Consider the following 57,671-nt stretch of genomic DNA (forward strand, 5'->3'; position numbering starts at 1 on the left):
CTGCATAAATGCGTTTGGCATTGGGGTTAACGCGTTGCGCCTCTTGCAGATCGTGCTCCACCTGCTTTTTCGGTGCAATGCGATACGGCGTATCATAATAAAAGGTGCAAAAACGACAGGAGTTATGGGTACACCCGACCGTCACTTCTAACAAAATACTGTTGGCTTCATGGGGAGGACGGATGACCGGACCAGTGTAGTGCATTGCTGCCTTCCTTACTCTGATGAGTTCTCTGTGTTCATGCCACACCCGGCAGCGATGAACGTCGGTGATGTAAGAAAGCCGATCATTACTTATTCCTTAAACACCAAAAAGACCTAAAAAAGAATGACAGTATGGAAAATAATTCCACAATCACCCCAAAATAAAACGGCACAACAGGGTGAGTGTTGTGCCGTTGAGGCAGGATCGCGCCTATCGATGGTGTCAATGAGCGCGTGGCGGGCGGGCGATATGCCACAATCGGGCGACGTTCTCGGCCAAATCAGCGAGGTTGAAGTCGGACTCTTTGAGCGCATCATCTAGCGTCATGGCCCGTGGCACCGCGGCAAACACAGCGTCGATGCCGCACTCATACACGGCTTGGTAGTTATCACCCGTGCAGCCCGACAATGCAATCACCGGAATATCAAACCGCTTGGCCACTTGCGCCACGCCCATCGGGGTTTTGCCATGAACCGTTTGACTATCAATGCGCCCTTCACCGGTAATCACTAGATCCGCCCCCTCAACCAACTCGGCCAATTTGACCGTTTCGAGCACGATGTCGATACCCGGCTTGAGCACCGCTTGCGTATAGCCCAATAGCGCCGCGCCCATACCGCCTGCCGCGCCCGCGCCCGCCGCATCGATGACGCTTTTACCGGTCGCGTGTTGGGTGAGCACACCAAAGTTCTTGAGCGCATCATCCAACAATGCAACATCCGCCGCGGTGGCCCCTTTTTGCGGGCCAAAGATGGCCGATGCGCCTTTCGGGCCACACAGCGGATTGTTCACATCGCTGGCGACCAGAATTTCACACTGGTTTAGCCTTGGGTCGAGCGCTTTGAGATCAATCTGCGCCAGTTCCATCAGGCCGCCACCGGTCAGCGCAATGCTATCGCCATCCCGGTTGAGAAAGCGCCCCCCCAATGCGGCCAACATGCCAACCCCGGCGTCGTTGGTTGCGCTGCCGCCCAAGCCGATGATCAAACGTTTCACGCCGTGATCCAGTGCATGACGAATCAGCTCACCCGTGCCAAAACTGGTGGTCAGTTTCGGGTCACGCTGCGCAAGCGGTACATGGTGTAACCCGCTTGCTGCCGCCATTTCAATCACTGCGGTCTGGCCATCGCCCAACATGCCATAGAAAGCATCAACGGGCTTATTTTGCGGCCCTTTGACGGTGAGATGCACCAAGTGACCTTCGGTGGCATCTACCAACGACTGAACCGTACCTTCACCGCCATCCGCCACGGGCACGAAGACAAATTCAGCGTCCTGCCACACTCGCGCGAGCCCAGCATGGATGGCGTCACTGACCTGTTTCGCCGTTAAACTTTCTTTAAACGAATCTGGGGCGATAACCACTTTCATATCACTCTCCTCAATTAAATGACAACAAGACGAATTACAACAGGAGCAAGCTCAATAGATAGACGACGATCATTGCTGTCACGCCCTGCACCAACGTTGCCATGGTCTGCGCGCGGTACGCAAGGCCAACACTCATGCGGCTAAATTGCGACACCACCCAGAAGAAACTGTCGTTGGCGTGCGATACCGTCATCGCACCCGCGCCAATTGCCATCACGGTGAGCACGCGGCCCATTTCAGAATCGAGCCCCAATTGGCTTAGCATAGGCGCCACCAAAGCCGACGTGGTCACCAGTGCCACCGTCGAAGAACCTTGCGCCGATTTCAATGCCGCCGCGACGATAAATGGCATAAAGATGCCCACACCCAGAGCTGATAACGTGGTGCCGAGGTAGTCGCCCAGTGGCGTCGCTTTCAATACCGCGCCAAACGCGCCGCCTGCACCAGTGATGAGCAAAATCGGCGCTGCAGCTGTAATGCCTTGGCTGATGCGTTCACCAAATTCCACCACTTTGTTGTCGGATTTAAGCAGGCTAACCGACAAGAATAGACCAATCAGCAGTGCCGTGAGTGGCTGACCCAAAAAGCTCAGCAGCTCAAAGAGCACGCCTTCACCCAGCGGATGGCTTGGGAATTTCGCCACCGAGCCCAAACAAATCAGCAGAATCGGCACGAAGATCGGAGCAAATGCCTGAGTGGCGCTTGGCAGCTTGCCATACGACGCTTTCAGCGCTTTCCAATCTTGTTTCAGGTGTTCTTCATGATCGAGACCATCCGGCTCTACGGTTTTGAAACGGTTCGCCCACAGCATGCCGGCAATCGCCGCTACGGCTGCCACAAACACGCCCACCGCGATCACCAAGCCCAGGTTGGACTCCAGCCCGAGGTTGCCTGCGGCCGCAATCGGCCCCGGCGTCGGTGGCACAAAAGTATGCGTGGCGTAAAGGCCCGTCGCCAACGCCACACTCATGGCGACGCTGGACGTGCGCAGGCGTTTGGCGAGCGACTCTTTGAGCGAGTTAAGGATCACAAACCCAGAATCACAGAACACCGGAATCGAGACGATGTAACCGATGATGCTCATGGTCAAGGTGGGGAAACGCTCGCCGAGCAGTTTAATCACGGTGTCCGCCATGGTGATGGCTGCGCCGCTTTTCTCTAAAATCACGCCGATGATGGTGCCAAGCACGATCACCAGACCAATGTAGCCCAGAATGCCACCAAAGCCAGAAGCGATGGTTTTCGCAATGCTCTCTGCCGGCAGTCCATAGGCAAACGCCGCGAGAAATGCCGCGACGATCAGTGCTAAAAAGGGGTGTAACTTAAACTTGGTGGTCGCGAGCACGATAAACGCGATCACTGCCAGCAGAATCAGGATAAGACTCATAATAACTCCATGTCATTTTTATCAGGTTCAGGCCTCAAAGCGGGCCTGTGTAGGGTGAGTCTATTATCCGAACTCTGCGCCCCGATTCCTTTAGGCAAGTCGCCAAATAAACAGGGTGAATCATTGTAACATTTTGTGCATGCGCACAAATTGCGCCTCATTCTGAGATCTGACACGCAATATATAGTTCCACCAACCCCACGAAACTTTGGGTCGAGATTCCGGTGATGTCGGTGATCTTATCCAGCCGATACCGCAGCGTATTGCGATGGATATAGAGCGCGTTGGCGCACTCAGACAAATTGCCGCCACAGACAAACAAGGTGTGCAGCGTTTTCATCAGTTGACCAGAACGATCCCGCTGTTTGAGTTTGTCCACCGACTCACACAACTGCTCGCCCTGCCAATAATCGCGTAACGGCGACATCAGCACCGGCAGCCGCAACGTCTCAAACAGATGCTTGTGTTGCTTGGGGTGTTTTTCTTTGCCCAGCCGCAGCACCTGTTTGGCGCTCTGGTAAGAAAGATGCAGCGCATTGGGGTCAAGGAACATCTGGCCCAGCGCGATATCGTAACCGTCGATCTGGTGCTCCCTGAGGCGAGCGATCAATTTATCGATGCGCAAGCTCTCATCATCGCTGGTCCAGTGCTCGGGATGTTTGACCGGTTTGAGCACCACAATTTCGTTCATCGACACCACCGCGACCAAATTGTCGCGCTCCGGATGCTCGAGCAAGTCAACCACCTGACGCACGCTGTCGACATGCTTTGCAGCGGTTTGCTGGCGAAATTCAATCACCACCGCCACGCGCGGTTGGGTGACATCCAGCGACAAACGCGTCGCCCACGCCGTCAGCTCGTCTTGATTCAATTGGTCGTTGATCCAAGCGGTGATGAACTCTTCACGGTGGCGGCGATCCCATTGTAACTGTTCGACCAGTTCCGCTTGATCGATGATCATCTCCGCACTCATTTTGACCAAATTGGCAAACTCACGAATTTCATCCGGCTCCCCCGTCACACCGACTACGCCCACGACCTGCGCGCCCTGTTTCAACAGCATGTTGATGCCCGGCTTCACCCCTTTCAACGACTGACAACTGTGGGAATTGAGTTCGATGGAATCCCCATGCTTGAGCGCCAGAATGGCGCCATCATGCACATGGCCAAGGCGGTCGCGGTCACCGCTGCCGATGATGATGCCCGCGTGATTCATGACGTTGATGTTGTAGCCAATGATCGACATGGTGCGATCAACGATCTGCTGCGCCAAGTTTGCATCTAACATGATGTTCTGTCCTAATGATCAAATGGGTCACCGATGAGCTTATATACGTTAATCGTATGAACGTCTTTTTCAATCGCTGTTTTTGTGAGTACGCACAACACCGATTCGGTCGTCACGCCGATCGCCCGTTGCTGCGCAGACTTTTCGATGCTTCCATTCGTCAGTTAAGGAGAACCCGATGAAACCTCAAGTTGTGCTGTACAAATCCCTGCCCCCCGACGCGCTGCGCACGTTACAAAACCACTTCGATGTCATTCAATTTGATGGCGTTCATGATGACAATTTCGCTGCGTTTAAGCAGGCGTTAACTCAGGCTGAAGGCTTGATTGGCAACGGCGTAGAGATGACGCCTGAATTGCTTGATGGTGCGCCTAAACTGAAAGCAGCGGCCACTATTTCAGTCGGCACCGACCAGTTCGATCTCGACTATTTGAGCCAACGAGGCATTCCACTGATTCACACACCGAGCGTGCTCGATGAAACCGTCGCTGATACGGTGATTTTGCTGGCGCTCGGCGCAGCGCGGCGCGCAGGAGAAATGTCCGCAATGGTCAAGGCAGGTCGCTGGACACAGAACCTCACTCCAGCGCAGTTTGGCGTCGATTTTCACGGCAAAACGCTTGGCATTGTGGGTATGGGACGCATTGGCTACGCCGTCGCCAAACGGGCGTACTATGGGTTTGGCATGTCGATTTACTACCATAACCGCTCCATCAATGGAGAAGCAGAACACGATTTCGGTGCGCTGCGGATGTCGTTGGATGATCTGTTGCAGGTGTCTGATTTTGTGGTGGTGTTGGTGCCGCTCAGCGAAGCGACGGAGAAACTGATTGGGGCCAAAGCGTTCAGTTTGATGAAACCCAGTGCGGTATTTGTCAATGCCGCGCGCGGCAAAGTGGTTGATGAGCAGGCGCTGATTCATGCCCTGCAAACTGGGCAGATTCGTGCTGCCGGGTTGGATGTGTTTGAAACCGAACCCCTGCCCGCCTCGTCCCCACTGACGCAGCTCGACAACGCCTTTTTGCTGCCACATATCGGCTCAGCCACCACTGAAACGCGCCTGAAGATGGTGCACTGTGCGGTCGATGGGTTGATCGCCGCAATGCGTGGCGATTACTCGCAATCTTGCGCCAATCGACGCCAACTCGAACACCCGGACGCGTAACCCGCAAAACGCGCCCTCGGGCGCGCTTTGTTAGGGCGTGATCACCACTTCTGAAAAATCCACCCAGCCATTGGCCAGCAGTTCGCTGGTGCTCACCGATTTGGCCACCGATAAAGTTTGCTGCACATGAAAGCGCGGCAAATAGAGTCCTTTTTTGATGAGCTTCTTCTCCAGCGCTTGGTAAGCTTTGAAACGCTTGGCTTCGGTCAACGGATAAATCGCCGCCAACGCCTCGTGAAGCCACTGCTGCTGCGCCGGCGTCATGCACGCTTGCAAGCTGGTGCTGGCCAATAACCATCCTAACCACGACATGTCCGCGTCATCGCCAAACACTTCACCAGACAAAATGATGTCGGCGTGTTGCAGCGTCGCCTGTTGGCAAAATTCAGGAAACGGCAACACCGACACCTCACAGGCAATCCCCAACTCACGCAACGCCGTCGCCAAATGATGTGCATAGTCGATGTGCTGGCCCAACGCGTACGTCTGCAGTTGTAGGGGCTGCGGCGGTTTGGTTTGCCTAACTCATCCGCCCATTGCTGCGCTTGATGAAGGTTTGCCGTCAGTCGCGCCGATGGCGACGACAACATCCCTTCCGCTTTGGCCACCTCATCTGCAAACGATGCGGGCGCGCCGAGCGCATCCAGGATTGCCATCAGCTTCTTCCGGCGACTTAAACTGCCCAGCCACGGCGAACGATTGGCGTTGAGCAGTATATATTCGCAGCCCGCTTCCCATTGCGCTTTCTGTTCGTAATCGGCCGCCTGAGCACGCGGCTCCAGCAATGGGTGGAACAGGTGACTGTTGGGGGCAAACTCTTTGGCTTTGTCCCCGACATTCCACACCTCGATGCCATCCACCCACGGGCGATAACCGTGATAATACCGCGACACGTTCATCAAGGTGCGCCACTCCGTTTGCTCAACCAACTCAAATGGGCCGCTGCCAATCACTTGCCCTTCGCGGTCTGCATCCCCCTCGAGCCACAATGCGATGCCCATTGCGCCCGCACACAGCAGTTTGGGCAAAAGCGTCGCTTCTACCGAACTGATGATCTCAAGTCGGTAGCGATCATGCACCTCAATCGCATCAATCAATTGATACAGCGAACGATAATGTTCAGATGTGGTGACCAACCGCGTGAAGTGTTGCTGCACGGAGTGCGCAGTCAGTGGCTCGCCATTGTGAAAGCACAACCCTTTGCGCAGGGTGATGGCCATGCCCCGTTCGGTGGTCTGAAAGGTCTGCGCCAAATCGCCACGATAACCGCGCGCTTGCGCATCAAAACGCAGCAAGTTCGCATACAAATAGCGAGCAAGGTGTTGTTCGGTACGGCGAGTAATATCAATAGGATCAAGTGCATGCGTGCCGCGATAAAACGGGATTTGCAAAATATCGTCACGGTGAGCGTGCGATTGATGGCGCGCGATGTATGCGGCAATAAATGCGTCGCGTTGGGCGGGCGCAATCAAGCTGATCGCCATCGCCACCTTCCCTTCTTCAATCCAGCGACGGGCTTTGTTCTCCAACATCGGTTGCGGATCTTTGAGTAAGGTGACAATTGGGAAATTACCGCGCCCCACGGAAGATTGCCAACGGATAATGCCGTTGCCCACCAGTTTTTTCACCACCAACTGCGCGTTGCGTTTGGTGCACCCCAACTCCTGCGTCAGGCGATCCAGTGAGAGCGGCACCGGGGCTGCAACAACCAACTGGTCGCGCAAAAAAGCCAGTGCTTTCCAGTAATGCATAAAGACGAAATCCTTTTTCTATCTTTCTATTTTTATTCATCTTTTATTTTCGATAATGATTCCACAACTTCGGTTAAAAAGGAACCAAAAATGAATACGTTAACGGATTATCGAATCTCTATCTGGAAAAGTTCCAGTTTTGTCATTCTATTCTCTAGTGCTTTTTTTGTCGCTTTGGGAAGTAAAATATACGACTTAGCTCTCCCATTGTTGGTCTACGAACTCACGCAATCGTCCCATATGATGGGCTGGATGCGAGCGGTTGAATTTCTGCCCAACCTCTTACTGGCGCTGTTCATCGGCGTGTGGGTGGATCGCTGCGACAAGAAATCGTGGTCGCAAGCCATGTTGCTGGGTCAAATCCTTACTATTTTGCTCTCCTACTCGGCGGTAAACTGGATGGCGGAGCCGCTGTATGTGCTGTTTCCGTGCGCGTTTTTAATGATGGCGTTTAACTACGGCTATCACAATGCGCGCATGGCGATGCTCAAATTGGCACTGCCGCACGCGCAGCAAAATACCGCCACGGCGCGCATGAGTTCGCTCTACAGCCTGATGGAAACTGTCGGGCCGGTGTTGTCCGGCGCACTGCTGCTGTTGTCTGAACTACATCAAATCTTTCTTGGTTTGGCGTTGTTGTGGTTGCTGGCGTATTGGCAACTGAATCGCCTGACGTTGGAAACTCCTCAAGTGAGTGAGCACCCACCCGTGTGGCAAGCGCTGCGCGAGGGATGGCACGTGCTCTACCACGAAAAGAACATGTGGCGGATCACGCTGGCAGTGATGGTGATGAACACCACCGGTTCGATCTTTTGGATTCAGTCGATCTACGTTGCCAAAGCAGACTTATCGCTGAGTGCCATCGACATCGGCTATATGGTTGCTGCTTCAGGCATTGGCGGCGTGTTGAGCGCATTTGTCGCCGACACGGTACGGCGTCAAATCGGCCTTGGAAAACTGCTCATTCTCAGCATTGCGCTGGAATCGGTTGGGTTCATTCTGCCCGTACTGAGCCAAACGCCAATGATGTTGATCGTGGCATTCTTCTGGGTCTCTGCGGTGGGTCTGTTTAGCAACATTTGTATCTGGAGTTACCGCCAAGAGGCATTTTCGCAGCAGCACTTGGGCCGCATTGCTGGGCTGACGGGCTCACTGTTTAAACTGTTGATGCCGTTTGGTTTGGCCGCATCCGGTTACTTAATGACACGGTATGGTTCAACGATGCTGTTCAGTGCCTGCTTCGTGGTGCAATTTGTAGTGGCGATTTTTTTGCTTTTCAGTAGAGTGAGAGCGATACCGTAATCGACGCGCGAACCACTGGACATACTCGATGAAGCTCTCTTTTCGCCCCGCCACCGACGCCGATGATGAATTTGCTTTTGAGCTCAGAAAGGCCACCGAGCACGATTTAGTGACGCAAACTTTTGGATGGGATGAAGCGTTGCAGCGAGCGCTTCATCGTCAAGAATGGAAATCGGGATTACCAACTCTCATTTGTGCCGACGACCAACCGATCGGCACCTACATGCTGCATGACAAAAACGACACACTCTATTTTTCGCGCTTTTTCATTCTGCCAGCCTATCAAGGCCAAGGCATTGGCAGCCAAGTTCTGCGAGACATCACCGAGTTTTCGAACCAAGCCAAGCGGCCGTGTTTGCTGTGCTACCTGCAAGGCAACCGCGCTGCTCATCTCTATCAACGCTTTGGTTTTCAGGTGTATCGCGAAGACGCGCCGTTCGTCTATATGAAATACAGCCCCGTCAGCCACACGGCGCCATAAAGCAGCGCCGTGAATAGACGCGCACCCTCAACGACCAATTAAGTATCGGAATGCGCCATCGAACGATGTGATGGGCTGCCCGCGTGCACCAAGCGGTCAACTAACGTGGGCGGCAGCGGCCGCGAATCATGCAAAACCAACCAACGCACGTCACCTTCGCAGCTCCGCTGCTCTCGATACGCCCCTTTGACGCACACGTAATCATTCGAAGCGGGCAATAATGTATCGATGGGAAACGGCTGGCTAAACTCATGGTTCAGCAGCCGATCAGACGAGAGGCTGTCCACATACCGCTTAAACCGCAGGCTTTGTTGATCGCGTTGATACAGCATCGTCAGGATCATCAGATGCCCCGCGGCATCCGCGTTCACAAAATGCGCTTCCATCGTGTCACTGCCCTCGTCATCGTGGGTAAACGAGTCAAAATGCAGATGAATCTGCTGTAAGTGGTAGGCCGTTCCCCCCACATACAGTTGGTTTTGGCCGTTAAAGCCTAACACCAGCACATCGTTGGTTAAGGTGGAGGAAATCACCTGTCCGGCGTATAACCGAGTGATGGCGTGGGCATCTCGAATAACCAATTGCCCCAGAAAATCGTAGTCCAACACCAGCTCAGGGGCGCGTTGGGATGACTGAAAATCGTCATCAAAATGGTGAGGCGCTGGCGCTGAACATTTCCATAACAGCAGGCAGAGCGCGATGAAGGCAAGCGTCCAATTCTTCATGAAACGAGGAATCCATAGTCAAACAAAAACGGGCATCACACGTCAGGCCGCGGCTATCGCTTAATGCAATAACCGACGCCATAAATGGTTTCGATGCCAATGTCCGGAAAGTACTCTCTCAAGCGTAAAATATGCGTATCCACAGTGCGCGTGTTGAGTGAACAGGAGTATCCCCAAACTTTTTCCAGCAATTCTGAACGCGAAAACACCTTACCGATATTCAGCGAGAGGAAGAAAAGCAGCTCAAATGCCTTTTTGGACAGATGATAACGGTCGCCTTTGTACCAAGTTTCCCAAGTCACGCGATTGATCGAAAAACCGACATCAGAAAACTCAACCTGATATCGGACCTCGCGATCTTTGGAAAACTTTCTGAGATGCGCTTTCACACGCGCATACATCTCGAGGCCAGAAAAAGGGCAATCCAGAAAATCGATCGCCCCGCTATCGAGCCATCTCACCTTGTCTGCGACCGTACACCCGTCACCGACCATCATCACCGGCACGTTTTTCAACGCCAGTAACATGGGCAGATCAAACGTGGACTGGTCTTTTTTCACATGCCAAATCACCAAATCTGCTTTTAACCAATCGGACTTGGCAGAAAAGAGTTTACGGTGATGCACACATGCGTAACCTACGATTTCAAAACTTAAGACCAACGCCGAAGCGATGGCATTATCTTGATCAATAATAAGAATATTTTTAGACAAAGCGACAACCTAGAAATGAATAGACTAAATAGTATTTTTTAAATTAAGCACTCGTATTTCCGCCCAATAATGCCCTTGAGCAAGATCAGCTTTCGTTGAGCGAACTAACTTCAAATCTTTTTCAGTTTCAATACCTTCGATCAATACATGGCCACAGAAATTTTTACTCTTTGCAATCAAAAAATTGAGGAGCTTTTTATTTTTTCTTAATGTCCAAAATGTTTCTTTATCAATTTTCCCACCATAGAAATGAATCCCCGCGTCAATGAAGAAATCCATCAGGTCTTCGTTCAAATCATCAGCCCAGAGTTCCACACCCAATGCTTGAAGTTTTTTCACTTGATAACGCAGCTGATTGATTTCAATGGGTTCAAATTGATAGACATCGTGAAGATCCTGTAATTCCACAGAAATTGAAGTTGGAATCATACCAATGGTTTTTATCTCTAAGAGCAGATCATTGGTTAATATCTCTCTCAATGGGAGGTTGATGTAGATACGACAATTCGTAATGTCTTTAATGAGCTCCAACTGATTAAAGAAAAGACATTTCTTCGTTGAATATTCCAGACGATCAAATGAAGCCTCTACGTCAATATTCGGCTCACACACAGAAAGCATTTCATAAGCAATTGTGGTAAGGTTATCCAAATCAACGATCGGTTCAAACTTCAAATCATTAATAAATGGAACATCGATTTTTATATTGTCTATAGCTATTTTCACGTCATTGAATGATGTGAAATTTATGTTTGGATAAATCATTATTATATTTCACCGACCAATACTTTCTCATAACTGATTTGCCACTGTCATTGGCGCATATCGGCAAGCATCGATAGCAAGACGAGCGGCTTGGGATAAGATACATAAGAAAAATCTAAACAAATACATTATAAAGGCATTTGAATAATATCTAGAATTTTTACCTGTTTAATTTAATTTTTTAAACAATTCATGCTAATATTTATGTTTGTGTAGCATTTATCATTAATATCAAAAACCATAATTCAAACGTATAAAAAACAACCACATCAACTGGTAACCATTTGATTTAATGCTATAATGTTTTCAGTTTACAATGTTGGAAAAAGCGAATGAAATTGCTTCTCAATCATACGGTCATCTATAACTCAAGCGATGGCACGCTCAAGCTATCAGATGCAGAATCCGATCATGAAAGCCTCACGCTGACACCAACCGCTAATCGTTTATTGGAATTATTGTCGAAACATCACGGTACACCAATGGAACGTGATGTTTTATTGATGGAAGGTTGGGATAAGTTTGGATTAAAGGGGTCGTACAGTTCACTCAATCAATATATTAGTCAACTGCGAAAGACGTTGCATAAATTTACGGGCGTGGATGATATTATTTTAACCATTCCTAAAGTTGGATTTATGCTGAACAGCGAGTTCCCCATTAAAAACATGGAACCGGAACCCATTGCCGCATTGGAATCAACGGCCAAAGCACATCATGTCCCCAAGAAAAAAGTTACATTCAAGAAATATCTATACCCATTTCTTTACACCAGTTTATTTGGCGTACTGGTCACGGGCACGACTATCATTTCCAAAAAGTTTTATCAAGATGCTTACCATATCGGTAAAATTGAGCAGTGTGATGTGTATAATTTTAGAAAGCGTTCCGATGAAGGCATCGCCTTTCAATTATCCATTCTCAAAGAAGAAATGCAGAAGTTGAATATTCATTGTGGTAAGACAGAAAAAGTTTTTTTCCATAGTCAAAACAGCTTATTTTACGGTCACTCTGGTCGACTGTTTTTCTCTAAATGTTTTTTAGTGGATGGCAAGTTTTCTGCTTGTGAGAATTACTATTACTACCAATGGAAGAAAAATGAAAAAATTAATCACCTTTAGTTTAATCGCTTCAATTTCCGCTGGGTATCTTTACTATGATTATGATAAGGCGAGATATTTGTCGTCGACTTGTCGAGCTACGCTCAATTATTATAACAGCGATGACATTAACAATGATTTTTCCATGTATGCTGATATCGCATTTACGTTCCATAAAAACAAAACGGGAACCGTGTTTATCTCGGGCGATGCTGTGTATCAAGGGCAACGATACGTGATTCATAAACGAGAGAATTTCAATTACGAACACATTGATAATAACAATTACACCTTCTCTATCAATCAATCCGAGAGTTTGTTCAAAGACGGCATGCAAAACGATGTCATGGATAAATACTTACCTTCTTTGATTGTGGGTACATCGCGTTCCATAACCTTGGAAATGATCAACGTGAACACCCTGCTCATTTCAAATCGCTATGCCCCCGTTCTCACTTGCGTCATTGATCAATAAAGCGCCCTAAGGCGCTTTATTCATTCGAATTAAGTTTTCGTGATCATCAAAATAATAGTTATCTTGATAATCGATAATATCTTGATTTCGTTGTAACATTCGGTCGATTTTCATCTGCACGAATGGTTGATGCGGGCATAAAAACAGATTCTGATTAAAGATAAATACGCGCCCGTCAGACATACAATAGACACAGTTTTTATTAATGGAACAGTGGAAGTTTTTCCCGGTATTTTTCAGCAGTGCCTTAGCGACACAACGTTTGATATCGTCATTTTTATTCATCGTATTAATCATAATTTATCATCACTGTGGCTGTCGCTTCGACGCTTCCCTGCTGAGGTTTAGCGTCGTAGATGGCATACGCGGCGTAGATCGAGACTTGCTCCACGTCGGAAAAGATGTCGTCTTCATCGATGTCCAACACCAAATCGGCATCGTTCACCGCCGTTCGACTGTTCGAAAGTTTGATGGGGTGACCACTCGCGTTCAGCAGGTTGATCCCGACGCCAGTCGATGACGACGTCGTGCTGCGCAAGACCGTCTGGTTATCGTTCACGATGTCTCCGCTGTACAACCAAGCATTGATGTCATTGAGTGCCGTATGGTTAGCACCACCACGACAATTAAAGCTCAGCACAAAGGGCGTTTTCGGCGACGTGCCGTTGCGAATACTCTCAATGGAAGTTCTATCTAGCGTGATGGTTTGCCCTGGCACATTGCACGTCGTTGCCGTCGGCTGATACACCACCGTCAGCTCTTCATACGCCAGCCATTTCTTGGTTCCCCAATTGCCCGTTGACCACGATTGATAAGCATCAAGGCTGCCGTGTTGCTCTGAAGCCAACATCACCGTGGGAATGACCAGTTTATTATTGGATGTTTCGAGGGAATAACTTGGCGCTATCGGCAACTTGCCAAGGTATCGGAACGTTAAACGATAGTTCACATTGGCCACTGAACTATTGATGCTGAATGAACCGGCTAAAGTGGACACCGTGCCGGACGAATTCAACAACTGTGATTCAACCAACACCCATTCATCGACCCCGGAGGTTTTGTCGATGAAATGCAGATAAAGCCCGCTATTGGCCAAACTTAAGGGGTTGATGTAATAAATTGGATTGCTGCCGATCTTTTCGCACCAGCCATAGCCATTAAATTGCGCGCGATAAACAAACGAGGCGCTGGTGCTGCCACTCATGAACATATCGGAATAATTGTACGACCCTTTACTGGAAGGCCATGGCGCGCGCGCGTTACTAAACACCGACTGTCCATCGATGGCGTAGCAGGTATCTGCGGCGTGCGCCCAATACGAGAGCATCACCAGCACACACATCAGCGCGATTTTTCTTACCATCCAACTGCTCATAAACACTTCACAATATAATCAAATTTTCTTGTGCTTCCTTGCCCCCATGGTCATCCATCTCCTGATTAGTCGTAGCCAATAATAACCGTCGCGGTAGCTTGTACAGTGCCTGGGGTCGGGTTATCGCCATAAATAGCGTATGTGGCAAACGGGTAGGCCGTTTCCGAGGCATCGAACACTTTACCCGCTTCAACATCCAGTAAAATATCCGCATCGTTGATGGCCGTTTGACTGTTCGAGAGTTTGATCGGATTGCCTCGGTAGTCCGTGATCACAATGCCAATATCGTTTGCCGTCGATGCGCTATTACGCAACACATCCGGATCAGTACTGACAATATCTGCACTGTACAGCCAAGCCGTCACGTTTCTTGATGCCACGCCGTTGGTCGTTCCGCCACAAGAGAAATCCAGGACAAACAAGCGGCGGCTGGCATTGCCACGACGAATCGCATCAATCGAGGTTTCAGGCAATGCAACCGTTTGATCCAACACGGTACACGTTGTGTGGTTCGGCGAATACGTCACGGTGAGGTCTTGATATGCCAACCATGACGTGCGACCCCAAGCATTGTTATTCCAAGCGGTGAATGCTTTTTGATCAGAACGGCTTTCTCCAGCCGCGGCTACTGGCGCAATATCGATATTGCCAGTTCGAGTACTGATCGCATTGGTTGCATCAAAAGGAAGGACATAATCCAATAGTTCAAATGTCATGGTATATGTCACGTTATAGCCCAAGGAATGCACACCAGAAACACCATTCACACCTTCATAGGCTTTGGAGATTTGCGTCGTCACTTTAATTGAATGTGAGCCGTCCTCATCGTGAAATGTAATGAAATAGGCGTCTTCACCAGACCCCATAATCGGTGAGTGGTAATACACATAGTCCGTCACACCGTACGTACAAAACATACTGCCACTCCAGTTGGTGGTGAGCGTGACATTGACTTTTTTGGTCGTTGTAAACGCTTCGGACAAATCAAGGCTGTTGTGGCCTACATACGGCGCGCGGCCGATGATCGCCACCGATCCGGGAATACAAGTGTCACCCAATAGACCAGCCGACACCGCTGGCGAGAACAGCGAAGTCAAACCACTCATCAACAGCGTGAGCAATAACCAGCGATTTATAAACATACGGCTTTCTCTGTCGTCGAAGGCGTTAATACACACGTCATTGGACGCCCTTGTTTCTGATACACAACGGTCAATTTTTCTGGGTATTGTTCGCTACGCACGGCAATTCGTCCGCCCTGCAGCACATACCCAGCCACTTCGCCGTCACTATTTAACACATCCGAACCAAAGGGTAATGGCGCGCCTTGGCTGTCGCTGGCGGCAAACACATAGTTCTTACGAACATCCGTTTGGTACGTCACTTTTGAAATACTGCCTTTGACCGGTGCAATGTATTTCACGTTTCCGCTGATTTCCCCCTCGCCCGTTTGGTTCTGAATGCGATAGGTATTTTTGCGATACGCCGCAGCGGAAGCGATTAACGCGCGGCCTTCGGCATCGGTTTCAATGCTGGCATTATTGTTGATCATCGCCCCTTCGACGCCCGGCGCTTCCAAGATCACGAAGTTCGTACCACTTTGTGAGGTCGCCAACACGCCGCCGTCATAAGCCACCACACTGCCACTCATGCCAAGTGAAACTTGTCGCTGCGTTTCAGATTCACCATAACTGCCGTTGAGGTACGCCTTTGACCCGCGATGTGATCCGTAGACACTCGCATAAGATTTTGAATAGCGATCGTGCCCGGCGTTCACACTGTAAGAATCGACCCCATCCGAACCACTGAGTGACACATCCGACGATGCGTAGTCACGGCCGTCGAAATTCACACGTGATGCAAAACGGGTGTTGTGACCCAAACTGCTTAATGGGATAGAGACAGACAACGCGATCCGATCGTCGGTCGTTTTGACATCGGTGTAATCAGCGTAGCTGTAACTGCGTGTCGCAGAAATGGTGTAACTGGTCTGGTGATACGTGGTGCTGTAACTCAAGTTGTATTGCTTATCAAACGTGTCGTGATTCACGCGACGCGTAAAATAACCATCAAAATAGAGACGGCCCCAGTGATCGCCGAACGGTTGACTGACATTAAAGCTGTACCGCTCTTTGGTGCGACTGTTGATGGCCGATTCACTGACCGCATCTTTAATGCGGTAATAATCACGCAGCGTCAAATATTCATCCGTTTGGTAGTAATAACTCGCCAGCGTTAAGTTAGTGCGCGTCGAAAAATACTTACTGTAGGACAACTTATATTTTTGCCCTTGATAGGTATCGAGGTACGTCATGTCGGCAAAGGCGGTTTCCACATCAAACGAGAACGAACCGATATTTGGCACCGAAATGGCACTACCCAACAAATACGACTGATAACCCTTACTTTGGGTTGTTCCCACATAACCAGTGAGGTAATTGTTCAACCCACGCGAGTATTCCCCCTGCGCAAACAAATCGTCGGTGTAGTCGTAATCGAGATAACCAATATTGATGTTGTAATCCGACGATCCTGAACGCAGCATCCCTGGCACGGTGGAATACGGCACCACGTAAGACTCGTTGCGGCCGCTAGCGTACGTCAACGTGACGTCCAGATCGCTACGCGATCCCGTCGGCATCAGGTCATCAATCTCATAGTCGCCCGCGGGAATGTTGAGCACTTCCACCACGCGGCCGTCTTGAGAAATAGTCACCACAGCCGCTTCCGTCGCAACGCCTCGAATCACGGGCATATACTGGCCGTAAGAATCCGGCAACATGCGCATGTCTTTTCTCAGCGAGAGACCTTGATAGGTATTGGTATCAAAGTAGCCGCTATAAGACGACTGTTTACCAACGCGAAGCACAGAGTCGATGTCAATCAGTGGTTTTTCCACGTAACGATAGGTGTTGGTGTACGAGGTGCTATCCACCGCATCGCCATTGAGTGACCCCACTTCGATGAAGTGAAAACCATACAGATTGATCCCGCCGTTGAGAGAGGCAAACAGGTTTTCGTTATCTGTATGGTTTTCTTTATAGTAATAATTGGAGTAGTTGACGTTGTAGTTGAGATAAGCGCCATTGATGCCATGATCCCAACGCTCTTTTGACACCCAATTCGAGTCGGTGTTGGAAACAAAGGCTTGAGGAATAGTCAGGCGAATTTTGAACCCATTCGGGTCAAAGGTGAATAAACCGCCTTTGAGGAGCGCATTCACATTCACCGCCTTTTGTTTGGCATCAAGGTCGAATGCATCGAGCTTCAGCCCAAACGTTTCGACATCGTTATAGTCGACATACAAGTTTTCTTTGGTGCCATCTTGCACATCAACCGTGAACTTCCCGATCCATTTATCATTGATAAATAAATCGAAATCGTAACGTCCCGGGGTAATTTCTACATTGGAGTTCCATTTTTGCGCAGACGATTTCCCCACTAAAAAGCTTGAGTTAAACGACGCAGCATAGGCAGTATGAGAAAGCGTCATCGCCGCAACAGAACAAAAAACGACAGAATATAAAGAGCGACCACGAAATCGATGAATGCCTTGCATACTGAACTCTTACAAAAGAACTGACTTCTTACTTCCATAGTCATCTAGCCAGACGACCTTATATTGTCCTGAGTGATCCAGTGTGACGCCATCCACCACATGGCAGCTGAACGGCTTAATCATAAAGGACTGCTCGAGAATTCTTTGATTGTCCTTCTCCATATCAACCACACTGACGTGCAATGGAGAACGATTTTCTAAACAGTTCCCCGCCACATTGACGCTGAGGTTTTGGCCGACAAATTCTTCCGAGGCGTCCAATCCTGCAGGGCGGTAAAACAGTTTGATTCTGGTTCTGAGCGCGACTTGTAAATAATTTTGTTCGCCACGTTCAGCACCATCCGGAATAGGCGGAATATCCAGTACATTAATCCAAAATACCGATTCGCGATCTTTGGCAATATGATGAGTATCACCGACACGACGAATTTTAATTTCCTGACCATTTTCCGGACCGATTTTTACAATCGGCGGTAAAATCACAAAAGGCACGTCAATCTCTTCAGGGCTTGCCTCTATTTGACCATCATCAATCCAACTTTGGACGAGATGCGTCGTCGGGCTGCGGTTAATTAACTGAAAAGATGCTTCTTTTGCATCGTGACTAAATACAACTCGAGTTCCATTGATAATGACACTGGCATGAGCGTTCCCTGTCATTAACGCCAGAACTAAAAGCAGTGTTTTTTTCATTCGTGCCTCTGTGATTGGATCAGGAGGAGCGAACTCCTCCTTGCCATTTAATTATTGGTAATCAAATGTGTATGTTGCGCTAGTCACAACAGTACCTGCTGTTGCTTGGTCTTGACCTGCAAAGTTGTAGTAGTTCGCGAAGTAAGAAATGGTACCGGCGGTAACGTCAGCACCGAGACCTGTTTCAGCAGAAGAGTTCAAAGCGACTTCGGTAGAACCATCTGTAGTGATAGCAATACCGACACCTGTTGCTGTACCTGTGTCGTTTTTGAAATATTGCTCATCATCAGAGATGTTGGAGCCACTGAAGGTGATATGCAGCGACTGACCTTCTTCATACCCTTCACAACCGGAAACTTTCATATCGAATTGTTTCGCACCAGCGCTTGCTACACCTGGTTTTGCGATGTCAGTCAGTGCTACAGGAGATAGTGTGACTGTGAAATCTTTGTCACCGCTGGTGGTCACGTCACACGTGGTATCAGTGACAGAACCAGTGAAAGAAATCGTACCACCCGCAACTGCAGTGCTGGTCGCAGCCATTGCGCCATTTGCTGAAAGTAGAAGACCGAAAGCTGACGCGACTAGCGTTTTTTTCATTAGCGTGTTCATTAGATAATTAACCTCAAATAATGCTCTTTTTATAATCAGAATGTGAACAGGATTTCATAACTCCCTCACCACGAAGCGAATTAAACATCAGAACATTTATCTTGTAAACACCACTAAATTTCCAATAAACACCGTACTGTAAGTAATTTTCCAGTGTTTAATTTTGTTAAATAACCCATAACCAGTACAAGCGCAAAGATTAGAGTAATTGATCTATTTCCAAATTTATGAAGTCACTGAATTTGATCCAGTTTCGCTTTTTTTAATTTTTTCTAAAAAAAAGAAATTTATTGGTTCGAATAAACAATAAAATAACAACATCAACAAATCATCAACGCGAAATTGATCTAGAACAATAAAATCAATTGATATTAGTTATTAATTCGATAGGTAAAACATTACAAAATAAGAAAAGACCATGTCGCCGTTTACAAATACTTTAAATTTTAAATTTCCCGGTCGTTGCATTCGCATGAAACCAATTTTATTTCTATCTCCTTAAATTGATCTAGTTTCCTATTTTTCTTTATTGCGGGAATTTGTTCACAACGTTCTGACATGAGTTTTGACTCGAGTTTCAACAATATTGTGCAACCTGATTTTTCAATGTTGCTTGGATTCATTTGAAATTACTTTAACTAGGAAAGAGGTCTTCATGCGTCAACAGCATGTGTTGCTCAGTCTTTTATGTGTCTCCGTTTCCTCGACCGCTGCGCCTTATTACCTTGGCGTAAAAATCGGGAAATCGTGGTTGTCTGAACAATGCCAATCATCGGAAGAAAATTGTGTTACCGATAATCCGGCTTACGGGCTGTTTGCGGGCTATCACGTCAACGACACGTTGGCATTAGAAAGCAGCTATGAAGATTTAGGGACATTCACGGTGAAGTCGTTGCACAGCGACACCATTCGTTTACTCACGCTCGCGCCAAAATTGACGTTCCCAATCGTTGATGACTATCGCTGGTACGTCAAAGCGGGGATGGCGTATGCCAATACATCTGGCCACAGTGACGGCTCTTGGTTTGCCGCAACAGGGGTGGAATATGATCTGAGACCCCAAATGACATTGCGCGTGGAATACAGCGTGGCAACCGATGTCAATGATGGCACCAACCGTTATACGATGAATGGTGCCGCAGTGGGCATCCGCTATGCATTCGGTGCCAGCAATAAGCCGCGTTCGCTTCACGATGCGGTCGAAACAACCTCGTTCATTGCGCCTGCCGCCCCCCAAACCACACCGCCGGTTTCAAGCGAGAGAACTATGACCTATACCTACGATGCGCTGAGTTTTGACAGCAGCAGCTTAAATGCCACGCAGCAACAAGCATTAAGCACGCTTGCCGAAAAATTAAACCAGCAACCCCAAGCGCAAATTCTGATCATCGGCCACACCGATTCGACAGGCAGCGACGCGTACAACACCAAGCTATCAACGCGCCGAGCGCAAGCCGCTGCCGACGTGCTGATGGAAAACCAAGTCGCCGAACATCGCATCAAAGTGTTCGGTGAAGGCCAAACACGTCCTATTGATACCAACACAACCCCAGCGGGACGTGCGCACAACCGCCGCGTAGAGGTTCAAATCAACATTGCCCCCTAAAACAAGCAATAAATGGCACCATAAGGCATGACACCAGTAAAATGGCGTCGTAAAAATGGCCTCGTGCAGAGGCCACCGCAGAAAATAGCGCCTTAGAAAATAAAAAGGCAGTGCCGAAGCACTGCCTGAGTTCACATCCTTGTGGGACTTAATTTTGTCGCGCTGCCTGATTCTCAGCAATGGTTCGCGCGCTGCGCTCAAATGTCATCGCCAAACGTTCAAACATCCCTTCCACAATTTCAAATTGTCCTTTCGCGAGCTGTTCCTCCCGCAACACATTCAGTAGGGCATCACTCACTTGGCCAAACGTCGCATGCGTTTTGCCTTTCGAACACCAGAAGAATGCATCCGCCAACGCTTGCTGCCATTCATCCAGCAACCGTTCGACCAAAGGATTCTTGGCACCGTTGACCAATCGACGCAGGCGAATCGACACGTGCCCTAAATTCAGCCCGGTTAATGCCAAGTCGGTAATGTCACGCGTGCGGCTCGCCATGCTTTTGTCGTACGTCGCAATACGCAGCAATCGGTCGCCCATGCGCGCATTGAACCAATGATCCGGCGCAGGATGCGACATCAACTCACGTAAATCCTTTTGCGTCGCACGCATCAGCCGGTGTTGCATCAGTTGCAGTCCCGGGCCGGTGATCATCTTAAACATCCAGTACAACACGGTCACCCCGACAAATATCGACAGCGCATTACTCAAGGTTGAATCGATAGAAAACGCGCGCGTCATGTCGTTGCTCGGGCTGATCAAGATGGTAAACGGAATGCAAAATCCGAGGCCGTAAGGCAGGGTCGGGCGATTGGCCAGCGCAAGCAAACCAAAGAAATAAGGGCCAGCCAGAATCATCACCAGCAACTCATAATCACCACTGCTTTGCGCCAGCAGCCCCAAGCCGTAGAAAATCGCCACCGGCACCGCGACCATCACCCCCATCAGCAAACGCTGCAACACAATCATTAAAATGGTGAGGGGCAAGCGCGCCATCATGATGGAGAAAATGACTGGCAAAATCATCATCATCAGCACGGCGCTTGAGCCTGTGCCCACCCATAACCCCGCGCCGACGGCAAACACCGCCATGGTGCGCAGGCCAGTAATCAGCCCCACCAGCGGATCTTTGTACGGTTTGAGATTGGGCGCATTCAACAGCACCGGCGATTTGCTGATCAGTGCGTTATAGCCTTTCAGAATCATGACCAAATCGGCGCTGAGTTCGAGCGATACTTTCATTAAACGCGATTGCAGTGGCGTCAGGTCAACGGCTTGGTTGCTGTACACCAACTGGCGACGACGCAAGGTTTGCGCCAAGTGGTAGCACGCCGCGTAATCGGTGGTCGCTTGCATGCGGCTAAACATCTCGCCCATTTCCGCCATCATCTCTGCCAGCTTGTCACCAATCAACTCTGGGTGTTTCCGCTGTAAACGGCCAAAGATTTGAATCACCGCCAACAGCGACAACGTCTTGTTGCAAATAAGACTGGCCGCTTTACTCTGCCCCGGCCCTTCCGGCCCTTCGTACACCACACCACTCAAATCATCACTCATCACCGCAATGGACTCGAGAATTGAATCAATGTGTTGATGTCGGTTTTCGTGCGAGCCGTTCTTGTCGAGTTCTAAGCTCAAGTAGCTGAGCGTCTGGTTGATCACATTGCGCGCATGAAGACGCAGGCCATCTTTCACTTTGACCGGGAAAATCAGCTTGCTGACCAATGCCGCGCAAATCGCACCGACAATGATTTCACTGACACGCGCTTGCGCCACCTGAAAAATGGACTGACTGCTGACGGTCGACGGTTGCACCATCACCAACAGCACAATCAGACACGCGGTAATGCCAGCCATGGCAAAGGCGTAAATGAAGTTGACCCGGCGCACCATGGCGCCCATGCCAGAGTTAAACCCAAGCCATAACGCCAGCAGCGGCAACGCGATTTCCGGATACGGCGCAAACCAGTTCAAAATCGCGATACCGACAAGCCCGCCGATGAGAGTGCCCACAATCTGACACAAGCCTTTCTCGATAACCAAGCCACCTTCAGGGCGAATCTGCAAGAAGACCGCCGATACCAACGCCCAATATGGTCGATCGAGATTGAGGAACATCGCGATATAGAGCGAGAGCGCCATCGCGATAACCCCTTTTATCGCAAACATCACCGCCCGTTTGTCGGGCATGAGCAGGCTGTTAAGCAACACACCCATGCGCTTTACTCAGCCTCTTGCAAGTAGATAGACACGGTCATCCCCGCGCTGATGTTGATGCCTTCTGGCATCGGGTCGAGTTTGATGTCCACCGGAATGCGTTGTGCCAATCGCACCCAGTTAAAGGTTTGCTGCACTTGCGGCAACAGTTGACCATTGCTGCTGGTGTTGCTGTCTGCAATCGCTTTACCGATGCTCACCACCGACCCTGTCAGCGGTTCGCCACCACTCATCAAACTGATTTTGGCGGTTTGCCCCACTTTGATCAGCGGCAGTTTGGTCTCTTCAAAATACCCGGTGACATAAAAGGAGTTGGCTTTCACCAGCGAAATCACCGAACTGCCCTGACTGACGTAGTTTCCTTCGCGCAGATTGAGGTTAATCAGCGTGCCATCCGCCGGCGCATGAACTTGTGTGCGATCGAGGTTGATCTGCGCGCTGTGCAACTGCGCTTTGGCAATGTCTAAGCTTGCCTGCGCCAATTCAGTATTGATACGTGCACTTTCCACCGTCTCTTCACTGATCAGTTTTCTATCGGTCAGTTGTTGGCGACGATGGTACTGATGACGCGCCAAGTCGAGTGAATACTGTTTATTCTCCACTTGTGCGGTCAGCTCTTTAATTTTGGCCTGATACCGAGTGTCATCGACGCGAAAAATCAACTCTCCTTTGGTCACGGGTTGGTTGTCTTTGACCTTCACTTCCTTCACCCATCCCGACACATCCGGCGCAACGGTAATCACTTCGGCGCGAATACGCCCGTCACGCGTCCAAGGCGAGTAAAGGTAATGGTTCCAGACCCAATGACCCGCGATAACCGCCACAATGACGATCACCAGTGTCAATGACATTCGAAATAGTTTTCCCATGCGCAACATTAACTCCCGAAATAATGGACGACGACAGCCAGATAACAAACAAACAGACCCACCTCAAACCACGCGGCTTTCCACAATTGATGGTATACACCGGTTTTATGAAGGACGAAGCGGGTTAAACAGGAAAGGATGAACGCCATCGGTGCAAACAACACCAACGGGCTGAACAACAAGCCTCCCAGCGCTAATTCTTCAAACATAACGAAATAATCTCAATGAGTTAGATTAGAAGTATAGAACAGTAGAATTCAGAATCAGCCACAGTGCGCAAGATTTGAAGCAAAGCATTGGCTCGATGCTGAGCCTCATCACCTTCTCGTCGCCTCTACCGAACGAATGTATGGATAGACGAAAGATGACCAGAAAGAGTCCGCAAGGATGCGGGACGGCTTAGCGTGGTGACATGAAGGCTGGCGACTGGATTTATTCTTAGTGTGTTGCCATTCTGCGCCTGTGTTTCATTCCTGACAAGCACCAATCAGGACGCAGACTATTCACTTTCAAGAACAAATTGTAGGTAGTGAAGCGATAAAAAAGCCGGGGCAAGACCCGGCTCCGAGACAATACATGTTTCTGTGGCGATACATTGTTCTGAGACAAACCATCGTTCTGAGACAAACCATAGTTCTAAGACAAACCATCTCTGGTTACGGCGCCCCTCACTCAACGTGCCAAATGGGTATATTCAATAATCACTTGGTTGCCATCAACCATCACGCGCTGAATCTCACCATCGACGGTCACGCGGTTTTGCAAGTGAACCAGATGCTCACCCGCGATAAATTTGTTCTTCAACGTCGGCAACACGTTGTGCGGTTCTACATGCAACTGCTGACAAAACTGGGTCACAAATGCCATCGTCAGCGGCGCATTGCCGCGCAGAATATTTGAAAATTCAACCTGGCTTACGCCCAATCGTTTGGTCATTTCCATCTGCGTCATGTGCATTTTTGCCTTTTGGGACATCCAAACATCGTACAGAGCAATACGATCCTCTGGGCCAAACTCCATTGTGTTTCCTCGATTCATTCTTTCATGCGATGAAAATGACAAAAACCCATAAATCGTATGTCAATCGAAAGTGAGTTTCTGTCCAAGATTTGCTACAGGTCGAGGGTTTGGAAGCCAGATCGCCACCCATGTCATGGCTACGTTGTGGCCAAAACAGCCACATGACAAGACCGAATTGGCCACAAAAAAGGCCCGCATTCGCGGGCCGTTGGAATCAATCAGGGGTCAAATTTTATGAAAATAGGCCAGCAATAAAGCGCTTGATCCAATCCATCGATTGTTTGAACCAACTGCCTTTTTCCACACTTTCTAGCGCAACCAAAGGCGCTTCGCCCACTTTACGTTGCCCGATCTGGTAGATCACTTTGCCGACCACATCCCCTTGTTGAATCGGCGCTTTCAAATCGCGATCCAATTCGATCAAGCCGCTCAATTGTGACATTTCGCCTTTGTTCACCGTCAGATACGTGGTCTGTGCGACCCCAATGGCCAAGTCGTCACGCTCACCCATCCAGACGCGCGCGTTCTCGATCGTCTCGCCCTGTTTGTGTGGCGCAACGGTATCAAAGAAACGGAACCCGTAGCTGAGCAGTTGCTTGCTGTCCGATTCACGGCTCTTCATGCTGTTGGCGCCCATCACGGCCGAAATCAAACGCATGTTCCCGTTGGTTGCCGACGTCACTAAGCTGTACCCGGCGCCACTGGTAAATCCGGTTTTCATGCCATCGACGTTCATGCTGCGATCGCGCAATAACCCGTTGCGATTGTATTGAGTAATGCCGTTGTAAGTGAACGAGGTTTCGCTGTAGATCGGGTAGATTTCGGGCAAATCACGAATGATCGCTTGCGCGAGCTTTGCGATGTCATAAGGTGTGGTGTAAAGGCCATCGCTATCAAGCCCGTGGGGGTTTGTAAAGGCAGTATTGTTGAGCCCCAAACGCTGCGCCCACGAGTTCATCAGATCCACAAACGCGTTTTCAGAGCCCGCAACGTGCTCGGCAATCGCCACACTCGCGTCGTTCCCCGATTGCACAATCAGGCCGCGATACAGATCCATCATGTTGACGCTGGTGCCAACCTCGATAAACATTTTCGATGAATCGGGGAAATTCTTCGCCCACGCTTTTTGGCTGATGGTGACTTGATCCGTCGGTTTGATATTGCCACGCTTCATCTCCTGACCTGCAACGTATGACGTCATCAGTTTGGTCAGGCTGGCGGGGTTCATTTTTTCATTGGCGTTGTGTTCCACCAGCACTTGGCCAGTGTTGTAATCCATCAGCACATACCCCTTGGCTGATAGTTGTGGCGGGTTGGGAACAACGATCGGCGCTGCAATGCTCGTGGCCGATAATAAAGACATACAAGTCGCGGACAGCGCGACGATTAATCCGGTTTTATTCATATCCCGCATCCAAGAATCACAAAGTGTAAACCTAAAACGCCAAGTAGTGCGTGTGATGGCTGGCGGTGATAGACCGGCGCAAACCAGTTCACAGCGTGAATTCGGTCAGCTACTTGGGCGTGCTAGTATAGCGAAGCGGCAAAGTATCACGCGCCATCTTTACTTACTCTTACAGAGGTGTAAATGATCGTAACAAGGCCACGAACTCAAGCAGCAAGCATGAGCCAAGCTGCCCATAAATTCAGCGAAATCGCCTCAAACTGTGCTTTGCTTAACAAAAAACCGAGCCCTGTCGAGGCTCGGTTTGTCAGGAATGAACGGGGAAATCGTTACAAAACTTTCGCAAGGAATTGTTGCAAGCGCGGGTGCGCCGGGCTGTCAAACACCGCATGCGGGTTGTCATCCACCAATAGTTTGCCATCTTCCATAAACAGCACGCGATCTGCCACTTCACGGGCAAAGCCCATTTCGTGAGTCACGATCACCATGGTCATGCCCTCTTTGGCCAATCCTTTGATCACGTCCAACACTTCCCCCACCATTTCTGGGTCAAGGGCCGATGTCGGTTCATCGAACAGCATTAAATCCGGTTTCATCGCCAGCGCGCGAGCAATCGCCACCCGTTGCTGCTGACCGCCGGACAAGTGCGACGGGAAGTTGTTCATGCGATCGTCCAGACCGACACGCTTGATCAGCTGCTTGGCATCGGCTTCCACTTCGGCTGTCGGACGCTTGGACACTTTGAGCGGTGCCAGCATCACGTTCTGCAGCGCAGTCATGTGCGGGAACAAGTTGAAGCTTTGAAACACCATGCCAACGTTCTGACGCAGCACGTTGATGTCGGTGGTTTTGGCGTACATGTCAAAACCATCCACAATGATGGTGCCAGAAGAGATCTCTTCCAACTGATTCAGGGTGCGTAAAAAGGTCGATTTACCGGAACCCGATGGGCCGATGATCACCACCACTTCGCCGCGTTTCACGGTCGTCGAGACGGATTTCAGCGCATGACAACCGTTGGGATAAAATTTGTCGACGTTGTTGGCGTACACCATATCGACGCCGTTGTATTCACTAGTCACTGGCCGATAACCTCTTCTCTAAACGTTGAATAGCCCAAGATAGGGTACCGGTCACCAGCAAATAAAGTGCTGCGACGGTGAACCACACTTCAAACGGAGCAAAACTACCACTCACCACTTCACGGCCCGCTTTGGTCAGGTCGGTAATCGAGATCACCGAGACCAGTGACGAGTCTTTGATCAGGTTGATGAACTGGCCCGCGAGCGGAGGCAAAGTACGTTTGAGCGCCTGCGGCAAGATCACGTAACGCATCGCTTTGGGATAAGTCATACCAAGCGAGCGCGCCGCTTCCATTTGACCATTTGGAATCGCCTGAATGCCCGCACGCACAATTTCCGCCACGTACGCCCCGGTAAACACCGACAGCGCGACCACGCCCGCGGTAAAGCGATCAAAATCAAGCACCGTGCCGATAAAGAAGTAGACGATAAAAATTTGCACCAAGAGTGGCGTGCCGCGAATCAATTCCACGTAGGTTAACGCGAGATTTCTGGCCGTTTGATTTTTGGCCACCCGCATCAAGCCAAAGATGAGGCCAAGCAGCACCGCAAAAATCAAGGAGATGAAGGAGATTTCGATGGTCACCCACAAGCCATGTGCAATCGGGCCGAATTTCCATTCATTGAGCTGGGCAACGGTGTCCCCTTGAAAAATCAGGTCCCCTTCGCCAACAAGTAAGTGTGTGTAATGTTCAATCACTTGTGGAGTATTTTGCCCATCAAGTGTAATCACCAACTGACCATTTTGGATCGATGCGGTGCCGTCGCCCGTTGCACGAATGTCTTGCATTTCGGTGTTCACGACGTAAGGCCACAAACGGTCCCAGTGCCAGTTGTAATTGATGCTGCGTCCGGAGAAATAAATCGCTCCCACCAGCAGCGCCATGATCAGGACATAAATACCATGTCCGACCCATGTTGAGGATTTAGACTGCATCACTCAGATTCTCTTTATTCTTTTCAATACACCGGGCAAACGGCTTGCCCGGTTATGGTCGATAATCGTCGTGCGATTATTGAACGTCTTTCAGCCAGCTGTCTGACTTAAACCATTTGTCGTACACGCGATCGTACGTGCCGTCGCCTTTGATTTGACGCAGGTAGTTGTCCAAGAAGTTGAGGAAGTTCGGATCGTTTTGACGAATCGCCCAACCCAGCGGTTCATAGGTGAACGGTTCAGCCAAGTGAACCACTTTGCCTTCGTTTTGCGCGCTGTAGATGGCGTTGTATGGGAAGTCGTAAACAAACGCATCCGCTTTGCCGTTCACCACTTGCAGCACGGCGTCTACTTCGGTGTCGTAAAGGTCAAGTTTCGCGTTCGGTACGTATTTTTTCGCCGCTTCGACACCCGTTGTACCCAGTTTGGTCGCGATGGTGTATTTCGGATCGTTCAGGTCCTTGTAATTCTTCACCTTCCCTTCCAGTTTTGGCGACAACACAACAGACTGGCCAATCACAATGTAAGGCGTTGCGAAGTTCACTTTCAGGTTTCGTTCGGCAGTCACGGTCATGCCGCCCATGATGATGTCACATTTGCCCGTCAGCATGGCGGGAATGATGCCGTCCCACGCGGTGTTCACTGGGGTAAATTTCACGCCCATGGAACGCGCCATGTGCTTGCCTAAATCGATATCAAAGCCGATGTAGCGGCCATCTTTAGTCTTCATCTCAAACGGCATATAGCCAGCATCGAAACACACTTTCAGTTCACCGGTGTTCAGCACATTTTCCAACGCTGACTCAGACGCCATCGCTTGATTGGCACCCAGTAATGAGCAAGCCACTGCCAGCCCCGCTGCCGTAGACTTCATGAAGTTTTTCATAGTATCCCTTATGTAAGAATTGTTATGTTGTCGTTCGTCCAATGACACATACGATGTTGTGTTACTGCATGTCACGCGCACGCGATTGACATCAGAACCTTACAGATAATGCGATACAATATGGCAACATTTCAACAACTTTTCGAATTTATCACTAATAATTTAGAATAAATATGCAACCATTACCTGAGAGCCAGTTCGAGATCCCGGATTAAATCTGTCGCGGATTCCAAGCCAATGGACAGCCTGACGATGCCTTGCCCAGCATCACGACAGAAATGTGCTTTTTGCTCCGGTGTAAATCGATAAGTCGATGCATCTAGATCATCAGTTCTCATCACCACCGCTAAACTGCGTTGATGACCCATGGAAAAAGCGTAATAAAACATCGCCGATTCGTTCGCAAAACGCTGCTCGATCAAATCGATGTCATCCACTTGGAATGCAATAATGCCGCCAAAACGATCCATTTGTTGTTGAGCCAGTGAAAATTGCGGATGTGAGGCCAATCCCGGATACAAAACCCGAGTGACACGAGGATGATTTTCCAGCCACTGCGCGATGCATTGCGCCGTTTCACACACGGTTTGCATTCGCGGATACAGGGTTTCCATGCCCCGCATAATGAGCCATGCACTTTGCGCCGCCAACGTCGCCCCCAAGTAGATACCCGCCAACGATCGTATCTTTTGGATCAACAACTTAGATCCCAGAACACACCCACCCAGCATATCGCCATGCCCATTGATGAACTTGGTCAGCGAATGAACCACGATGTCTGCGCCGAGGGTGAGTGGTCGAGTGATGACTGGCGTTGACAGGGTCGAATCGGCGCAAAGCAACACGCCGTGCGCTTGAAGCAGCGTCGCCAGCGCGGCGATGTCCGTCAGTCGCAACAATGGATTGCACGGCGTTTCAATGTGCACCAGTTTTGTGCTTTTTCGCAGCGCACGTTGCACAGTCTCAGTGCAAGTTGTATCCACCACCGACACCTCGATGCCATACAAAGGCAGGATTTGCGTCGCGAATTCATACACGCCCGCATAACAAACATCGCTGATGATGAGGTGATCGCCCGCGCGCAGCAGAGACAAAAAGACCGCCGATATCGCCGCCATGCCCGTCGCGGTCGCCATCGCATCCTCGGCTTGTTCCAACACGGCCAAACGCTGCTCCAGCAAGCGCACCGTGGGATTGGTCCACCCCGCATAGAGAAACGGCGCATCCGCCACATCCCCCACACCTTGAGCGGAGAACGCCCCGTGTGCCGGGTCAAACACATGGTTCACCGACATCACCACATTCGGCGCAATGGCTGCCGTTGATGGGTCCGCCGCGATCATCGCGTGAACAGCCTGCGTTTGCGGCGAGCTGGATTGAAAGCGAGAAACTTGAGCCTCATTTTTGTGCATAATTACGCAACTCCATTTGTTAAATTTTAATTTAAACATTGAAGCTATTGTGGATTTCAATCACTCACAAAAATCAGCTATCCTAGCCCGCAGAATGCAGAAACTCCGCGTTTTCACGCGCGATTTGCGGCATAGCCGCGCAAGGATGATGATGACCCCGACACTGGATGCCTTTGACCATAAAATTCTAGAGCTGATGCAGCGCAATTGCCGGCTTGCCAGCGACCTGATTGCCGAGCACATTGGGCTCTCGCCATCGGCGGTGCAGCGGCGCATCAAACGGCTACGTGAAGTGGGCGTGATTCAAGCGGAGGTCGCGATTGTCGACCCAGCCGTCACGACCCACACCATGACCTTTCTTGCGGGGTTGGAAATCGACCGGGAGAACTACGCCGTATTGAGTCAATTTCGGCGCTGGGCGGAGCAACAACACCTGATCCAGCAGGTGTTTTATGTCACCGGTAGTGTCGACCTGATGCTGGTGATCACCGCGCCCAATGCCAAAGCTTACGATGGTTTTATGGAAGAGATCATGGCGCTTTACCCGCAGATCCGCCGCGTTACCACCAACGTAGTGCTCGATACGCCAAAGAGAAGCTTGTACGTGCCGCTGGGCTAAAGCCCGCGGCATTCAAATAACACGCATAAAAAAACCGAGGCCATGGCCTCGGTTTTTCGTGGTGCTGAACGTTACTCAACCGGTTTGTTGGATGCCCACACGTAGAGCAGTTCCAGTGCGATGGTCGCCCCTGCCAGAGAGGTCAGATCGCTCTGATCGTACGGCGGTGACACTTCCACCACGTCCATCCCCACCATGTTGATGCCTTTCAGGGCGCGAATGATCTTCAAGATTTTGTCTGAAGTCAGACCGCCACACACTGGCGTCCCCGTCCCCGGCGCAAACGCAGGATCCAGACAGTCGATATCGAATGTCAGGTACACGGGCTTGTCACCCACGATGTGTTTGATTTGACCGACAATCTCATCCACCGACATATCGTTGGCTTGCATCGCGTTGATCACGTTAAAGCCGTGACCTTCTTGCTTGTATTCGGTACGAATGCCGACTTGCACCGAATGTTTCGGTGAAATCAGGCCTTCTTTCGGCGCATGATAGAACATGGTGCCGTGGTCGTACGCACTGCCGTTCGCGTAAGTATCGGTGTGGGCGTCAAAATGAATCAATGCCATTTCACCGTGATGTTTCGCGTAAGCACGCAGGATAGGCAGTGTGATGAAATGGTCACCGCCCAGCGCCAGCATGGTTTTGCCGCTTTTCAGGATCTCGTTGGTCGCCGCTTCCAAGCGATATGTGAAATCTTCTGCGTCACCACAGTCAAACACCAAATCCCCTGCATCTACCACATTGATGCGATTGAACAGGTTAAAATCCCACGGGAATTTTTTGCCCTCCCACGCGAGGTTCACCGACGCGCGACGAATCGCGTCTGGCCCCATGCGCGCGCCAGGACGACCCGAGGTCGCCATGTCTAGCGGCACACCCAGCACCACAACATCAGCGTCAGTATCAATGGGGTTGCGTTCGTAAGGACGACGCACAAACGTCATCGCATTTGAATACAGTGAATAATCAGTTTTAGTAAACAAATCATTCATTTAGAAATCCTCTAGATAGGTATAACCGCTCAAACCTTGTTCTAGCTCAGCCAAAACAGTCGTTTGTTCTTCAGCCGCCACGCGCTGGCTCACCAGTTGGCGGTAATTCATGCGAATGGCGTCCACATCAATATGGACGTAACGCATCATGTCTTCGACTGTATCACCTTCGTTCACGAACGTCAGATCAGACTCGCCTTGGTCAGTGATGTTCACCACCACACTGTGAGTGTCGCCAAACAAGTTGTGCATGTCACCCAAAATTTCCTGATACGCCCCCACCAAGAAGAACCCCATTAGGTAGGGTTGATCAGGCGTCCACGCAGGCACAGGCAACGTGGTTTCAATGCCTTGGCCTTCAACGTATTGCTCAACCGCACCGTCTGAGTCACAGGTGATATCGAGCATCACCGCGCGGCGATCTTCCACGTTTTCCAGCCCAGACAATGGCAGCACCGGGAACACTTGGTCGATGCCCCATGCATCTGGCAACGACTGGAACAGCGAGAAGTTCACGAAGAACTTGTCAGCCAAGCGCTCTTGCAGCTCATCCAGAATCGGACGGTGGAAGCGGTTCTTGTTGCTCATTTTCAGACGCAAGTCGTGGTAAATACGCAGGGACAACTGCTCGACCCACGCACGGTGTTGCAGGTTGATCACACCTGTAGCAAACAGGCTGTGCGCTTCCGACAAATCGCTTTGCGTGTCGTTATAAATTTCAATCAATGCGCGCGCATCGGTGCCTTCATGCAGGTTTTCCCAGCTGCGCCACATGTTTTGCATCAGCAGCGGAGCATCCTCAGCTGGTGCTTCAATCGCTTCTGGTTTGTACGCTTCTGCCCCGATCACGTTGGTGATCAGCACCGCGTGGTGCGCGGTCAGCGAACGGCCCGATTCTGAAATAATGGTCGGCATCGGTTGGCTGTACAGATTACACATGTCGCCCACGGTGTTGACGATGTTGCGTGCGTATTCCAGCAACCCATAGTTCATTGAGTTCGAGGATTGGCTACGTGTGCCGTCGTAATCGACCGCCAAGCCGCCACCCACATCAAAGTACTGAATTTGTGCACCCAGCTCACGCAGCTCGCAGTAGAAACGTGCCGCTTCATTCACGCCGTTACGCACGTCGCGAATGTTCGCCATTTGCGATCCCAAGTGGAAGTGAACCAATTGCAGCGCATCCAGCTGTTGTTCCGCTTTCAAACGTTCAATCACGGTCAGCACTTGAGACGCGGCCAAGCCAAATTTCGACTTTTCGCCACCGCTGGATTGCCATTTACCGGCGCCTTGCGAGGCCAGACGAATACGCAGTCCCAAACGCGGTTTCACGCCGAGACTCTTCGCTTCTTTCAGCACCAGATCCAGTTCAGACAGTTTCTCTAAAACGATAAAGACTTTGTGGCCGAGCTTTTCGCCGATCAGCGCCAAGCGCATGTATTCGCGGTCTTTGTAACCGTTACACACGATCACCGAGCTCGCTTGTTGCGCCATCGCTAGCACAGCCAGCAGTTCAGGCTTACTGCCCGCTTCCAGACCCAATTGCTTGGTTTCCAGTTCAGCTTGGCTCGCCAGAATCTCATCCACGACTTCTTTTTGTTGGTTCACTTTGATGGGGTAAACCAACAGGTATTTGTTCGGGTAGTCATACTCTTCAATGGCCTGGTTAAAGGCATCACAGATGTTGTGCACGCGTTGGTGCAGGATCTGCGGAAAACGCACCAGCACCGGCAAATTCAAATTACGCGCTTCGAGCTGTTTTACAATCGAACTGAGTTGCGTGGGGTGTGCACCGTCTTTTCGCGGTGACACATACACTTCACCGTGATCATCGATGCCAAAGAAGCCCTGGCTCCAGTAATGAACGTTGTAATCAGCGCGAACGCTGTCTAATTTGGATTGTTGTTCCACATCATATCTCGCAAGAACAAAGAGAATGTAGTGGTTTCGAGGCTCGAAACCACGCCTGACACCCTTGATGTCACGCGCTTTATCGGTGAAAACCTAAGGTGTGTCTAATGATAATAATTTGTCGTTAGGACAAGTGTTGGTTATCACACATAAGTTTTCAAATTTCTGTGTAAACCATTCATTCTGTTTGTGAACCGCTGACCAAAAGATCGAATTTTTTATTACCGTACAGCGATTCAAAATCCGCCTCATCGGCAAGCAAATCGCGCAGGGATGGGATGGTATCAATCGCGCGTTGGATGTCTTCCAGCGCTTGCTCTTCCGCCCCCAAGCGTGCATACGCACAAGCGCGCTGATACAAGGCTGGGCCGTTATTATCATCCAGTTCGAGCACGCGGTTACACAGGCTCATAGCCCAGTGGTACTCTTTGATTTCCATCGCCGCATCCGCTTTGTAGGTCAGCGCTTCCAAGTCGCCCGGGCGAATCTTGAGAATTTCATCGTACACTTCGATGCGTTGATCGGCCGTTTGCACACTCTGTGCCCGTAACCACAAGTTGTGAATTTCGTTGATGATCTCAATTTCACGGTTGTTTTCAGAGATGATGCGTGTCTTGCGTTTTAAATCACGCTCCAACGCAACAAACTTCCGCTCGTACTCCACCGCGATTTTATTCAACCGCTTATCGGCCATTTCTCTGGTGTTGTGTTTCACTTCTCGCAGCGATTGCCACCCCACCAGCGCCACTAGCGAAGCCACGCCCGCGATAATGTAGAAGAAATAGGTGACGGTCACGTTGGCATAGTTCATCGATTTATCGGCAACCGTCAGTTCGCGGTCGGTAATTTGTACGATCAAACGGCGTTCCAGATCTTGCTGATCTTGACGCAGTGATTTGAGCTCATCGAGGATATAACGCTCCATCAACGGGCGATCAAGCACGGCGGTTTCAGAATAGGCAGGCGCCTTAGCCGGCGCAGATTGCTCCTTTGCTGCCCACACATTGGCAGCCACTATCGTCATCAAACATCCCACTACTAACCAAATTTTCTGCACGCATTGCTCCTTACACCTGTTTGAGATTACGAAGACGGCATGTTGAACTCGTGTTGACCGTCACAATTAAAACCTATACGAAACATTCTAACTCAAATTAAATGTAAATTTTTTAGAATTTAATTTAACCAATCAAATCAATAAGATAACTAAAGCATGAACAATAAAGCACTGAAAGTCGCCTTGATAATTGCCAATTCAATGTTTAGTGTACTATACATATTTACAATTTATCGTCGCACACATTCGACGACAACAAAGGATGTAAATGATGTCAACAATGCTTGAAGTCAAGAACCTCTTTAAAGTGTTTGGAGAGACACCGGACGAGGCGTTTACTCTCATTGAACAGGGTTTAAATAAAGATCAGATATTTGAGCAAACGGGCCTAACCGTCGGGGTTAAGGACGTTTCCTTGTCAATCAACGAGGGTGAAATTTTCGTCATCATGGGCCTTTCCGGTTCGGGGAAATCGACCCTCGTGCGTCTGCTCAATCGCCTGATCGAACCCACCCGCGGCAGCGTGCTGCTCAAAGGCAAAGACATTGCCCATATCTCCGATACCGAACTGCGAGAAGTTCGTCGTCAAAACATTTCGATGGTATTTCAAAATTTCGCGTTGATGCCGCACATGACGGTGATTGAAAACGCCGCGTTTGGTTTGGAACTAGCGGGCGTGCCGGAGCAAACGCGTCACCAAGCCGCAAAAGCTGCACTGGAACGCGTGGGGCTCGATGCCTATTGCGAATCCTACCCCGATGAACTATCGGGCGGGATGAAGCAGCGGGTCGGGCTGGCGCGTGCGCTGACTAATGACCCAGACATTTTGTTGATGGACGAAGCATTTTCGGCCCTCGACCCGTTAATTCGAACCGAAATGCAAGATGAATTGATTCGCCTTCAAAACGATGACAAACGCACCATTGTGTTTATTTCCCACGATTTGGACGAAGCCATGCGCATCGGCGACCGGATTGCCATCATGCAAGATGGCGTGGTGGTGCAAGTGGGCACGCCAGATGAAATCCTGCATCAACCCGCCAATGATTACGTCAGTTCCTTCTTCCGCGGCGTGAATGTGGCCAGCGTGTTCTGCGCCAAAGACATTGCGCGCAAGAAACCGGCGGCAATGTTTAAAAAACACGACAACGATGGCCCAGCGGCAGCCATGCAGATGCTGCTCGACCACGATCGCGACTACGGCATCGTGGTCGACCGCGCCAACAAATACACAGGCATTGTCTCGCTCGAATCCCTGCAAGAGGCGAAACGCGAACAGCGCTCGCTCAGCAGCGCCCTGCTGCCTGACACCATCACCATTTCACCTGAAATCTCGGTGGGTGATTTGATTGGTCAGGTGGCCGAAGTGCCTTATGCCGTGCCGGTGGTCGATGACGACGGGCACTACTACGGCGTGATCACCAAAACGCGCTTGCTACAGACACTCGATCGCGAATAAACGCCACTCAGGACAATCTTGGTCAATAGGAAAGAATCATGACAACGGAAACCACAGTTTCAGCGGCACAGGCAGCCGACCCTTGGGGCGCTGCCACGCAAGCTGCAACCACCACTGATCCTTGGTCGACAGGCACCAGCGCTGCCGCCAGCAGCGATTGGCTCACGGCGGCCGCTCCCGCCGACACGCCTTTTGATTGGATGCACCCTTTTCAGGACGCCATTTTACCGTTCGACAGTTGGGTCGAAACCGCACTTAACTGGCTGGTGACGCACGGACGCCCGCTGTTTCAGGCGATTCGCGTACCAATCGATTTCATTCTCAGCTCATTTCAAACCGCGTTGGTCTCCACCCCTGCGCCCATCATGCTGCTGATCCTGTTTCTCATCGCTTGGCAACTGGCCGGATCGCGCATGGGGATCGCATCATTCTTATCGCTGATGGTGATTGGTCTGATTGGTGCTTGGGACCAAGCCATGGTCACGCTGGCGCTGGTTATGACATCGGTCTTCTTCTGCTTGCTGATCGGGATGCCGCTTGGAATCTGGCTGGCGCGCAGTGACACGGCGGCCAAAATCGTCAGGCCAATACTGGATGCAATGCAAACCACCCCAGCTTTCGTTTACTTGGTGCCTATCGTGATGCTGTTTGGTATCGGGAACGTGCCGGGCGTGGTGGTGACCATCATCTTCGCGCTGCCACCAATTGTGCGTTTGACCATTTTAGGCATTCAACAAGTGCCGGAAGAGCTGATTGAAGCCGGTCACGCGTTTGGCGCCAGCCCGAAACAGATGCTGTATCGCATTCAATTGCCACTGGCGATGCCCACCATCATGGCTGGCGTCAACCAAACCTTGATGCTGTCGCTGTCCATGGTGGTGATCGCCTCCATGATCGCCGTCGGCGGTTTGGGTCAAATGGTGCTGCGCGGCATTGGCCGACTCGACATGGGACTTGCCGCCGTGGGTGGCTTGGGCATCGTGATTTTGGCCATTTTGCTGGATCGTATCACCCAAACGATCGGCGCCAATAGTCGAGATAAGAAAACCCATTGGTATGAGAAAGGCCCTGCCTCACTCGCTTACCAACTGAAACTGAAGTTCACACACACCGAAGGTCAGAAAAAACTAGGAGAACAGAAATGAACGTAGCATGGAAGACAATGCTCACCACGGGACTTGTGGCCGGCACAACGCTCTCAGCCTCGGCTTGGGCGAAACTGCCGGGCGATGGCATTACAGTGCAACCGGTTCAGTCGACAGTGGCTGAAGAGACGTTCCAAACGCTAATTGTGAATAAAGCGATGGAAGCGCTCGGTTACACCGTACTGCCCACCAAAGAAGTGGATTACAACGTGGGTTACACCTCCATCAGTGAAGGCGACGCCACCTACCTCGCCGTGAACTGGGCGCCGCTGCACGAAGGCAAATACATTGCCGCGGGTGGTGATTCAAAGTTCTACCGTAAAGGCGATTACATTGCCGGGGCAGCGCAAGGCTACCTGATTGATAAAAAGACGGCCGATCAATACCACATCACCAACATTGAACAGTTGAAAGACCCAAAAATCGCCAAACTGTTTGATGCCAACGACGACGGCAAAGCCGATCTCACCGGCTGTAACCCAGGTTGGGGCTGTGAGAGCGTGGTGGAACACCAGATGGATGCGTTTGGTTTGCGTGACACAGTCACCCACAACCAAGGCAACTACGCGGCGATCATCGCCGACACCATTTCGCGTTACAAAAAAGGTGATTCAATTCTGTACTACACCTGGACACCGTATTGGGTAAGTGGCGTTTTGGTACCGGGGAAAGACGTGGTGTGGTTGGAAGTGCCTTTCTCATCGCTACCGGGCGATCGTAAAGACATCGACACCACACTACCGAACGGCAAAAACTACGGCTTCCAGATGAACTCGATGAAGATCGTGGCCAACAAGCAATTTGCAGAGCAAAACCCAGCGGCTGCCAAATTGTTTGAAATCATGAAGCTCAACATCAACGATGTGAGTGCCGAAAACATGATGATGAGCCAAGGACACAATTCAGAGAAAGACATCGAAGCGCACGCGAACGGTTGGATCAAAGCACACCAGAAACTGTTTGATTCTTGGGTCGCCACTGCAAAACAAGCCGCCAAATAATAACAATGGCTCAGGCAGCGTGCTGACCGGCTCGCTGCCTCTATGCCTAATGGAGGATGACTTGGATATTCACGAGGAAGTATTAGTCTCAATTCGCCAAATTATTCGCGCCATCGATCTGCATTCTAAAAAGCTCAACAAAGATTATGGCCTAACCAGTCCGCAGTTACTGCTGATGAGGGCAATCAAAGCCGAACCCAGCATGACGATTCGCCAATTGTCGGTGACCACCAACATGAGTCAGGCAACCGCCACCAGCATTTTGGACCGACTGGAAAAACGAGAACTGGTGATTCGGGAACGCGACACCATCGACAAACGCAAAGTCCACGCGATGCTCACCGCGCGCGGGGAACACATTCTGTCTGAAGCGCCGCAACTGCTGCAAGATGATTTTGTTCAGCGATTTCAATCGCTCGATGCGTGGGAGCAAACGTTGTTGCTGTCATCGCTGCAACGCCTCTCCCGCATGATGAATGCGCCGGAAGCAACCACCCGCGTCGAACCGTTATTGCTGGCGATTGACGCAGAGTCGTTGGATCTCTCCTAACCCGTTGGCGCTGCTCCAGTTAATCATCGCTGCGAACTTTCGCGCGTCTTGCGGTCGAGAAATCTTCCTTCGTCACTTGGAACAGGCTGGCGAATGATTGCAATCTCGTCCCCATTTTATTGATGTCTTCGCCAATCACCGCACTATCTTCAATCGCATGTTGAATCACATCAAACTGCTTGTCCATGTGCGAGAAATGGCTGGAGACCACATTCAGTTGTTGATCCTGTTCGCTGATCGCACCGCCAATTTTCTCCACATGCAGTGAAATGTTGGCAATCGCCTCTTCAATCTGATGCCACGTCTCCTGCGCCTGATTCACCCGTTCTGCGCAGGCGGTGGCTGATTCCAAACTGTCACTCATCACGTTTTCAACGCGCTGGGTACTGGTTCGAATCGCACCAATCAGTTCACTCACGCTGTCAGTCGAAGCGCGGGTTTTCACCGAGAGGTTACGCACTTCATCGGCCACCACCGCAAACCCGCGTCCCTGCTCGCCAGCGCGAGCTGCCTCAATCGCGGCGTTCAACGCCAGTAAGTTGGTTTGCTCTGCGATGTCGTTGATCACTACGATCACTTGGCGAATTTTCTCCGCATCGACGGTGAGGTTACTCACCGCTTGTGCCACCAGCGATAGGTCGCTGCTCAGTTTGTCCATTTGCGACACCGTTTCGACCACCGATGCGCGACCGCTGCCCAGCACGGTGACTGTATTTCCGGACGCGTGTTGAATGCCTTCCAGCTCGCCACTCACCAAACGGCTGATTTCCGCCGAATGCATCATCTGATCTTGCACCTGCTGCGACTGATGATGCATCGAGTTGGAGGCCTTGGTTAGTTTCACATTCACATCGTTCACGTCCTGCGACATCGGCTCCATGCGCGTGATGGAACCCAGCAACGTCGAAAAGGTATTGTCCAGATGATCAATGAACGCATTAAAGCCACGTGATAGCGCCGTCACTTCATCATTGCCTTTCTCTTCCAAGCGGTAGCGTAAATCGCCCGAACCAGAGCCCAGTTGTTTCACGGCTTCCAACATGCGATGCAGCGGCGCCAGAATGGAATGCGACATCAACCACCCGATGCCCAAACCAATCAAAATGGCGGGCACCAGCATGTACAGCACCGCATTTTTGATGTGTGTTTTCAATGTGGTCAAAAACGCCATCGCTTCCGCTTCATCAATTTCACTCAAGAGCACCCATTTCAGCCCGTGCAGCTCCAGCGGCGCGTACGCCGAAAGTACCGGAATATCGCGATAATCTCGAATCAACTCAAAACCAGTTTCGCCAGCCAGCGCTTTGTTGACCGCCGAGGAATCGACGGTTTGCAAGCCAATCGATGTTGAAAGCGCATCCATCTTCGCCAACGTCGCGCTGTCAGCGCCGAGCGTTTTCATCAGCGCGAGGTAACCGGCTTTGTCTTCAATGACAAAACGCGAGTTCGAACGCATGACTTTGTCGCTGCCGACTAAATAGGTTTCACCCGACGCGCCCAGCCCCGATTTTTTCCAATCTTGGTTGTGGGTCATGATGTTGTTAATCACATCCAGCGGCATCTGCATGATCAGCACGCCGACGGTTTGTCCGTTCTCACGAATGGGCGCGCTGACAAATGCTGCCTGCGCTTCGTAGGAAGGCGTGTAAGGTCTGAAGTCGGTGAAGAAGCTGCCGGAGGAAAGCTGCATCGCGCCGCGATACGCATCAGCCAAGCCGCTGTCTTTATAAGGGCCAGATTTGAGCGAGGTGGCAAAGTCGAGCTCTTTGTACGCGCTGTACACCACGAAACCGGTGTTGGCATCGACCAGAAACACATCGTAAAAACCAAAGTTTTTAATGAAGTCGGTGAAGAAAGGATGATAGGTTTGATGCAGGGCATCATATTCGCCCCCCTGCTCACCGGTGGTGAGTTTGTCCTTGCTACCCAGCGGATTGGGGTTGAGGGCAATGTATTGGTTTTGCAGTGTTTTAGCGCGCTCAGAAATTTGGCCAAACAAACCATCCGCGTTGATGCGATCGACGGTGTTGATCTCTTGATAGCGAGTCGCAAACTCATTGCGGTAGTAGCCTTTCAGCGCGTCACTGGACGTGGTACTGAGCGGATAGTCCATAAACGCTTGGGTAAAGCCGACCACCGCGTCCCGAACGCTCAAGTCATGAGACATATTCTGCGCCTGCGCATCCACCGTATCAAAATAGCGCTGAATCTGTGACGCGGTTTCATTGCGTGAGATCACCAATTTATCTCTGGCGGCTTTTGCCAGCGCTTTAGAAGCATCTTGGTACACTAACCAGCCCAGCGCCACACAACTGACCGCCGTGAAGCACGCCGCCACCACCACATAACTGATAAACATTTTGCTGCGTAATTTCATCCGCCCATCCCTTGAAAGAAAAAACCCTGCTAATGCTTAGGTTTAGTCTAATTCCCTTGCCTGCGAATGGGCTTTCGGTGGATTAGTGACTCTTGTCACATATGAGTGCTGTTGCTTCTAATCCTTTATTAGTAATAAAAGCATCAATGCGTGATCCGTGTGCACTGAATTGCCTGAAAATCCGGTATTGCGCCGTGACGCAGCATTGATCCCCTGATTCACCCACCCGCTTGCTGACGAAAGCAGCGCTTACGTGGGTTGTCACAGAAATCCGGTTGTAATTCACCGGTTTTCAGTTATTTTGAACAAAACCCTGTTTCTCACTATGTTATGGACTACATCGCCTTACTCAATTTAATGCAAGATTACTATCAGTGGCTGTTCACGCTGCTGATGCTGCTTCTCTATCCGAAAGTCGCCAAAGTGACGCTGCGTGTGTTTGAAAAAACCGTGATTGGTCGTGACGACGTGCATCGTGTTAAACGCGCACGCTGGCTGATCAAAACCGCCCTGCTGATTGCGCTGTTGATGACTCTCATGATCATGTGGGGGATTGAACTGCGCGGGTTGCTGGTCGTCGGTTCCTCCATTTTTGCGCTGCTGGGTGTGGGTTTGTTTGCCAGTTGGTCGCTGCTGAGTAACGTGACCTCGTTTTTTACCCTGTTTGTGCAGAACTATTGCCGCATTGGGTTATGGGTGCGCGTGGTCGACGGCGCGAACTTTGTCGAAGGCAAAATCATCGACATGACGTTTTTGAACGTGGTGCTAGAAACCCTAGATGGCAACCGCGTGCTGTATCCGAACAACTTGTTTATTGTTCGCCCAGTCATTGTCCTGAGTAAAGCGCCCGAAAAAGCCGCCAAGAAAGCCGAGAAAAAACAGTTACCGATTGGAGTCAAACGTTGAGCGAGTATCAAGATCTATCCCAACAAATTGAAGCGCTCGCCAAAGCCGAAAATGATGAGCAGCAGGTCTCGCTGCTAGGCGAAATGGTTGAAAATGGCTTGGATGAAGGCCCACTGGCGCTGATTCTCGAAGCGTTTCCCGTCGATGACCGTGTGCGTTTGTGGCGCAGCTTGCCACTGGAACTGCACATCGATGTATTGACCGAAATGCGCGCCGATGTGCGTGTGTCGATCATCAAAGCGCTGTCTGAAGTCGAACTGAAACTGACGCTGGCCAAACTCGACAACCTGTCGCTGATCGAGTGGGAAGACTCCCTGCCCGACGACATTGTCACCGAAGCGCTGCGCTTAATCAGCCGCGACGAGCTGGAACTGTACGATCAAGCCAACGAATTCAACGATGACGAAATCGGCCACTGGGCTGACCGAAAACTTTATACCCTGCCGTTTAGCATCAGCGTCAACCGCGCCAAGATCCTGCTCGATAAATACCATTTGGAATCGCCGCAATACATTTACCTCATCAACAAGGCCAAGAAATTTCGTGGTCTGGTGGCGTTCAGCGACATTCTGTTGGCCGAAGGCACCACACAGCTTAAAGCATTGAAGAAAGAAGATTTGGTGCTGATCAACGCGCATCAATCGCTGTCTGATGCGGTCGAAGCGTTGGAGCACGCTGTGTTGCCCATCGTTCCGGTGGTCAGCGATGACGATACCCTGATCGGCGAAATTGACTGGCACTTTGCACTGGGCACGCAACGTGAAATCTACGAATCGCGCTTGATGGCCGGTACAGGTATGGATGAAGGCGATGACCTGTTTGCGCCGGTAGTTCGCAGCTCCAAGCGCCGCGGCGTCTGGCTGGGTATCAACCTTTTGACCGCGATTCTGGCGTCGATGACCATCGGTTTATTTGAGAATGTGATTTCGCAAGTGGTGGCGCTGGCGGTGCTGATGCCGATTGTCGCTTCCATGGGTGGCATTGCAGGGAGCCAAACGCTGACCTTGATGGTGCGCGCGATGGCGCTCAATCAGGTCACCACCGGGAACCGCTTTGCGCTATTGAAAAACGAATTGGGCATCGGCTCGATTAACGGCGTGGTGTGGGCGCTGATCATCGGCGGCGTGGCCGGATTATGGTTCCAATCTACCCTGATTGGCTGCACCATCTCACTCGCGATTGTGGTCAACATCATCACCGCCGCGCTGTTTGGCGTGCTGATTCCGATCATCCTCGATAAGTTTAAGCTCGATCCGGCTTTGGCAGGTTCGGTGATCCTCACCACCGTCACCGACGTGGTTGGCTTTTTCGCCTTCCTCGGCACGGCGAGTTTAGTCATGCTGTAATCCTGACGCCTCGCTTCGCGGGGCGTTTTTTTTCGCGGGCGTTGTTGTTCCTGGTCGTTTTTTCAAGGTCACTTTTTTTACTGTCACTTTTTCACGGACACTTGTTTTTACTGTCACTTTTTTCACGGACATAGTGCGCCCCAACTGCACGTTTTCGGCCAAAAATTTTTTTAAAAAATTTTATTTTTCCCCTCTTGAAGTTCAATTTTTTTACCCTATTTATATCCACGAGCGGCAGTGATGCCACACCGTATCTGGGTTCGCTCTCCTTTCTCGCGTTGGAGACCCCAGCGCACCGCGACCCCATATACGTTTGTCTTTTATTTTCGATGAAAACGATTTTAAGTAGGAGGCACTCCCAATGAACATTCGTCCTTTACATGACAAATTGATTGTTGAGCGACTGGAGGTCGACAACACATCTGAGGGCGGAATCGTACTGACATCCAAATCGGCGCAAAAATCAAACCGCGGCAAAGTGCTGGCGGTCGGTCAAGGCCGTCTGCTCGATAGCGGCGAACGCGCGGCGATGGCAGTCAAAGTGAATGACCACATCATCTTCCACGATGGGTATGGTGTGAAAACCGAGAAAATAGACGGGCATGACTACCTCATCCTGTCTGAATCAGACGTATTGGCGATTATTGAATAATTTTGTTGTGAGTTTTTAAGGAGAGACACCATGACAGCAAAAGACGTTTTATTCTCTAACGACGCTCGACAAAAAATGCTCACCGGGGTGAACTTGTTGGCCAATGCCGTGAAAGTTACGCTCGGTCCCAAAGGTCGCAATGTGGTGCTGGATAAATCTTTCGGCGCACCGACCATCACCAAAGATGGGGTTTCCGTAGCCAAAGAGATCGAACTGGAAGACAAGTTCGAGAACATGGGCGCGCAAATGCTCAAACAAGTGGCGTCCAAAGCCAACGACGAAGCAGGCGATGGCACCACCACCGCGACCGTATTAGCGCAATCGCTCATTAACGAAGGCCTCAAAGCCGTGGCAGCGGGCATGAACCCGATGGATCTCAAACGCGGTATCGACAAAGCCGTGGAAGCCGCTGTCGACAAGCTACAGCACATGGCCCAACCATGCAGCGACAAACACGCCATCACCCAAGTGGGTAGCATTTCGGCCAACAGCGATCGCGCGATTGGTGAAATCATTGCTGAGGCGATGGAAAAAGTGGGTCGCAATGGCGTCATCACCGTGGAAGAAGGTCAGGCGCTGCAAAACGAATTGTCAGTGGTCGAAGGCATGCAGTTTGATCGCGGCTACCTGTCGCCCTACTTCATCACCGACGCTGAATCCGGTTTGGTTGAATTGGACAACCCGTACATCCTGTTGGTCGATAAGAAAATCAACAACATTCGTGAGCTGATCCCGCTCTTAGAAGCCGTCGCGAAAACCGCTCGCTCGCTGCTGATCATTGCCGAAGATGTAGAAGGCGAAGCCTTGGCAACATTGGTGGTAAACAGCATGCGTGGCATCGTCAAAGCCGCTGCGGTGAAAGCGCCGGGCTTTGGTGACCATCGCAAAGCGATGCTGGAAGACATTGCCGTGCTCACCGCAGGCCGTGTGATCGCGGAAGAGATTGGCCTTGAACTGGAGAAAGCGACGCTCGATGACCTCGGCAGCGCGAAAAAAGTCACCATCAGCAAAGACACCACCACCATCGTCGATGGCGCAGCAGATGAGCGTGCAATTCACGATCGCGTGGCGCAGATCCAGCACCAGTTGGACAACACCACGTCACAATATGATCGCGACAAGTTGCAACAGCGCATTGCCAAACTGTCTGGCGGCGTAGCGGTGATCAAGATTGGCGCGGCAACTGAAGTCGAGATGAAAGAGAAGAAAGATCGCGTGGACGATGCGCTGCACGCCACTCGCGCAGCCGTCGAAGAAGGCATCGTGGCTGGCGGCGGTGTGGCGCTGACCAAAATTGCCAAATCGCTCAGCGACCTGCAAGGCGACAACGATGATCAAAATGTCGGCATTCGCGTCGCGCTGCGTGCGATGGAAGAACCGTTGCGTCAAATCGCCATCAACGCGGGTGACGAAGGGTCCGTTGTCGCCAACGCAGTGAAGGCAGGCGATGACCACTACGGTTACAACGCGGCGACGGGTGAATACGGCAACATGATTGAACTGGGTATTCTTGACCCGGCGAAAGTCACTCGCTCTGCATTGCAATATGCCGCCAGTGTCGCAGGCCTAATGATCACCACCGAAGCGATGGTGACAGACGCGCCTAAAGCGCCTGAGGCTTAATCGTAAAAAAGATTGAGGGGGCATCCCCCTCCCCCTCAATCAAGTGAGGTGAAGATGAAACAGTATCCAGCGTTGCATTTAGAAATTGCCGAAACTGCCGCCGGGCCGGGCTCCCCCACCTGGCCTGCGGTGCAGAATTTCCCTCGTATTCACCGTGACGCAATCTTCTCGCTGCCGCCAGCTCGCGTGTCCCGCGCTCAGCCCCGTATCTGGGTGATCACGTTCGATCTGGCCAAGCTCGCCGAGCTGATTCACCGCACACTTCACTGATCGCCCTCACTGACCCGCCTTACGCGGGTCAGTTTTTATCGCCGCATTGACACCATGTAAAGTTCATCGAACAACCCCGCATGCAGTCAATATCCAGATAACACTACACATTCATCCCTCAGCCGTTACTATGTAGGGGCTTTCTGCAACCTCGTTGCCTTTCAAGCACTCCTTGTTGCCAATCCGTCATGAAGACACGCTCAATGCCGCCGAAGGATTCTGCCGCTCAGGCACTGTGGCTATTGGCATGATCCAGACAATAAAAAAGAAGGTGTCTCCAATGGAAAGTCAGTCTCATCAAGTATTAATGAAACGTCCACGCCGCCTGCGCGCGCATCAACACATTCGTCACATGGTGCAGGAAACTCAGCTCAACAAGAGCGATTTGATTCAACCCATTTTTGTCGAAGAGGGCATTGACGCGCCCGTCGCGATTGACGCGCTGCCCGGCGTATGCCGCATTCCAGAATCCCACATCGCCGATGAAGTGACGGCGCTGTATGAACTCGGCATTCGCTACGTGATGCCATTTGGCATTTCGCATCACAAAGATGAGTGTGGCTCCGACACATGGCACGACAACGGCTTGCTCAGCCGCATGATCAAATCGATCAAAACCGTATGCCCCGACATGATTGTGATCCCCGATATCTGTTTTTGTGAATACACCACGCATGGCCATTGCGGGGTGGTGCACGACGGGTCAGTCGATAACGACAAAACCGTTGAGAACCTCGTGAAGCAGTCTGTTGCAGCAGCGAAAGCAGGCGCAGACATGTTGGCGCCATCTGCAATGATGGATGGTCAAGTCGGCGCGATTCGCCGTGGCCTCGACGCGGCAGGGTTCCCGAATGTGAGCATCATGGCGCACGCGATCAAATTTGCCTCCGCATTCTATGGCCCATTCCGCTCCGCGGTGGAATGCACGCTGGAAGGCAACCGCGATACCTATCAAGCCGATCCGCACAATGGTCGCCAAGCCTTGGTTGAAGCGGCATTGGATGAAGAAGAAGGCGCAGATATTCTGATGGTGAAACCCGGCACGCCGTATCTGGATGTGCTGAAATCGCTCAGCGACAACACGCGCCTGCCACTGGCGGTGTATCAAGTCAGCGGTGAATACGCGATTTTGAAAACAGCGGCGCAAGCTGGCCTGTTAGATGAGAAACGCGCGGTACTGGAAACCATGATTGGCTTTAAACGCGCTGGCGCGAGTGTGATAGTCACCTACTACGCGAAAGAGCTGGCGCAGTGGCTGAGTGAATAATTCCGTCATCAACCGATTGCCCGTCACCGTGACGGGCAATGTTTTAATAACGATGTTTTGATCGTGATACTTTAATAACAATACTTGGATAACGATACTTTGATAACGATCCTGGGATAACAATACTTAGGCGCTGACCCAGCGAACACCATTCTTCCCGCTGCGTTTCACTTGATACATGGCTTCATCTGCCCGTTCATAAAGGGTGTCAAACTCATGCTGCCCCGGCGCAAACTCGCACACACCAATACTCAACCCAATCTGCGCTTTGCCATTTTCCAGCACCACCGGGTCGGCGACCTGAGTCAGTAACTGATCGGTCAATGTATTCAGCGCCTGCGTTTCTTCTTGCTCGCACAACAGAACAAACTCATCACCACCAAGACGCGCAATCACCGACTGTGGCGGCGCAAACTGCTTCAACCATTCTGCTACGACCACCAACACCGCATCGCCCGCTTTATGACCGAGATGATCGTTGACCGTCTTGAAATTATCGATGTCGATAAACACCATCGCCGCCAGCGAATCGGACTTAGCGTGATTGATGCGGTTAAATTCACTGTGCAGCGCTTTGCGATTGAGCAGATTGGTGAGCGGATCTTGACGCGCCAAACGCGACAATTCCTGCTCGTAGCGTTTTTCGTTGGTGATATCGATGTGCGTACCCATGATGCGCAGCGGCGAACCATCCTCGGCGTATTCAACGATACGGCCACGATCCGACACCCAGCTGTGACTACCATCTTTATGCAGCATGCGATGCACCACTTGATAGGTATCCGCTCGGCCTTGCAGATGATCCTCAAGCGCACCGACGGCGAGATCGTAATCGTCCGGATGCAATTTACTTTTCCACGTTTCAACATTGGCTTCCAACTCGTTGGGTTGAAAGCCGAGCATTTTGCCCCACTCCATGTTGAATATGCGCAGGCGCCCCGTCGGGACATGTTGTTCCCACAAGCAGAGCCCAGTGCCATCCAGCGCGGCATTGAGTTTCTCTTCTAAGCGCTGCTTATCACGGGTGAGTTGCGCTACCTGTTGTTCCAGCAGTGTGATGCGATCTTGTTCCATGCTCTTGTTTGGGTGTCACTCTCCGAACCCTTAGTCTGCCACAGTTTCCGGTTGCGCCGCATCCTCGAATTGATGACGAATGTGCAACATGCTATCGAGATGCTCAAGAAAGCAATCCAACAAAAGCGGATCGAAATGCTTTGCGCGATTCTCGCGCAGGTATGCCACCACCTCAGCGACGCTCCATGCCCGTTTGTAAGGGCGCGTCGATAGCAGCGCATCAAATACATCACAAATCGCCACAATGCGCCCTTCCAGCGGGATCTCTTCTCCCGCCAGCCCCGCCGGATACCCGGAACCGTCCCACTTTTCATGGTGCGTGAGCGAGATGCGACGCGCCATACGAATCAGCTCGGATTTGTTGTCAGGAATGATGTCACCGCCAATGGCCGGGTGTTGCTGCATCAATTTCCACTCATCCGCATCGAGTTTGCCCGGCTTGAGTAAAATCTCATCCGGCACACCAATTTTACCCACATCGTGCAGCGGGCTGGCGATTTGAATCATCTTGCACCAGTGCGCCGGTTGCCCCAGCGCTTTGGCCAGTTCAAAGCTCATGCGGCTGATGCGTTTAATGTGTTCGCCAGTTTCGTTGTCACGAAATTCACCCGCTTTGGCAAGGGCAAAATTGAGTTCGTAAGCCAGCTCTTCCAGCTCAAAACAGGCGGTATCGTAATACACCGCGGTGGCGAGTCCTAAATCCAAAAAGATGGCACGATTGAGCGCCGACATGTAACGATGAATGTTGTCGATGTTGGGGGCGAGCGATTGGTAGACCACGCGCGCCAATTGACTCATCACAATGCAATACGCGCCAGAATACACCTTAAAATCGATGCCGAGCCGTTGATGGGTTTGACCAATGCGAATGGTCGCGTTGTAGTAATCCACGCCAAAGTGACCGCGAAACACATAAAGCATCAAGTGGTCACGCAAATGCCCACGGGCGCGCACGATTGATTGTTCGTTTTGGTAAAATTGCGCCGTTTCCGGACAACTGCCGAGATGATCGTACACAAACGCCAACACCTCATCGATGTTGCGTTCCATAATCCAGTAATACTCGCGCAGTGCATCCACCGTTTGCTGATCAATGGCCAAATACGATGCCCATCGACGAATCGCATTGCCTGGATCCGAGCCAAAAGCCACTTCCATAATCCACCTGACTATTTTTCATTGTAATTATTCGTATGCGCTGCACAAAAACCATACTTTTTGTGCAGTTAATGTACGGATATAACAAAACCGTCTGCGCTCTTAAAGAGCCGCATCGACCAAGTCCTTATTTTTTATAAGAGTATTTGCACAGGTTCACATTATGATTGGAATCAACTTCACACGTTTCATTTTGTTCGTGCCACAAGTTCGACGTCTGCTTCGTCGCGCAAAGACAAGGTCAAGGAAGCCCGATTGCGTGAAGCGAGATCGGCCTTTGTCAAAAAAATGTTGCAATAATGCTTCTCGGCCGAATGATTAAATAATAAGCTCTAAGTTCCATATAATAATAAGGAGATTTATCGTGAGACGATTGGTATCCCCCTTCTTCCTCAGTTCGGCTTTATTGGCATTTTCAGGGTTCGCTTGTGCAGCCAACCACATTTACGTTCAAGCGTCGAAAGGCAGTTTTAACGATGCCGCGATCAGCAAACTATTTGAGCAACAACCGGCTCTCAAAGCGGACGTTGATTTTTCCGGCACACCACTGAACACCTTCATGCAGGCCGATTTAAATGATGGCTTGGCCTTTAGTGCGGTGGAAAATTCTACCATCAATGGTCGCTTGGTTCAGGCCACGGTTGAGGCGCTACAACAATACAAAGTGGTCGCGGTGAAAGCATTTATTGCCACTCCGATTGAAATGTGTGTGCTAATGAACACGCACGATGTCGAGGCCAAACGCTCGATTGCCTTGATCGCGTCACACCCTGCGGCGCTCAAGCAGATTGATACTTGGAAACATCACTTGAAAGCGAAAGAACTCGCCGTACCAGAAGGCACCGCAGCCGCCGCGCAGCGAGTATCCAATGGTGAAATGCCCGATGGCACCGCCGCTATTGGCGCGTGTGTGCTGGAAAAAGTCTACCCCAATCTGGTGGTGGTGGAACAAGGCGTACAGGACAACAAGAACAATAAAACGTCATTCTTGTTGATGGATGTGGAGAAACGAATCTCGCCGATTGGGGAAAGCGACGCGCGCAAAGAACTCGAAAGCGCGATTGAAAAAGGCCAGTTACTGTAAATTTAGCCAAGAGGACAGTTTCTCAAAAAGGTCAGTTTCGGGAAGACATACCGACTGCACGCGGTATGTCTTCAATGACCATGAGGAGGTAGAAAAGAAGCTGCGCGTTACTGATAAGTCATCAGATCGCGATCATCAAACCATTTGGTCAGTTCTGCTCGCGGCAGATGGGAGGTATTTTGAATCACATTTTTGGTTAAATGCGGCGCAAATTTCTCAATAAAGTCATACATGTACTGCTGCAAATAGGTGTTTTTGTTATAACACAACCAAGCGTAACAATCCGGCACCAACCCTTCCAGCGAACGCACCGTAATCGAGTCACTTAGCGCGTGTGTCGCCACTGATGCGATGATGCCGATGCCCACCCCTAAACTCACATACTCTTTGATCACTTCCGCATCCATCGCCGTGACGATGTATTTCGGTGTCAGACCTTTTTGCTTGAACGCATCATCAATCGCGCCGCGCCCGGTCGACTTGAGTTCGTAACTGATGAGTTTTTCCTGCGCCAACTGCTCGAGCGTGATGTTCTCTGCTGTCGCCAACGGATGGTTGGACGGCACAATCAGCGCCAGTGACCATTTGTAAGCGGGCAGCACTGCCAAATCCATCTGCTCGTCGACGTCCTGCGCCACAATCGAGAAATCGTACGGGCCAGAAGGCAGCGTATTGCCACGGGTTTCCGGCTCAATCGTCCCCATGTGCAGCGACACTTTCGGGTATTTTTTCATAAAGAAGTGCACCGTTTCCGGCAACAGGAACTTCGCAATCGCATTGGTGGTGTAGACATTCACTCGTCCCATATCTGGCGAGGTCACACTGGCCGAGAGCGCTTTGATGCGTTCTTCAATTTCCAGCATTTTGCTGGCTTCACGAATGATCTGGCTGCCAATTTCGGTCGCGCCGGAAAGGTGTTTGCCTTGGCGCTCAAAAATCTGCACACCCAGCTCATCTTCCAGCAACGCAACTTGCTTACTGATCCCCGGCTGAGAGGTGAATAATTTGTCTGACGTTAACGAGATATTGTATCCATTCCGCTGGATCTCGCGGATATAGCGCAGTTGCTGTAGCTTCATTGTGTACTCCTAGGTCACAAAATGATTGCATAACAATCACTTAAATGAGCCATTAGTTATACAGGATTCGACGAGTTCGAGCTAGTCTAACAATGAATAAAAAGCGCGGCCATCACGCGCGCATGCAACGCTGCCGTGGCCGATTCACCAAACGGCAAAAGGGCGATTCCGCGCAGAGACGATTTGCTTTAAGATCCAAATCGTTCACGCTCACCACGCTTCGGTCACACACCGACCGCAGCCACACCGCCATGAGGAATCCACCCGTTTGGTTACCAAAGTCTCTGATTCGATGCTGACAATTGCCCTACCTTCGCTGATCCATCGCATTGGTCGCGAGCACGCCACCGCTTTACAAGCGTTTGCTGCTGAGCACCGCTGCACCCTCAAACGGGTACGCCGCTCGCGCAACTGGCAATGTCAGGGCGAGCCGGAAGATATGCTGTTGCTGCTGCGTACCATTCAAGCGAGTGAGATGGCGTTGTCGGTGTCGTTTGTGGTGACCAAACTCGAATCAGGCATTCAGCCGTATCGACAAGACACGCTCAGTGAACGACTGGCGCATTTAGTACGGGAGAATCCGGCGATGACGTTGGCCGAATTGATGGAAAAAACGGGCTGTACCGTGGCTCAAGCCAGAGCGGCGCGAGAAGCGCAAGAAGCATGGTAAACCAGCACATGCATCGACGACTGGTTTACCTGAACGTGGGCGAAAATTAGACTTCGCTGAGCAGCGCTTTGATGATGGTCAGCACACCGCCGTCACGGTTACTTGGCGCGCGGAAACGGGCGTACGTTTTCACCTGCTCATGCGCGTTTTCAACCGCGTACGAGTAGTAGCTGGCTTGCAACATTTCAACATCGTTGAAGTAGTCGCCAAACGTCATGGTTTCCTGCTCGGTAAAGTGGAACTTCGCTTGTAGCTGCTTAATGGCTGTGCCTTTTGATGCTTCGGCATTCATGACATCCAGCCAGATTTTCGCACTCACCACCACTTTATGGCTGTCGCCAAATTTCGCGTTGATGCTTGGGTAAACCCATTGTTCCGTGCCATCAAAATGACAAATCGCCACTTTAATGAAATCGTCCTCAACCGACAGCAGATCAGACACCGACTCGCAGCGATGGTAGTACTTTTGAATTTCTTCCATCGCCTGTGGATCTTGGGTTTCAATATAAGCGGAGCGCTTACCACACAACACCACGTGCGTGCCTGCAATGCTTCTTGCGGCATTGATGATGTCGGCAATCGCGGCTTTGTCGATCGTGCTGCTGTAAAGCTCTTCACCTTTGTACATCACCAAGGTGCCGTTTTCAGCGATAAACATGATGCGATCCTGAATTTCCGCAAAGGTATCCAGCAAGCTGTAATACTGGCGACCAGACGCCGCAGCGAACAAAATGCCGCGTTCATCCAACTGTTTGTGCAGGGCGAAAAATTCTGGGTCGAGCTGGCCTTTCTCGTCGAGAAGCGTGCCATCCATATCGGTGGCGATGAATTTAATAATGCGTTGTGACATAAAATGAAAACTCATAGATTCAAAAATGCGTGGGCTGGGCCATCCTACCATATTCCGTCGCGGCTTATTTAGTTTGCTGTCAGAATGCATGAGAATCCGATTCAACCGACACAGCCATTCGGCTGGCGTGATCATTTACGCGATTAAAACTCAAAAATAATTGTAATAAACTCAAAAAATGTTTAGTTTGAAGGCAGATTTATTTGAGGAAGTGTCATTATGAGCTTTAAACAAGCCTACCTGTTTTACCTAACTTGCGCCGCCACCATCAGCTTTGGTTTTTCGTTTCTGGTGCTTTACCTAGCAATCAACAGCTAAGTATCCAATCGCTAAACATCGCTGAACACGATAAGTATTAAAAAGCCGCTGCAGAGACGATCTGCGGCGGCTTTATATTTGGCTTGAAGAGACCACGTGACGTGGCTTTAAGAAACAACGTTATGCGGCTCTCACCGATTTGGTATTCGTCGCGCTTGGGTGAGCTTTTTCACGAATGAGCGCTTCGTGTAGCGCGCAAATGGCGCTGTTGTAATCACTGTCTTCAACCACAAATTGCACGTTCACATTGCGCATCGAAGAGTGCGCTGCCATCGGATTCACATTCAGTTCCGCCAAAGCGTGCATGCCGCGCGCTAACGCTTGGTTGGTGTTGATGTTCGCACCAATGGCTGAAATCAGCGCCACCATTTTCCCCGAGATCGATGCGTTCGGGTAACGCTTCTCCGCTTTGTACAACACCTGATTGAGGTTATCGCTGGTGCCGCTTAAAAAGTACGTCATCGAGTTGGCATTCATCTCTTTTCCAACCAAATGCACTTTGGCTTCAGCGATGATCTCCATCAAGTCATAGCTCACGTTATCGACTTTGCCGACCATGCTCTGATCAAACATGTGCAGCGCAAACACCTTGTTGCGCCCAGCAATGATTTCAACCTTATTGTCTTCCGGTTGATGATGATTGGAAATCAGCGTGCCCGGGTGGTCGGGTTCAAAAGTATTTTTCACCCGCAGCTCAATGCCCTGATTGCGCAGACCCGCTGCCGCATTGGGGTGAATCGCTTCCATGCCGAGGTTGGCCAGTTGATCGGCCACATCAAAGTTGGTCAGCCCCATGGGGCGTACTTTCTCTGGCCCCACAACGCGTGGGTCGGCCGAGCTGAGGTGATACTCTTTATGAATGATCGCTTGGTCCGCATGCGTCAGCGCAGCAATGCGGCTGAACGTCATCTCGCTGTATCCACGATCGTAAGTTTTCATCAAGCCTTCATCGCAATAGGCATAGCCCGTCACGATCGGCAGCTCTGTCGAAACATCAATCTCTTCGAAAGCGCGCAGAATCACCTCATCCAGACGACCTTGCGTGCCTTCGTTCCACCCCGACAGGTCGACAAATCGCGCGTTGATGCCGAGCGTTTTCAATTTCAGAGTCGTGTTATACGCACTGTGCGCTTCACCAATCGACGACAGAAACTCGCGAATTTGGGGTAGATAATGACGCAATGAAAACTGCCCGTATTGGCAGGTTTCAAGAATATTATTGATGCAGTTCACTGCTTCAGAAATGCGGGAACGAATGAACTTATCGGCGCGAATCCGGCTCATGGGATCGGCAAACAAGTGTTCATTGGTCAGCAACATACGCTGTTCCAGCTCGTACATTGCATCCGTCCAACTGTCGTCGCGTTTCGCGATCATTTGATAAATGCCGGGCTTGCCAGTGCGTTTGCACTCCAACAGCGCATCGGTCATGCCCGAGTAAGCCGACACAACAAACACGCGGTCGTACGGATCGCTCGGTTTAAGCAGAATATTATCAAGGACCGCGTCAAACGCAGTCATGGAAGTACCACCGATCTTTTCTACGGTGTAAGACATGGGGTCTCCTCGTTATTTTAAATTTACAGGGTGTGGCTTGCGTCAGGTTGCCAGCAGGCGCCAGCAACCTCAGTCAGCCTGCACTAATCGGCGATGGGGTAAACGCCGTTTTCATCGTGCACTTCCGCCCCTGTCAGCGGCGGGTTAAACACGCACGCCATGACCATATCGGCACCTTTGTAGGCGCGCAGGTAATGTTCATCGTGTTTATCCAAGATGTAGAGCGTTCCCGGTTTAATCGGGTAAGTTTCACCACCCACCACAGCAATTTCGCCCTCACCGGACATGCAGTAAACGGATTCCAGGTGGTTTTGGTAGTGAATGTGGGTTTCAGTGCCTTTGTAGATGGTCGTGATGTGGAATGAAAAGCCCATCTGATCGTCTTTGAGCAACATGCGGACACTTTCCCACGTTCCGGTTTCAGCAACGATACGGCGTTCGCTTTGGCGACATTCATCCAAGGTTCTTACAATCATGACTCTTCCTTATGAGGCTTTTTTAATGAATTGAGGGGCGATGTGTTCCACCGCGCGTTCGAAAATGGTCAGGCCTTGTTCCAGCTCGGCCTCACTGATGGTCAGCGGACAGAAAAACTTCACCACTTCATCATTCGGGCCGGCGGTTTCAATCACCATGCCTTGACGAAAACATTCGCGGGCAATTTTTTCTGCGATGTCGCCATGTTGACAGGCGATCCCTTGCATCAGGCCACGTCCTTTGAGACGCGTAAACAGCTCGGGGAAGCGGCGCAATGCGGTTTGAATCGTGCGCGTGACTTGCTGCGCTCGCTCTTGAATATGCTGAGCAAAATCATCGGTCGCCCAATAGGTTTCCAGCGCTTTCGCTGCTGTCACAAACGCGTGGTTGTTGCCACGGAATGTGCCGTTGTGCTCACCCGGTTTCCACTGATCCAGCTCGGGCTTAAACAGCACCACCGCCAGCGGTAAACCGTAACCGCCGATCGATTTCGACAGCGTCACGATGTCGGGTTCAATCCCGGCAGGTTCAAAACTAAAGAAGGTGCCCGTACGGCCACAACCAGCCTGAATGTCATCGACAATCACCAGCACGCCATGTGCTTTACACAGCTTACTCAGGCGTTGCAGCCACTCATTGGATGCGGCGTTCAAACCGCCCTCCCCTTGCACCGCTTCCACTAAAACCGCGGCTGGCTTATCCAAGCCAGACGAGTTGTCGTTCAGCATGGTTTCAAACAGCGCAAGGCCATCGATATCGGCATAGCCGTCATACGGCAAACGCGTGACGCCAGAAAGACCAAGCCCCGCACCACCGCGATGATGCTGGTTCCCCGTCGCCGCCAATGCGCCGTAAGAACAGCCGTGAAATCCGTTGGTGAAGGCCACAATATTGCCGCGTCCGGTGACTTTCCGCGCCAGCTTCATGGCCGCTTCAACGGCGTTGGTGCCGGTTGGACCCGTGAATTGCACTTTGTAATTAAGGCCGCGAGGTTCAAAGATGTAGGTTTGCAACGCATGCAGGAATTCCGCTTTCGCTTCCGAATGCATGTCCAGACCGTGCGTGATGCCATCTTTGTCGATGTACTCAAGTAGTGCTTGTTTAAAAATGGCGTTGTTATGGCCATAGTTCAGCGAGCCAGCGCCCGCCAGAAAATCGAGGTAAGCATCACCATCTTTGGTATACAGCCAGCTTCCTTTTGCGGTGGAAAACACCACAGGGAAATGGTTGGCATAAGATTGAACGTTTGATTCTTTCTTCTTAAAGATATCCATAACGATGGGATTTATCCTTTTCGGTTGGTTCGTGGATTAAGGGGGATTCGGTACAGGTATTCGGTGTCGTGCTCGCCATCAAAATGGCGGGTTTCATCAAGAAACGTCGACACTTCACCCCGTTCGCCGTGGGCCCGATCCAATTTCTTAAACAGGCTCCAAGAGCCGTTGTTGTCTCGGGTAATGGTGGTTTCCAACACGTCAATGTCGGTCAACTCATCGCGAGTCAATAACTCGTTCAGCATATGGAAAGCCAGACCCATTCCGCGTGCGTTTTCATGCACCGCGACTTGCCAAATAAACAGTTCGCCCGGTTTATCCGGCTTGCGATAGGCTGAAACGAAACCCACCATGTCGCCATTGCGCTCGGCGACCACACAGGTACTTTGAAAGTGAGTGGATTGCAGGAAGTTACAGTAAGCGGAGTTCTCATCCAGCGGCGAGCACTGAGACACTAACTCATGTACGCGCTTGCCATCCGTTCGATTGGGAGTTCGGAACGTCCACTCTTCCTGAGCGTTGTGCATAATTTCAGGGTATGCAACCCATG

At 50.8% G+C, this 57,671-nt stretch carries 54 protein-coding genes (2 of these 54 only partly in view); 19 read left to right on the top strand and 35 right to left on the bottom strand.

What is annotated here, in order from left to right:
- From ACS18Q_RS20330 to ACS18Q_RS20345, 4 genes are all read right to left on the bottom strand, one after another.
- Positions 1–205, bottom strand: partial view of a radical SAM protein gene (locus ACS18Q_RS20330; RefSeq protein WP_143679941.1) — the beginning only. The gene continues 680 nt to the left of window position 1, outside the view; the window shows 205 of its 885 coding nt (coding positions 1–205); the start codon lies at positions 203–205; its stop codon lies off the left edge, out of view.
- Positions 206–427: 222 nt separating this feature from the next.
- Positions 428–1,576: a glycerate kinase gene (locus tag ACS18Q_RS20335; protein WP_441257780.1), complete on the bottom strand. Its 1,149-nt coding sequence runs from the start codon at positions 1,574–1,576 to the stop codon at positions 428–430.
- A 34-nt stretch (positions 1,577–1,610) separates the two neighbouring features.
- Entirely contained in the window at positions 1,611–2,963 is a 1,353-nt protein-coding gene (locus ACS18Q_RS20340; RefSeq protein WP_441257781.1) for a GntP family permease, read from the bottom strand.
- A gap of 157 nt (positions 2,964–3,120) precedes the next feature.
- A complete protein-coding gene (locus ACS18Q_RS20345) occupies positions 3,121–4,254 on the bottom strand; it encodes a sugar diacid recognition domain-containing protein (protein ID WP_185962453.1) in 1,134 nt (377 codons plus the stop codon).
- 175 nt (positions 4,255–4,429) lie between these two features.
- Here ACS18Q_RS20345 and ACS18Q_RS20350 point away from each other — a divergent pair, with 175 nt between their 5' ends.
- Complete coding sequence (locus ACS18Q_RS20350; protein WP_441257782.1) at positions 4,430–5,416, top strand: 2-hydroxyacid dehydrogenase; 987 nt, start codon at positions 4,430–4,432, stop codon at positions 5,414–5,416.
- Positions 5,417–5,446: 30 nt separating this feature from the next.
- Here ACS18Q_RS20350 and ACS18Q_RS20355 read toward each other — a convergent pair whose 3' ends face one another.
- Complete coding sequence (locus ACS18Q_RS20355) at positions 5,447–5,728, bottom strand: hypothetical protein (RefSeq protein ID WP_441257783.1); 282 nt, start codon at positions 5,726–5,728, stop codon at positions 5,447–5,449.
- Positions 5,716–7,167, bottom strand: coding sequence for an SgrR family transcriptional regulator (locus ACS18Q_RS20360; RefSeq protein ID WP_441257784.1), 1,452 nt, complete (start codon positions 7,165–7,167; stop codon positions 5,716–5,718). Before ACS18Q_RS20360 ends, ACS18Q_RS20355 begins: the two co-directional genes overlap by 13 nt.
- A 90-nt stretch (positions 7,168–7,257) precedes the next feature.
- On the opposite strand from ACS18Q_RS20360, the gene ACS18Q_RS20365 reads away from it, so the two are divergent.
- Entirely contained in the window at positions 7,258–8,469 is a 1,212-nt protein-coding gene (locus tag ACS18Q_RS20365; protein WP_441257785.1) for an MFS transporter, read from the top strand.
- Positions 8,470–8,497: 28 nt separating this feature from the next.
- On the top strand, positions 8,498–8,950 hold the full coding sequence (locus tag ACS18Q_RS20370; RefSeq protein ID WP_004727031.1) for a GNAT family N-acetyltransferase: 453 nt from the start codon (positions 8,498–8,500) through the stop codon (positions 8,948–8,950).
- A gap of 38 nt (positions 8,951–8,988) precedes the next feature.
- Here ACS18Q_RS20370 and ACS18Q_RS20375 read toward each other — a convergent pair whose 3' ends face one another.
- Genes ACS18Q_RS20375 through ACS18Q_RS20385 form a run of 3 tightly spaced genes read right to left on the bottom strand, consistent with a single transcriptional unit; the run spans position 8,989 to position 11,153 of the window.
- Positions 8,989–9,675, bottom strand: a complete 687-nt coding sequence (locus ACS18Q_RS20375; protein ID WP_014257589.1) for a carbonic anhydrase family protein — start codon at positions 9,673–9,675, stop codon at positions 8,989–8,991.
- A 53-nt stretch (positions 9,676–9,728) separates the two neighbouring features.
- Positions 9,729–10,388 carry a response regulator transcription factor gene (locus ACS18Q_RS20380; RefSeq protein ID WP_004727033.1) on the bottom strand — a complete coding sequence of 220 codons (660 nt, stop codon included), beginning with the start codon at positions 10,386–10,388 and terminating at the stop codon, positions 9,729–9,731.
- Between the two features lie 24 nt (positions 10,389–10,412).
- The gene (locus ACS18Q_RS20385) at positions 10,413–11,153 is read right to left on the bottom strand and encodes an EAL domain-containing protein (RefSeq protein ID WP_441257786.1); all 741 of its coding nucleotides are present in this window, start codon (positions 11,151–11,153) and stop codon (positions 10,413–10,415) included.
- A 332-nt stretch (positions 11,154–11,485) separates the two neighbouring features.
- On the opposite strand from ACS18Q_RS20385, the gene ACS18Q_RS20390 reads away from it, so the two are divergent.
- Positions 11,486–12,274 carry a winged helix-turn-helix domain-containing protein gene (locus ACS18Q_RS20390; RefSeq protein WP_055465758.1) on the top strand — a complete coding sequence of 263 codons (789 nt, stop codon included), beginning with the start codon at positions 11,486–11,488 and terminating at the stop codon, positions 12,272–12,274.
- A complete protein-coding gene (locus ACS18Q_RS20395) occupies positions 12,252–12,728 on the top strand; it encodes a hypothetical protein (RefSeq protein WP_231623380.1) in 477 nt (158 codons plus the stop codon). Before ACS18Q_RS20390 ends, ACS18Q_RS20395 begins: the two co-directional genes overlap by 23 nt.
- Positions 12,729–13,017: 289 nt before the next feature.
- On the opposite strand, the gene ACS18Q_RS20400 is transcribed toward ACS18Q_RS20395, so the two are convergent.
- The 5 genes from ACS18Q_RS20400 to ACS18Q_RS20420 all read right to left on the bottom strand — a co-directional run bounded on the left by ACS18Q_RS20400 (position 13,018) and on the right by ACS18Q_RS20420 (position 18,955).
- Positions 13,018–14,091 (bottom strand): fimbrial protein, encoded by a 1,074-nt coding sequence (locus ACS18Q_RS20400; protein WP_232659111.1) that lies wholly within the window; start codon positions 14,089–14,091, stop codon positions 13,018–13,020.
- A gap of 77 nt (positions 14,092–14,168) precedes the next feature.
- A complete protein-coding gene (locus ACS18Q_RS20405; protein ID WP_004727039.1) occupies positions 14,169–15,245 on the bottom strand; it encodes a fimbrial protein in 1,077 nt (358 codons plus the stop codon).
- Entirely contained in the window at positions 15,236–17,596 is a 2,361-nt protein-coding gene (locus tag ACS18Q_RS20410; RefSeq protein WP_441257787.1) for a fimbria/pilus outer membrane usher protein, read from the bottom strand. Before ACS18Q_RS20410 ends, ACS18Q_RS20405 begins: the two co-directional genes overlap by 10 nt.
- Before the next feature lie 75 nt (positions 17,597–17,671).
- Complete coding sequence (locus ACS18Q_RS20415; protein ID WP_014257597.1) at positions 17,672–18,355, bottom strand: fimbrial biogenesis chaperone; 684 nt, start codon at positions 18,353–18,355, stop codon at positions 17,672–17,674.
- 51 nt (positions 18,356–18,406) lie between these two features.
- The gene (locus ACS18Q_RS20420) at positions 18,407–18,955 is read right to left on the bottom strand and encodes a fimbrial protein (RefSeq protein WP_238787802.1); all 549 of its coding nucleotides are present in this window, start codon (positions 18,953–18,955) and stop codon (positions 18,407–18,409) included.
- A 667-nt stretch (positions 18,956–19,622) separates the two neighbouring features.
- On the opposite strand from ACS18Q_RS20420, the gene ACS18Q_RS20425 reads away from it, so the two are divergent.
- Complete coding sequence (locus ACS18Q_RS20425; RefSeq protein WP_441257788.1) at positions 19,623–20,573, top strand: OmpA family protein; 951 nt, start codon at positions 19,623–19,625, stop codon at positions 20,571–20,573.
- Positions 20,574–20,721: 148 nt separating this feature from the next.
- Here ACS18Q_RS20425 and ACS18Q_RS20430 read toward each other — a convergent pair whose 3' ends face one another.
- The 9 genes from ACS18Q_RS20430 to ACS18Q_RS20470 form a co-directional block, all read right to left on the bottom strand.
- Positions 20,722–22,788: an FUSC family protein gene (locus ACS18Q_RS20430; RefSeq protein WP_441257789.1), complete on the bottom strand. Its 2,067-nt coding sequence runs from the start codon at positions 22,786–22,788 to the stop codon at positions 20,722–20,724.
- Between the two features lie 5 nt (positions 22,789–22,793).
- The gene (locus tag ACS18Q_RS20435; protein WP_014257600.1) at positions 22,794–23,639 is read right to left on the bottom strand and encodes an efflux RND transporter periplasmic adaptor subunit; all 846 of its coding nucleotides are present in this window, start codon (positions 23,637–23,639) and stop codon (positions 22,794–22,796) included.
- 26 nt (positions 23,640–23,665) lie between these two features.
- On the bottom strand, positions 23,666–23,866 hold the full coding sequence (locus ACS18Q_RS20440) for a DUF1656 domain-containing protein (protein ID WP_014257601.1): 201 nt from the start codon (positions 23,864–23,866) through the stop codon (positions 23,666–23,668).
- 463 nt (positions 23,867–24,329) lie between these two features.
- The gene (locus ACS18Q_RS20445; protein WP_004727046.1) at positions 24,330–24,677 is read right to left on the bottom strand and encodes a helix-turn-helix domain-containing protein; all 348 of its coding nucleotides are present in this window, start codon (positions 24,675–24,677) and stop codon (positions 24,330–24,332) included.
- 232 nt (positions 24,678–24,909) lie between these two features.
- A complete protein-coding gene (locus ACS18Q_RS20450; RefSeq protein WP_441257790.1) occupies positions 24,910–26,082 on the bottom strand; it encodes a D-alanyl-D-alanine carboxypeptidase family protein in 1,173 nt (390 codons plus the stop codon).
- Positions 26,083–26,411: 329 nt separating this feature from the next.
- Positions 26,412–27,137, bottom strand: a complete 726-nt coding sequence (locus ACS18Q_RS20455) for an amino acid ABC transporter ATP-binding protein (protein ID WP_004727049.1) — start codon at positions 27,135–27,137, stop codon at positions 26,412–26,414.
- A gap of 19 nt (positions 27,138–27,156) precedes the next feature.
- On the bottom strand, positions 27,157–28,101 hold the full coding sequence (locus ACS18Q_RS20460) for an amino acid ABC transporter permease (RefSeq protein WP_014257605.1): 945 nt from the start codon (positions 28,099–28,101) through the stop codon (positions 27,157–27,159).
- A gap of 76 nt (positions 28,102–28,177) precedes the next feature.
- Complete coding sequence (locus ACS18Q_RS20465) at positions 28,178–28,987, bottom strand: transporter substrate-binding domain-containing protein (RefSeq protein WP_172562532.1); 810 nt, start codon at positions 28,985–28,987, stop codon at positions 28,178–28,180.
- Positions 28,988–29,169: 182 nt separating this feature from the next.
- Entirely contained in the window at positions 29,170–30,399 is a 1,230-nt protein-coding gene (locus ACS18Q_RS20470; protein WP_441257791.1) for a trans-sulfuration enzyme family protein, read from the bottom strand.
- Between the two features lie 151 nt (positions 30,400–30,550).
- Here ACS18Q_RS20470 and ACS18Q_RS20475 point away from each other — a divergent pair, with 151 nt between their 5' ends.
- Positions 30,551–31,018, top strand: a complete 468-nt coding sequence (locus ACS18Q_RS20475) for an Lrp/AsnC family transcriptional regulator (RefSeq protein WP_143679923.1) — start codon at positions 30,551–30,553, stop codon at positions 31,016–31,018.
- 71 nt (positions 31,019–31,089) lie between these two features.
- On the opposite strand, the gene speB is transcribed toward ACS18Q_RS20475, so the two are convergent.
- The 3 genes from speB to ACS18Q_RS20490 all read right to left on the bottom strand — a co-directional run bounded on the left by speB (position 31,090) and on the right by ACS18Q_RS20490 (position 34,951).
- Complete coding sequence (gene speB, locus ACS18Q_RS20480; protein WP_441257792.1) at positions 31,090–32,016, bottom strand: agmatinase; 927 nt, start codon at positions 32,014–32,016, stop codon at positions 31,090–31,092.
- The gene (gene speA, locus ACS18Q_RS20485) at positions 32,017–33,927 is read right to left on the bottom strand and encodes an arginine decarboxylase (protein ID WP_004727055.1); all 1,911 of its coding nucleotides are present in this window, start codon (positions 33,925–33,927) and stop codon (positions 32,017–32,019) included.
- Positions 33,928–34,105: 178 nt separating this feature from the next.
- Entirely contained in the window at positions 34,106–34,951 is an 846-nt protein-coding gene (locus ACS18Q_RS20490) for a tetratricopeptide repeat protein (RefSeq protein ID WP_275138717.1), read from the bottom strand.
- Between the two features lie 304 nt (positions 34,952–35,255).
- Between ACS18Q_RS20490 and proV the strand changes: the two genes are divergently transcribed.
- The 4 genes from proV (at position 35,256) to ACS18Q_RS20510 (ending at position 39,139) form a co-directional block, all read left to right on the top strand.
- Complete coding sequence (gene proV / locus ACS18Q_RS20495) at positions 35,256–36,443, top strand: glycine betaine/L-proline ABC transporter ATP-binding protein ProV (RefSeq protein ID WP_014257609.1); 1,188 nt, start codon at positions 35,256–35,258, stop codon at positions 36,441–36,443.
- 38 nt (positions 36,444–36,481) lie between these two features.
- Positions 36,482–37,588, top strand: coding sequence for a glycine betaine/L-proline ABC transporter permease ProW (gene proW / locus ACS18Q_RS20500; protein WP_004727058.1), 1,107 nt, complete (start codon positions 36,482–36,484; stop codon positions 37,586–37,588).
- Complete coding sequence (proX, locus tag ACS18Q_RS20505; protein WP_038151668.1) at positions 37,585–38,589, top strand: glycine betaine/L-proline ABC transporter substrate-binding protein ProX; 1,005 nt, start codon at positions 37,585–37,587, stop codon at positions 38,587–38,589. The genes proW and proX overlap by 4 nt, the downstream gene beginning before the upstream one ends.
- Before the next feature lie 61 nt (positions 38,590–38,650).
- Entirely contained in the window at positions 38,651–39,139 is a 489-nt protein-coding gene (locus ACS18Q_RS20510) for a MarR family winged helix-turn-helix transcriptional regulator (protein WP_014257611.1), read from the top strand.
- Between the two features lie 19 nt (positions 39,140–39,158).
- Here ACS18Q_RS20510 and ACS18Q_RS20515 read toward each other — a convergent pair whose 3' ends face one another.
- Positions 39,159–41,516 carry a methyl-accepting chemotaxis protein gene (locus ACS18Q_RS20515; protein WP_441257793.1) on the bottom strand — a complete coding sequence of 786 codons (2,358 nt, stop codon included), beginning with the start codon at positions 41,514–41,516 and terminating at the stop codon, positions 39,159–39,161.
- Positions 41,517–41,846: 330 nt separating this feature from the next.
- On the opposite strand from ACS18Q_RS20515, the gene ACS18Q_RS20520 reads away from it, so the two are divergent.
- From ACS18Q_RS20520 to hemB, 6 genes are all read left to right on the top strand, one after another.
- Positions 41,847–42,422: a mechanosensitive ion channel domain-containing protein gene (locus ACS18Q_RS20520; RefSeq protein WP_004727062.1), complete on the top strand. Its 576-nt coding sequence runs from the start codon at positions 41,847–41,849 to the stop codon at positions 42,420–42,422.
- The gene (locus ACS18Q_RS20525) at positions 42,419–43,768 is read left to right on the top strand and encodes a magnesium transporter (RefSeq protein ID WP_004727063.1); all 1,350 of its coding nucleotides are present in this window, start codon (positions 42,419–42,421) and stop codon (positions 43,766–43,768) included. Before ACS18Q_RS20520 ends, ACS18Q_RS20525 begins: the two co-directional genes overlap by 4 nt.
- A 361-nt stretch (positions 43,769–44,129) precedes the next feature.
- The gene (locus tag ACS18Q_RS20530; RefSeq protein ID WP_004727064.1) at positions 44,130–44,420 is read left to right on the top strand and encodes a co-chaperone GroES; all 291 of its coding nucleotides are present in this window, start codon (positions 44,130–44,132) and stop codon (positions 44,418–44,420) included.
- A gap of 30 nt (positions 44,421–44,450) precedes the next feature.
- The gene (gene groL, locus ACS18Q_RS20535) at positions 44,451–46,043 is read left to right on the top strand and encodes a chaperonin GroEL (protein ID WP_441257794.1); all 1,593 of its coding nucleotides are present in this window, start codon (positions 44,451–44,453) and stop codon (positions 46,041–46,043) included.
- A gap of 54 nt (positions 46,044–46,097) precedes the next feature.
- Entirely contained in the window at positions 46,098–46,313 is a 216-nt protein-coding gene (locus ACS18Q_RS20540; RefSeq protein WP_014257614.1) for a hypothetical protein, read from the top strand.
- Between the two features lie 280 nt (positions 46,314–46,593).
- A complete protein-coding gene (gene hemB, locus ACS18Q_RS20545) occupies positions 46,594–47,580 on the top strand; it encodes a porphobilinogen synthase (protein ID WP_014257615.1) in 987 nt (328 codons plus the stop codon).
- A 126-nt stretch (positions 47,581–47,706) separates the two neighbouring features.
- On the opposite strand, the gene ACS18Q_RS20550 is transcribed toward hemB, so the two are convergent.
- Together ACS18Q_RS20550 and ACS18Q_RS20555 are read right to left on the bottom strand one after the other, a co-directional pair.
- Positions 47,707–48,654, bottom strand: coding sequence for a GGDEF domain-containing protein (locus tag ACS18Q_RS20550; RefSeq protein WP_441257795.1), 948 nt, complete (start codon positions 48,652–48,654; stop codon positions 47,707–47,709).
- A gap of 30 nt (positions 48,655–48,684) precedes the next feature.
- Positions 48,685–49,812: an HD domain-containing phosphohydrolase gene (locus ACS18Q_RS20555; RefSeq protein ID WP_392441611.1), complete on the bottom strand. Its 1,128-nt coding sequence runs from the start codon at positions 49,810–49,812 to the stop codon at positions 48,685–48,687.
- 364 nt (positions 49,813–50,176) lie between these two features.
- Between ACS18Q_RS20555 and ACS18Q_RS20560 the strand changes: the two genes are divergently transcribed.
- A complete protein-coding gene (locus ACS18Q_RS20560) occupies positions 50,177–50,896 on the top strand; it encodes a prephenate dehydratase domain-containing protein (protein ID WP_143679917.1) in 720 nt (239 codons plus the stop codon).
- Positions 50,897–51,003: 107 nt separating this feature from the next.
- Here the strand turns inward: ACS18Q_RS20560 and ACS18Q_RS20565 are convergent, their stop codons facing one another.
- Positions 51,004–51,975 (bottom strand): LysR substrate-binding domain-containing protein, encoded by a 972-nt coding sequence (locus ACS18Q_RS20565; protein ID WP_004727071.1) that lies wholly within the window; start codon positions 51,973–51,975, stop codon positions 51,004–51,006.
- A 268-nt stretch (positions 51,976–52,243) separates the two neighbouring features.
- On the opposite strand from ACS18Q_RS20565, the gene ACS18Q_RS20570 reads away from it, so the two are divergent.
- A complete protein-coding gene (locus ACS18Q_RS20570) occupies positions 52,244–52,645 on the top strand; it encodes a ribosome recycling factor family protein (protein ID WP_158142089.1) in 402 nt (133 codons plus the stop codon).
- 46 nt (positions 52,646–52,691) lie between these two features.
- Here the strand turns inward: ACS18Q_RS20570 and ACS18Q_RS20575 are convergent, their stop codons facing one another.
- The 5 genes from ACS18Q_RS20575 to ectA form a co-directional block, all read right to left on the bottom strand.
- Positions 52,692–53,495 carry a Cof-type HAD-IIB family hydrolase gene (locus tag ACS18Q_RS20575; protein ID WP_441257796.1) on the bottom strand — a complete coding sequence of 268 codons (804 nt, stop codon included), beginning with the start codon at positions 53,493–53,495 and terminating at the stop codon, positions 52,692–52,694.
- Positions 53,496–53,933: 438 nt separating this feature from the next.
- Positions 53,934–55,370, bottom strand: a complete 1,437-nt coding sequence (locus ACS18Q_RS20580; RefSeq protein WP_441257797.1) for an aspartate kinase — start codon at positions 55,368–55,370, stop codon at positions 53,934–53,936.
- 83 nt (positions 55,371–55,453) lie between these two features.
- A complete protein-coding gene (locus ACS18Q_RS20585; protein ID WP_004727076.1) occupies positions 55,454–55,846 on the bottom strand; it encodes an ectoine synthase in 393 nt (130 codons plus the stop codon).
- A gap of 9 nt (positions 55,847–55,855) precedes the next feature.
- Positions 55,856–57,121 carry a diaminobutyrate--2-oxoglutarate transaminase gene (ectB, locus tag ACS18Q_RS20590; RefSeq protein ID WP_055465780.1) on the bottom strand — a complete coding sequence of 422 codons (1,266 nt, stop codon included), beginning with the start codon at positions 57,119–57,121 and terminating at the stop codon, positions 55,856–55,858.
- Between the two features lie 11 nt (positions 57,122–57,132).
- Positions 57,133–57,671: the 3' portion of a diaminobutyrate acetyltransferase gene (gene ectA / locus ACS18Q_RS20595; RefSeq protein WP_041943219.1), read on the bottom strand. It continues 28 nt past the right edge of the window; 539 of the gene's 567 nt are visible here — the last part of the coding sequence; its start codon lies off the right edge, out of view; its stop codon occupies positions 57,133–57,135.

It is taken from the genome of Vibrio sp. Vf1514, assembly GCF_052076135.1.
Classification (GTDB): domain Bacteria; phylum Pseudomonadota; class Gammaproteobacteria; order Enterobacterales; family Vibrionaceae; genus Vibrio; species Vibrio furnissii.

What these genes read in the sequence shown, in the direction of transcription:
- ACS18Q_RS20335 (WP_441257780.1), bottom strand. Translation starts at nt 1,576, where the DNA reads ATGAAAGTGGTTATCGCCCCAGATTCGTTTAAAGAAAGTTTAACGGCG.
- ACS18Q_RS20465 (WP_172562532.1), bottom strand. Translation starts at nt 28,987, where the DNA reads ATGAAAAACTTCATGAAGTCTACGGCAGCGGGGCTGGCAGTGGCTTGC.
- ACS18Q_RS20550 (WP_441257795.1), bottom strand. Translation starts at nt 48,654, where the DNA reads ATGGAACAAGATCGCATCACACTGCTGGAACAACAGGTAGCGCAACTC.
- proV (WP_014257609.1), top strand. Translation starts at nt 35,256, where the DNA reads ATGTCAACAATGCTTGAAGTCAAGAACCTCTTTAAAGTGTTTGGAGAG.
- ACS18Q_RS20350 (WP_441257782.1), top strand. Translation starts at nt 4,430, where the DNA reads ATGAAACCTCAAGTTGTGCTGTACAAATCCCTGCCCCCCGACGCGCTG.
- ACS18Q_RS20515 (WP_441257793.1), bottom strand. Translation starts at nt 41,516, where the DNA reads ATGAAATTACGCAGCAAAATGTTTATCAGTTATGTGGTGGTGGCGGCG.
- ACS18Q_RS20585 (WP_004727076.1), bottom strand. Translation starts at nt 55,846, where the DNA reads ATGATTGTAAGAACCTTGGATGAATGTCGCCAAAGCGAACGCCGTATC.
- ACS18Q_RS20410 (WP_441257787.1), bottom strand. Translation starts at nt 17,596, where the DNA reads ATGACGCTTTCTCATACTGCCTATGCTGCGTCGTTTAACTCAAGCTTT.
- ACS18Q_RS20370 (WP_004727031.1), top strand. Translation starts at nt 8,498, where the DNA reads ATGAAGCTCTCTTTTCGCCCCGCCACCGACGCCGATGATGAATTTGCT.
- ACS18Q_RS20365 (WP_441257785.1), top strand. Translation starts at nt 7,258, where the DNA reads ATGAATACGTTAACGGATTATCGAATCTCTATCTGGAAAAGTTCCAGT.
- ACS18Q_RS20395 (WP_231623380.1), top strand. Translation starts at nt 12,252, where the DNA reads ATGAAAAAATTAATCACCTTTAGTTTAATCGCTTCAATTTCCGCTGGG.
- ACS18Q_RS20430 (WP_441257789.1), bottom strand. Translation starts at nt 22,788, where the DNA reads ATGGGTGTGTTGCTTAACAGCCTGCTCATGCCCGACAAACGGGCGGTG.
- ACS18Q_RS20375 (WP_014257589.1), bottom strand. Translation starts at nt 9,675, where the DNA reads ATGAAGAATTGGACGCTTGCCTTCATCGCGCTCTGCCTGCTGTTATGG.
- ACS18Q_RS20455 (WP_004727049.1), bottom strand. Translation starts at nt 27,137, where the DNA reads ATGGTGTACGCCAACAACGTCGACAAATTTTATCCCAACGGTTGTCAT.
- ACS18Q_RS20400 (WP_232659111.1), bottom strand. Translation starts at nt 14,091, where the DNA reads ATGGTAAGAAAAATCGCGCTGATGTGTGTGCTGGTGATGCTCTCGTAT.
- ACS18Q_RS20530 (WP_004727064.1), top strand. Translation starts at nt 44,130, where the DNA reads ATGAACATTCGTCCTTTACATGACAAATTGATTGTTGAGCGACTGGAG.
- ACS18Q_RS20475 (WP_143679923.1), top strand. Translation starts at nt 30,551, where the DNA reads ATGACCCCGACACTGGATGCCTTTGACCATAAAATTCTAGAGCTGATG.
- ACS18Q_RS20565 (WP_004727071.1), bottom strand. Translation starts at nt 51,975, where the DNA reads ATGAAGCTACAGCAACTGCGCTATATCCGCGAGATCCAGCGGAATGGA.
- ACS18Q_RS20415 (WP_014257597.1), bottom strand. Translation starts at nt 18,355, where the DNA reads ATGAAAAAAACACTGCTTTTAGTTCTGGCGTTAATGACAGGGAACGCT.
- ACS18Q_RS20470 (WP_441257791.1), bottom strand. Translation starts at nt 30,399, where the DNA reads ATGCACAAAAATGAGGCTCAAGTTTCTCGCTTTCAATCCAGCTCGCCG.
- speB (WP_441257792.1), bottom strand. Translation starts at nt 32,016, where the DNA reads ATGAATGATTTGTTTACTAAAACTGATTATTCACTGTATTCAAATGCG.
- ACS18Q_RS20540 (WP_014257614.1), top strand. Translation starts at nt 46,098, where the DNA reads ATGAAACAGTATCCAGCGTTGCATTTAGAAATTGCCGAAACTGCCGCC.
- ACS18Q_RS20580 (WP_441257797.1), bottom strand. Translation starts at nt 55,370, where the DNA reads ATGTCTTACACCGTAGAAAAGATCGGTGGTACTTCCATGACTGCGTTT.
- ACS18Q_RS20450 (WP_441257790.1), bottom strand. Translation starts at nt 26,082, where the DNA reads ATGAATAAAACCGGATTAATCGTCGCGCTGTCCGCGACTTGTATGTCT.
- proX (WP_038151668.1), top strand. Translation starts at nt 37,585, where the DNA reads ATGAACGTAGCATGGAAGACAATGCTCACCACGGGACTTGTGGCCGGC.
- proW (WP_004727058.1), top strand. Translation starts at nt 36,482, where the DNA reads ATGACAACGGAAACCACAGTTTCAGCGGCACAGGCAGCCGACCCTTGG.
- ACS18Q_RS20355 (WP_441257783.1), bottom strand. Translation starts at nt 5,728, where the DNA reads ATGTCGTGGTTAGGATGGTTATTGGCCAGCACCAGCTTGCAAGCGTGC.
- ACS18Q_RS20360 (WP_441257784.1), bottom strand. Translation starts at nt 7,167, where the DNA reads ATGCATTACTGGAAAGCACTGGCTTTTTTGCGCGACCAGTTGGTTGTT.
- ACS18Q_RS20460 (WP_014257605.1), bottom strand. Translation starts at nt 28,101, where the DNA reads ATGCAGTCTAAATCCTCAACATGGGTCGGACATGGTATTTATGTCCTG.
- ACS18Q_RS20420 (WP_238787802.1), bottom strand. Translation starts at nt 18,955, where the DNA reads ATGAAAAAAACGCTAGTCGCGTCAGCTTTCGGTCTTCTACTTTCAGCA.
- ACS18Q_RS20340 (WP_441257781.1), bottom strand. Translation starts at nt 2,963, where the DNA reads ATGAGTCTTATCCTGATTCTGCTGGCAGTGATCGCGTTTATCGTGCTC.
- ACS18Q_RS20405 (WP_004727039.1), bottom strand. Translation starts at nt 15,245, where the DNA reads ATGTTTATAAATCGCTGGTTATTGCTCACGCTGTTGATGAGTGGTTTG.
- ACS18Q_RS20435 (WP_014257600.1), bottom strand. Translation starts at nt 23,639, where the DNA reads ATGTCATTGACACTGGTGATCGTCATTGTGGCGGTTATCGCGGGTCAT.
- ectB (WP_055465780.1), bottom strand. Translation starts at nt 57,121, where the DNA reads ATGGATATCTTTAAGAAGAAAGAATCAAACGTTCAATCTTATGCCAAC.
- ACS18Q_RS20555 (WP_392441611.1), bottom strand. Translation starts at nt 49,812, where the DNA reads ATGGAAGTGGCTTTTGGCTCGGATCCAGGCAATGCGATTCGTCGATGG.
- ACS18Q_RS20440 (WP_014257601.1), bottom strand. Translation starts at nt 23,866, where the DNA reads ATGTTTGAAGAATTAGCGCTGGGAGGCTTGTTGTTCAGCCCGTTGGTG.
- ACS18Q_RS20520 (WP_004727062.1), top strand. Translation starts at nt 41,847, where the DNA reads ATGGACTACATCGCCTTACTCAATTTAATGCAAGATTACTATCAGTGG.
- groL (WP_441257794.1), top strand. Translation starts at nt 44,451, where the DNA reads ATGACAGCAAAAGACGTTTTATTCTCTAACGACGCTCGACAAAAAATG.
- ACS18Q_RS20445 (WP_004727046.1), bottom strand. Translation starts at nt 24,677, where the DNA reads ATGGAGTTTGGCCCAGAGGATCGTATTGCTCTGTACGATGTTTGGATG.
- ACS18Q_RS20425 (WP_441257788.1), top strand. Translation starts at nt 19,623, where the DNA reads ATGCGTCAACAGCATGTGTTGCTCAGTCTTTTATGTGTCTCCGTTTCC.
- hemB (WP_014257615.1), top strand. Translation starts at nt 46,594, where the DNA reads ATGGAAAGTCAGTCTCATCAAGTATTAATGAAACGTCCACGCCGCCTG.
- ACS18Q_RS20385 (WP_441257786.1), bottom strand. Translation starts at nt 11,153, where the DNA reads ATGATTTATCCAAACATAAATTTCACATCATTCAATGACGTGAAAATA.
- ACS18Q_RS20390 (WP_055465758.1), top strand. Translation starts at nt 11,486, where the DNA reads ATGAAATTGCTTCTCAATCATACGGTCATCTATAACTCAAGCGATGGC.
- ACS18Q_RS20575 (WP_441257796.1), bottom strand. Translation starts at nt 53,495, where the DNA reads ATGTCACAACGCATTATTAAATTCATCGCCACCGATATGGATGGCACG.
- ACS18Q_RS20490 (WP_275138717.1), bottom strand. Translation starts at nt 34,951, where the DNA reads ATGACGATAGTGGCTGCCAATGTGTGGGCAGCAAAGGAGCAATCTGCG.